The organism is Limnohabitans sp., from assembly GCF_031539105.1.
Classification (GTDB): domain Bacteria; phylum Pseudomonadota; class Gammaproteobacteria; order Burkholderiales; family Burkholderiaceae_C; genus Limnohabitans.
In genome coordinates this window covers 1-55,911 of record NZ_JAVKLM010000041.1, presented here as the reverse complement: position 1 = coordinate 55,911, position 55,911 = coordinate 1, and the positions used below count along the sequence as shown (strand labels likewise).

Sequence of the window (55,911 nt, the reverse complement as noted above, 5' to 3'; positions counted from 1 at the left end):
AACAACTATCCGTCTTACGAGAGCTCACGCCACTTTGAAGTCGCCAAGTACTACAACAAGACCGAGCACTCCATGGCCCCAGAAATCTTGCTCTTCTCTAAGAAGATTTGGGACACGCTGTCTGCTGACGAGCAAAAGCAAATTCGTGCAGCCGCGAAAGAATCCGTGACCTACATGCGCAAGCTGTGGGATGAGCGCGAAACCAAATCTCTCGCCATCGTGAAAGCTGGCGGTGCAGAAATTATTGAAGTCGACAAAGCCGCCTTCCAAGCTGCGATGAAGCCTGTGTATGACAAGTTCTTGAAGGATCCAAAACTTCAAGACATGGTCAAACGCATCAACGCTGTCAAGTAAGCCATGTACACACGCTTTTGTGCCGCCCTCGCGCGGCTTTGTTTGAAGGTCGGCGTTGGCGGTCTCATGCTGCTGATTGCCGCCGTGCTCTATCAAGTCATTGGCCGCTACGTGTTGAATGACACACCCACGTGGGCAGAAAGTGGCGCGGTCTTGCTAGTTCTTTACGTGACCATGCTGGGCATGGCCGTTGGCGTGCGCGATGCGGGGCACATTGGCTTGGAATCTTTGTTGGTGCTTGTGCCTGAAGGGATACGCCTCAAGATGGAGCTGCTGATCCACACCCTCGTCTTGGGGTTTGGCTTGGTAATGGCCTACAACTGCGCCGTACTGGCACAAAGCGTGTGGGATTACAAAATCCCCACCCTCGGCTTGTCCGAGGCTTTTAAATACGCACCGCCAGCTTTTGCTGGTTTCTTAATTGCTTTATTTTCTTTAGAACACATCATCGCCTTGGTGCGCGGTGAAGAGGTGGAGCCATCATGGCATTGACCATTCTTTGCGTGAGCTTCACGCTGCTGTTGTTGCTAGGCGTGCCCGTGGCTTTTTCCATTGGCTTGTCTTCATTGGCGACCTTGTTGTTTGAGGGCATGCCCCTGGCGGTTGGCTTTCAGCAAATGATTTCGGGCATGAACCCGTTCTCCTTCCTCGCGATTCCCTTTTTCATCTTCGCGGGTGAAATCATGATGTACGGCGGCATCGCCGACAAGATTGTGGATTTCGCCAAATCTCTTGCAGGCCATCTGCGTGGCGGCTTAGGGATGAGCAACGTGCTGGCTTGTACGTTGTTTGGTGGCGTGTCTGGATCCCCCGTGGCCGACGTGTCAGCCATGGGCGCAGTGTTGATTCCACAAATGAAAAAAGAAGGCTATGACGCCGACTATGCGGTCAACGTCACCACCCATGCCTCTTTGGTTGGGGCTTTGATGCCGACCAGCCATAACCTCATCATCTTCGCGCTGGCAGCCAGTGGCAAGGTAAGCATTGCGGCTTTGATCTTGGCAGGCATCGTGCCAGCCATTGTGTTGACTATTTGTAATTTGGTCGCGGCCTATACCGTGGCTGTCAAGCGTGGCTACCCCGCTGGCACTTTCCCGGGTTGGTCAGTGGTGGGTTACTCCTTCGCGCAATCTTTGCCAGGCCTGTTTGTTGTCGTCATCATCATCGCGGGCATTTTGTCCGGCGCATTCACAGCCACCGAGTCAGCGTCTGTTGCGGTGCTTTGGGCGCTGTTCTTGGCCACCTTCGTGTACAAAAAACTCACACGCGAGCAGCTTTTCAAAGCTGCGGCCAAAGCAGTCAAAAGCACGGGCTCAGTCTTGCTGCTGATTGGTATCAGTTCTATGTTTGGCTATCTGATTGGCCTATACGGTGTGGCTGAGCTGACAGGTCAAATGTTGACAAGTCTGAGCTCCACACCATGGGTGATTTTCTTGTGCGTCAACATCATCTTGTTTGTGCTGGGCACTTTCCTAGACATGGCTGCCACGATTTTGATTTGCACGCCAATCTTCTTACCCATCTGCCAACAAATGGGCATGAGCACTGAGCAGTTTGGCATCGTCATGCTCATCAACTGTGCGTTGGGCTTGAATACCCCGCCCGTTGGCACGACGCAATTTATAGGTTGCACGATTGGTGAGGTCTCTGTCGGAACCGTCATGAAAACCATTTGGCCTTTCTACGGCGGTTTGATTGCTGCCTTGATGATGGTTACTTACGTACCGGCCTTCTCGATGTGGCTGCCCAACTTAATTTTGAAATAACACCATGACCACCGGACCTGCGATTGCTTTTGAAACTAACGCCCGCTACCCCGACCCTCGCGTCGAGGTCTTGGATGAACGATTTTTAAAGCTGCGCTTGTTCAGTGCCAGCGTGGAACAGTTAGCCACAGGCATGCGCTGGGCTGAAGGGCCCGTGTGGTTTGGTGATGGTCGCTATTTGCTGGTCTCAGACATCCCCAACAACCGCATCTTGCGATGGGACGATGCATCGGGCCACGTGAGTGAGTTTCGCAAGCCATCGCACAACGCCAATGGCTTAGTCCGCGATGCACAGGGTCGACTGCTTGTCTGCGAACACCAGACACGGCGCATCACGCGCACTGAGTACTCGGGTGAGGTCACAGTGTTGGCCGACCGCTTTGATGGCAAAGCCCTGAATTCACCCAACGACATCGTCTGCCAACGCAATGGTGCTGTGTGGTTCACCGATCCACCGTTCGGTATTTCAGGTGATTGGGAGGGCGACGCTGCAGCAGCCGAGTTGCCCCATGCGCTTTACCGCATCAACCCCAGCGACGGTCAATTGCAACAAGTCTTAACCGATGTGCAAGGCCCCAATGGTTTGGCCTTTTCGCCAGACGAGTCAGTGTTATATCTGGTTGAAAGCCGTGCACAACCCCACCGTAAAGTGTGGGCGTATGACGTGAACGCACAAGGTGGCTTGTCCAACAAACGTCTGGCAATTGATGCACAAGGACCAGGTGCACTCGATGGCATCACTGTGGATATCAGTGGCAACATTTGGTGCGGCTGGGGAAGCGACGGCTCGGCACATGCCAAGCCCGAAGAACTTGATGGCGTCCGCGTGTTCACACCCGACGGTACAGCCATAGGCCATATCCATTTGCCTGAGCGCTGCGCCAACTTATGCTTTGGCGGCGCTAAACACAACCGACTTTTCATGGCTAGCAGCCATTCGCTGTATGCCATTTACACCAACACACGCGGTGCGATCTAAGTATCAACGTCAGACACCAACACAAGAGAACAACCATGAAAAAACGTCATCTGCTCTTAGCCATCGTGACTAGCCTTTGCAGCATGGGCGCTGCGCATGCGTGGCCAGACAAACCTGTCACCTTGGTGGTGCCCTTCCCACCCGGTGGCGCCACCGATTTGATTGCCCGCACCTTGGCTCCCAAGTTGCAAGAAAAACTTGGCGGCAGCTTTATCACTGACAACAAGGCCGGTGCAACTGGCACGATTGGCGCAGGCTTTGTGGCGCGTGCTCCTGCCGATGGCCACACCTTGTTGGTGTCATCGCTCGGGCCTTACGTCATTGCGCCGCATTTGCTGGCCAAAGTGCCTTATGACGCACTGAAGGACTTCGACTACATCAGCATTGCCGTGCAAGCGCCCAATGTCTTGGTTGTGCCCGCAGGCTCAGCACACAAATCCATGGCCGATGTGATCGCCTTCCAAAAAGCCAACCCCAACAAGATGACCTTTGCATCTTCGGGCAATGGCAGCAGCGACCACCTGACTGCTGAGTTGTTCTGGTTACAAACCGGCACCACCGGCATCCATGTGCCTTATAAAGGCGGTGGCCCAGTGATGACAGATTTGCTTGGGGCGCAAGTGGATTCGTCGTTCATGAACATCAACACCGCCATGCCGCAAATCTTGGCTGGCAAGCTGCGCGCCCTGTCAATCACAAGTGCCAAGCGCTCGCCCTTGTTACCCACTGTGCCATCACTCGAAGAGTTGGGCATCAAAGAATCGAATGTGTATTCATGGCAAGCGATTGCAGCCCCCAAAGGTCTGCCGGCTGATATCAAAGCCAAGCTGCATGCAGCCATCGTGGCAGGCTTGAATGACCCACAAGTCAAAACCAAATTGCTCGATTTAGGTTTTGAAATTGTGGCCAACACGCCCGAGCAATTCACCACTTTCCAAGCTGCTGAATTTGCACGCTGGAAAAAGCTGATTGAAACCCGCAATATCAAAGCCGACTAAGTTGGCCATCCAAGACCTCATGCCTCATACCACCCCCGTCATCACACAGTTGCGCGTCATTCCCGTTGCGGGGCATGACAGCATGTTGATGAATCTCTCTGGCGCACACGGTGCCTTCTTCACGCGCAACTTGCTCATCCTCACCGACAACGCAGGCCGCACCGGTATAGGCGAGGTACCTGGGGGTGAAAAAATTCGAGCCACTCTGGAAGACGCCACAGAGTTGGTGGTTGGCCAAAGCATTGGCAATGTGCAAGCGGTGTTGAACACCATACAAAAAAAATTTGCAGACCGTGACACCGGGGGTCGCGGCTTGCAGACCTTCGATTTGCGTACCACCATCCATGCCGTGACTGCTGTTGAATCTGCTTTGCTCGATTTACTCGGTCAGCATTTGAACGTACCAGTGGCTGCGCTCTTGGGCGAAGGGCAACAGCGCAACTCGGTTGAAATGTTGGGCTATTTGTTTTTCATTGGCGACCGTACCCAAACCGACCTGCCCTATCGCACCGAACACGACGCAGACAACGCATGGTTCCGCCTGCGCAACGAAAAAGCGATGACACCCGAGTCGGTGGTGCGCTTGGCCGAAGCGGCACGTGAAAAATATGGCTTCAACGATTTCAAACTCAAAGGCGGTGTGCTTGCGGGTGAGGCAGAGATTGAAGCGGTGACAGCCCTGCACAACCGCTTCCCAGAAGCCCGCGTGACCTTAGACCCCAATGGCGGCTGGCTGCTCAAAGACGCTGTGCGTTTGATGCGTGACATGCGCGGCGTGGTGGCTTATGCCGAAGACCCCTGCGGTGCGGAAGACGGTTTCAGCGGTCGCGAAGTGATGGCCGAATTCCGTCGCGAAACCGGCTTGCCGACCGCCACCAACATGGTGGCCACCGACTGGCGACAAATGGTGCATTCGCTTTCGCTGCAAAGCGTGGACATCCCCTTGGCAGACCCCCACTTTTGGACCATGGCCGGCTCGGTGCGTGTAGCGCAAACCTGTCGTGATTGGGGCCTGACATGGGGCTCGCACTCCAACAATCACTTTGATGTGTCGCTGGCCATGTTCACGCATGTCGCAGCCGCTGCACCAGGCAAGGTCACGGCCATCGACACCCACTGGATTTGGCAAGACGGCCAAGGTCTCACCCAAGAGCCTTTGCAAATCGTCAATGGCCATGTGGAAGTGCCCAAGAAGCCAGGCCTGGGCGTGGCGCTGAACATGGTGGAAGTCGAGAAAGCACATCAACTTTATTTGCAACACGGCTTGGGCGCACGCGATGACGCCGTGGCCATGCAATACCTCATTCCCGGCTGGAAGTTTGACCACAAACGTCCCTGCATGGTTCGTTAAACATTTTCAAATTAAGCCCACACCATGCGCCCCAACAAACTTCGCGAAATTTGGCAAGCAGGCGGAGCCGTCGTCAACGGCTGGCTGGCCATTCCCAATAGTTTTTCCGCTGAAACTATGGCCCATCAAGGTTGGGATTCGCTCACCATCGATTTGCAACACGGCGTGGTCGACTACCAAGCCATGGTCACCATGCTGCAAGCCATCTCCACCACCGACACTGTCCCTGTGGTGCGCGTGCCTTGGCTAGAGCCCGGTATATTGATGAAGACCTTGGACGCGGGCGCTTACGGCGTGATTTGCCCCATGGTCAACACCAAAGAAGACGCTCAAAAACTGGTGGCCTACACCCACTACGCTCCCCAAGGCACACGCAGCTTTGGCCCCGTGCGCGCTCTGCTCTACGGCGGTGCTGACTACCCCAAGCATGCCAACAACACCATCGTCACCTTCGCCATGATTGAAACTGCAGCAGCTTTAGACAACTTGGATGACATCCTGAGTGTCGAAGGTTTGGATGCGATTTACATCGGCCCCTCCGACCTCTCCTTGGCCTTAGGCTGCAACCCCACCTTTGATGACCTCGATCCCAAAGCAGCCGAAGCGGTGGACCATATCTTGGCACGCGCCAAAGCACATGGTGTCGTCGCTGGCATTCACAACGGCACGCCAGAGTCTGCCCTCAAACGCATCGCCAAAGGTTTTCAATTCGTCACCGTCAGCTCAGATGCACGTTTGATGGCGGCAGGTGCGCAACAAGTTATTTCAAAAATGCGCACCTCAAAGACGACAACATCGTCTGGCACCTACTAATTTCACAAAGGAATTTTTCATGAAAATCGGTTTCATTGGCTTAGGCATCATGGGTTCACCCATGGCTCAACACTTGTTGGCAGCCAAGCACGAGATGTTCGTTCGCACACGTAGCAAAGTGCCTGCGGAATTGGCCAATGCCCATGTGTGCGCCACCAATGCCGATGTGGCTCGCGCCGCAGACATCATCTTTTTGATGTTGCCCGACACGCCCGATGTGGATACCGTGCTCTTTGGTAAAGACGGCGTGGCCGAAGGTTTAAGCCAAGGCAAGATCGTGGTCGACATGAGCTCCATCTCGCCCATGGACACCAAAACCTTCGCACAAAAAATCAACACACTGGGCTGCGAATATTTAGACGCACCCGTGTCCGGCGGTGAAGTCGGCGCCAAAGCAGCCAACCTCACCATCATGGTGGGCGGCTCAGAAGACACCTTCAACACCGTCAAGCCTTTGCTGGAATTGATGGGCAAAAACATCACGCTCGTGGGTGGCAATGGCGATGGTCAAACCACGAAGGTGGCCAATCAAATCATCGTCGCTCTGAATATTGCGGCCGTTGGCGAAGCTTTGCTGTTTGCTAGCAAAGCCGGTGCCGACCCAGCCAAAGTACGCGCAGCACTCATGGGTGGTTTTGCCTCTAGCCGTATTTTGGAAGTGCATGGCGAACGCATGATCAAGCGTGCGTTTGATCCCGGCTTTCGCATTGCCTTGCACCAAAAGGATTTGGCTTTGGCACTCAATGGGGCCAAAGCCATTGGCGTGTCGCTGCCACAAACTGCATCGGCTGCGCAACTCATGCAAACGTGTGCGTCGAACGGTTGGGGCCAGCTAGACCACTCAGCCTTGGTGAAGTCGCTGGAGTTGATGGCACACCATGAAGTGGCGACGAAGTAAACCGTGCTTCACACAAAAACAAACTACTAATTCAATCTTCAATCTTCCAAGTCGGCAGCCGCCACTCAAACTGCAATGCAGCCAAGCGCAACAGTGTGACCGTGAGTGCGCCAATCGTCACCACCGAATTGGGGTCAAAACCCAAGTAGTGCAACACCACTACCACCCAGCCGCCAGCAAACGCACAAACGGCGTAGGGGTGGTGGTCGTGGAAAGCGGTGGGGATTTCGTTGCACACGATGTCACGCAATACGCCGCCAAAGGTGGCTGTGATGACGCCCATGAGCACCGAAATCAGAGCAGGCATGTCCAACCCTAGTGCAATTTGGGTACCACTGGCGGCGAACAGCCCCAGACCCAAGGCATCTGGCCATTGCATGGATTTTTCAGTAGGTTTGAAATGCTTGGCGCGCATCAACAGCATGGCGGCCAAACATAGGACCAACACCGACCACAAATACCAAGACTGTTCAATCCAAAACAAGGGGCGACGGTCTAGCAGCACGTCGCGCAGGGTTCCGCCACCGAATGCGGCCACACTGGCCACGGCGCACACGCCCACAGCATCGAGTTTTTTACGGGCGGCTTCCATCACGCCAGACAAGGCGAAGGCCACCGTGCCTGCTACTTCAATACTCGTCTGCACCCCTGAGAGGGTTTGCGTCGTCAAGACGTCCATCGCCCAAGCCTTTGTTAATTTGTCAACCGCGTAAGTGTCGCACCTTCAATGTGATGCCTCACCATGCGCCCAGTGGACCCAATTGGCTCACAAAAAGGTGACACGTAACTTGCTGCGAAAATACCGGAATGACATACAGCGTGAAAGAAATGTTTTACACCTTGCAAGGTGAAGGCGCCAATGCAGGGCAACCCGCCGTGTTCTGCCGTTTTGCCGGCTGCAACCTGTGGAGCGGCAGGGAGGAAGACCGCAGCTCGGCCATTTGCCAGTTCTGCGACACCGACTTTGTGGGCACCGATGGCACACATGGCGGCAAGTTCGACAGCGCCCAAGCCTTGGCTTCGGCCATTGCCAGCTTTTGGCCCGCCAGCGACACCCAGCACCGCTTTGTGGTGTTGACGGGTGGCGAACCCCTGCTGCAAGTAGACGAGGCCTTGGTCGAAGCCTTGCACGCCCGTCACTTCTCCATTGCGGTAGAAACCAACGGCACGGTGCTGCCGCCCAAAGGCATTGACTGGCTGTGCATGAGCCCCAAGGCTGGCAGCCAACGCCTGGTAGAGACTGGCCAAGAACTCAAACTGGTATTTCCCCAAATGGGTGCAGAGCCCGCGTTGTATGAGTCTTTGAATTTTGAAAATTTTTACTTGCAGCCGATGGATGGGCCCGACGCAGCGGCCAATACCGCTGCAGCCGTGGCCTATTGCCAAGCGAACCCACGCTGGCGTTTGAGCGTGCAAACCCATAAGTTGATTGGTATCCGATGACCTACGAACTCAGCCAGCGTTTCTACTTTGAAGCCGCCCACACGCTTCGTCGAAAAATTGACGCAGAAGGCAGTTTGCGCATCCACGGCCACACATATCACGCCGAAGTGACCATTGCCGGCAAGCCTGACCCCGAGTCCGGCATGATGATGGACCTCGCGTTTCTGCGCCAAGAGGTCGAAAAAGTACGCGAGAAACTGGATCACCACTTCCTCGACGAAGTGGCAGGCCTCGGCCCCGCCACGCTAGAAAATCTGTGCGCCTTCATCTACAACGACCTCAAGGGCGCGTTGCCCAACATACACCGCATCAAGATTGAGCGCCCTGCCAGCGGCGACACCTGCTGCTTGCTGCCCAACGAGGTTTGAAGATGTCTATCCAAGCGGTGGTGTTCGATGCCTACGGCACGCTGTTCGATGTGTATTCCATCGGCGCGTTGGCGGAACAGCTGTATCCAGGCCAAGGTGCAGCCATCTCTGTGCTATGGCGTGACAAGCAAATTGACTACACGCGGCTCATCACCATGTCTGACCCGCACCGTGCGGAAGGCAGCCGCTACTACCAATCGTTTTGGGACATCACGCGCAGCGCGTTGCTCTACACGCTAGAGCGTTTCAAACTTGACGCCAAGCCCGAACATGTTGATGCCCTGATGGGCCAATACGCCAAGCTCACGCCTTTCACAGAGAACTTGACCGTTTTGCAAAGCTTGAAAGAACGTGGCTTCACCACCGCCATTCTGTCCAACGGCAGCCCTGAGATGCTCAGCACGGCGGTGTCGAGTGCAGGCATGACAGATTTGATTGACCATGTCATCTCCGTCGACCCAATTCGCCTCTTCAAAACTTCACCTGAAGCGTATGGCTTGGTGCAACACACCATTCCCGCCGAGAAGCAAGACATTTTGTTTGTGTCCAGCAATGCCTGGGACGCGTTAGGGGCTACCTGGTTTGGCTTCACGACCCTGTGGGTGAACCGACAGCATTTACCCTTCGAAGCAATTGGCCCACAACCCAGCTACACAGGCAACGACCTCACACGCGTGTTGGACGTGTTCAACCACTGATGGAAACCCTGCGCATCGACAAGTGGCTATGGGCCGCTCGCTTTTACAAAACACGCAGCCTCGCGTGTGATGAGGTGACCAAGCACCGCGTGCAAATCAATGGCCAAGACGTCAAACCTGCGCGCGAAGTGAAAGTGGGCGACACCCTCACCGTGCGACAAGGCAACATCACAAAGACCGTTGAAGTCAAAGGCATCAGCGCAGCACGCGGCCCCGCACCGGTGGCGCAGCTGTTGTACGAAGAAACGTCCGAGAGCATCGCTTTGCGCGCGAAGTTAGCCGAACAAAACCGCATGGCAGCAGAGCCTGCACACAGCATTGAGCACGGCCGCCCCACCAAGCGTGACCGCCGCCAAATTGAACATGCATGGGACGCGCGCTGGAGCGCGAGTGCCGACAACTAAACACCCAATACAAAACTCAAAGGAACACACACATGGGCGCTCAATGGAAAGCCAAAGGCAAAGACTTAGCCGCCAACGCCAAAGGCCGCGTTTTTAGCAAACTCGCCAAAGACATCATGGTCGCTGCGCGCAACGGTGCAGACCCTGCAGCCAACGCACGCCTGCGCATGGTGATGGAACAAGCCCGCAAGGTGTCCATGCCCAAAGACACGCTGGACCGCGCCATCAAAAAAGGTGCAGGGCTGACGGGTGAATCGGTGCAGTTTGAACGCGTGATTTACGAAGGCTACGCACCACACCAAGTGGCAGTGATGGTCGAGTGCTTGACCGACAACGTCAACCGCACGGCACCCGAAATGCGCGTGTTGTTTCGCAAAGGCCAGCTCGGCACCTCGGGCTCGGTGTCGTGGGACTTTGACCACATTGGTTTGATTGAAGCCGAACCCACCGCCCCCGATGCAGATGCCGAAATGGCTGCCATCGAAGCGGGTGCGCAAGACTTGGAAGCCGGTGACGAAGGCACAACGGTCTTCATCACCGAGCCAACAGACCTGGACTTGGTGAGCCGCGCCCTGCCCGCACACGGCTTTAATGTGTTGTCGGCCAAGCTCGGCTACAAGCCGAAAAATCCTGTGGACCCAGCGAACCTGAGCGCCGAAGCTTTGGAAGAAGTCGAAGCCTTCCTCTCAGCGATTGACAACAACGACGATGTGCAAAACGTCTATGTGGGGCTGGTGAGTTAACTTCTTTCATGACCGCTTCCACACCAAAATCCCAAAGTGCCGATGGCATTTTGGGCATTGACTTTGGCACCTCCAACTCCGCCATCGCATGGGCTTCGCCTCAAGGCACAGCCCAACTTATTCCACTAGAAGGCGATGCATTGGCCATGCCCACTGCCGTGTTTTACAACGGCGAAGAAGGCAGCACCCACTTTGGCCGCGAGGCCGTCACGCATTACCTAGAAGGCACCGAGGGCCGCTTGATGCGCTCGCTCAAAAGCTTGCTGGGCAGCCCACTGCTGAATGAAACCACGCTGATCAACAACCAGCTCGTGAATTTTGAAGACATCATCACCACCTACTTGGCCGCCTTACGCGAACGTGCGACGCGCCACTTGGGTACAGCGCCCACGCGCGTGGTGATGGGCCGCCCCGTGCACTTTGTAGACGACGATGCAACGCGGGACGCGCAAGCTGAAGCCTCGCTGCGTCGCGCAGCTGAAGCAGTGGGTTTCAATGAAATTGCTTTTCAACTCGAACCCATTGCCGCTGCGCTAGATTACGAGCAACGCCTCACGCGTGAAACTACCGTTCTGGTGGCCGACATTGGCGGTGGCACCTCTGACTTCACTGTGGTGCGCTTAGGCCCCGAACGCATGCACAAACACAACCGCGCTGATGATGTGCTGGCCACTACCGGCGTGCACATTGGCGGCACCGACTTTGATCAAAAGCTCAGTCTCGGTTTACTGATGCCACTGCTAGGTTATGGCCACATGGGCCCTCAAAACCGAGAAGTGCCAAACCGCGTGTTCTTTGATTTGTCGACATGGCACTTGATCAACTGGCAATACCAGCCCAAGGCGATGGCGCAAGCCAAAGCACTGCAAGTGAATTACACCGATGTGCGCTTGCACGACCGCTTGATGCGCGTGCTCAACGAGCGCTACGGCCATCACATGGCACATGATGTGGAGCAAGCCAAAATCCGTTGCTCGCAAACAGACAACAACGCAGCCATGGACTTGTCGTATGTCGAAGCGGGTTTAGTTGCCTCGCTCGACGCTGCCGACCTACGTACCCACTTGGCACAGCTATTGGCCAACGCGGTGGACTGCGCGCGCGAATGCGTGCAGCGCGCAGGACTGACAAACGGCAGACCTGATGCCATTTACCTGACTGGCGGCTCATCGGCACTTCGCACGTTCCAAGAGGCACTGCAAAATGAGTTTGCAGGCGTACCTTTGGTCGAGGGCGACTTGTTTGGTGGTGTGGCTTCAGGCTTGGTTTACAGCCGGCACTGAAACCCAATGAAAAAACAAAAGACCGCCAGATATTTCTATCTAGCGGCCTTTGTCGTTTCAAATGGTGGTGGGTGGTTGACTAACTAATGACCAGCTATTTCGACCACTTAGTAATTAAAAGTAAATAAGCGGTAATGCGCGGTAAGAACTTAAATGCGAAATTTGCACCAATATTGTGCGCTTGAAAGTTCTGGATTTGAACCCTCGTCCACAACTTAATCATGGAACACGTTGGGAATTATTTCGCTAATTTCGCAAACCAATTTCAAGCGCAAGTCCTTGTCATAAAACTAATTTCGCTGATTTTGCTAATTTCGCGCACCAGACCTGCTTCGCGCCTTTGTTCAAGCCCAGATCGAGTTCCCCTATTTCGTGCAACATTGAATTTGAACCAGCGTCGATATTCTTCACCAACCAGTGACATACGACTTCTAGACCCTCCTGCGACGCGAAACTCACTGAGACAGCAAGTTGATATAGGCCGAGTAGCTGAAACTCCGGTTCTTTTTATTCCCCGTTGTCTCACCAATGAGTGCCAACTCTTCCAGAGTTTTGACCGCCGCATTGGCAGTTGGAAATGTTGTGTCCAAAGCCTTGCGAACCCTCTCAACCGTAAATCTTGGCATCATCGGCAACAACTCAAATAGCCTATACGCTGCCGCATTGACTTTGGGCGACTCAAGCAACTTGCGCCGGTCAGCGGCTACTAAGGTGGCAATCTGAACAATGCTTTTCTCCGCATCGGTTGCAGCAACGCACACGCCTTCAAGGAAAAACGTAATCCACGACTCCCAGTCACCGTCCTTCCGAACACCGGACAGCAGTCGGTAGTACTCCACCTGATGCTGTTTTAAGTAGCCACTCACGTACATCAGCGGTTCAGGCAATACGCCCATGTCCTCGAACAACGCAGAAATCAACAGCCGCCCAATACGTCCGTTTCCATCCAGAAATGGGTGAATCGTTTCGAACTGTGCGTGCACCAATGCAATCACGACCAATGCAGGCAATGTCCCCTCTTTGCCCTGCAGGGCAGATCCGCCGACCGAGTAGTCATGAATAAATTTTTCCAAGTCACTTAGTAACCCTGGAACTTTATCTGCAGGAGGTGGCACAAAAACAGCGTTGCCGGGACGTGTCCCACCAATCCAATTTTGTGAGTGTCGTAGGTCCCCTGGCTGCTTGCCAGTCCCACGAACACCATTCAGCAAGAGTTTGTGGGCCTCGCACATCAACCGAACACTGATTGGCAGTCCCTTGGGATTCCTCAAATTCTCACGTACCAGTTTGTAGGCTGCGATGTAGTTCGTCACCTCCTCAACGTCATCGGTGTTGCTGACATCAAGTCCCGCTTCCTCATCAAACAAATCCGTGATGGTCGCCTGAGTGCCCTCAATCTGAGAGGTCAGAAGTGCCTCTTTGCGTATGGCGCTGTAAAGCAGCCAATCCACAGATGGCACAAGTCCGGACACCGCAGACAGACGAGCCAGCGCCATCTCTGCTTTTCGGTTGAGCTCTTCATAGCTCTGAGGATCAATGCTCGGTTTTTCCGGAGGTAGCAAAAACGGGACAAACGCGTTCACCTCCTCCCCAAGGGTGGTGGATTTTTCGTAAGTACCTGCCGCACGGATCATATTTAATGAATTTTTAATTTGATTTTTCATTTTAAAGGATTCTTTAATTTAAATGCAAGCCATTAAAGAACCCATTAATCTTCCAATGCAAACAGCCCGCACGCTTCAAATTTGAGAGGCATCAGATTCGGTCATAGACAAGCGCTCAATCGTCGGAAGTTCCCATACAGATTTTGTATGGAGAAATCTGATGGTCACCAAAATCTGCGCCTGCTGTGGCGAACCTTTTGTCGCACGCCCCCAAGTGCCCAACCAAGCCTTTTGCACCAACCCAGCTTGTCAACGTGAGCGGCGACAGCAATGGCAACGCAAAAAACTACTGGACGATCCCTTTTACCGAGAAAACCAACAGGATGCACAACGGGCTTGGCGCACTCGTAATCCTGACTATTCGCGTCATTACCGTGCAGTCAATCCTGAGTACACGCAAAAAAACCGAGAGCAACAACGATCTAGATCGCAAGAAGGTCAGGCATTGGAAAAGCAAACGTCTGATGTGTCAACAACGCCGAACGAAATACCACCTGGCATCTATCGAATCAGACATATTCAAGCAGATGCGAATTGCAAAACAGACGTGTGGATTGTGGAGATAAGACCTGTCAAATGCGATTGCTTTTGCAAAATAGACGCTTGCAAAGATAGGACTTGATAGCCATTTCGGACTAGCAGCATTACCGTTGCGTCCCACTGAGCTTTCGGCACCATGCATGGCAATCGCTTCAGTTGCAAATGGGACTGGTCACCACCAGCACCCTATTTACAGCTGAAGTGAAAACGCAGGTCCGTGAGAAACAATTAAAAAATATTGAGCGATCGGGTCTTATGCAAGCAGACGAGTCCACCAATGAGGTACTGGACCAACCATCCATTACTCGAGCCGCCGAATACGTTCGGATGTCGACAGAACATCAGCAGTACTCGACAGAAAACCAATCCGACAAGATACGGGAGTACGCTACATATCGTGGCATCGAAATCGTTCGCACCTATACTGATTCAGGCAAGAGTGGCTTAAATATTGGTGGTCGCCTGTCTTTGCAGCAGTTGATTAAAGACGTTGAGTCAGGGGATGCTGATTTCAATTTAGTCTTGGTCTATGACGTCAGTCGTTGGGGCAGATTTCAAGACGCTGACGAAGCCGCCTATTACGAGTACATCCTCAAACGCAAAGGCATTCACGTTCAATACGTAGCAGAGCAGTTTGAGAACGATGGTTCTCCTGTCTCCACCATCGTAAAGGGCGTGAAACGGGCCATGGCAGGCGAATACAGCCGAGAACTGTCAGCTAAGGTATTTGCGGGCCAATGCCGACTGATTGAGCTTGGGTTTCGCCAAGGTGGCCCGGCTGGATTTGGGCTACGCCGAGTATTGATCGATCAGTCTGGCTCAGTCAAAGGTGAACTGTCACGGGGTGAGCACAAGAGCTTGCAAACAGATCGGGTGATTTTGATGCCAGGACCTGATCCAGAAGTGCATGTGGTGAACCAGATTTATCGTTGGTTCACAGATGAAGGCGTGTCCGAATCTGAGATCTCAAAGCGACTCAATGATGATGGCATCCGAACCGATTTGGATCGCTACTGGACGCGTGCAACGGTGCGTGAAGTACTGACCAACGAAAAATATATCGGCAACAACGTCTACAACCGAATTTCGTTCAAGCTCAAAAAACACCGCATCACAAACCAAGCTGACATGTGGATCAAGAAGGAAGGCGCGTTCGAAGCGATTGTTCCACCAGAGATGTTCTACATGGCGCAAGGAATCGTTCGCGCGAGAGCCCACCGCTTCAGCAGTGAGGAGCTGATTGAGAAACTGCGCAACCTGTATCAACACCGAGGCTTTTTATCGGGCCTGATCATTGATGAAGCTGAAGGCATGCCATCGGCAGCTGCTTACATTCATCGTTTTGGTAGCCTGATTCGAGCCTATGAGGCCGTTGGATTTACACCCGACCGTGATTACCGATTCCTTGAGGTCAATAAGTTTTTGCGCAAACTGCACCCTGAAATCATTACTCAGACTGAGCGAGCTATTGCAGATCTCGGAGGCTCGGTCATACGGGATCCAGCAACTGACCTCCTGAACCTCAATCGCGAATTCAGTGTTTCTATCGTATTGGCACGTTGCCAGACTACGGACAGCGGACGCCATCGATGGAAAGTACGTTTTGACACAAGCCTCTGCCCCGACATCACGGTCGCCTTACGGTTAGATCAAACCAATCAAACCCCACTGGATTACTACCTGCTACCGCGATTGGACTTTGGATCGCCGCGCATCAATCTGGCTGAGCACAACGGCATTGAATTTGAAAGTTATCGTTTTGACAGCCTGGACTATCTCCATGGAATGGCAGAGCGTACACGCGTCAGGAGAGCGGCATGAGCAAAGAACACCCAGCCAGTGAATTGCAGATGATTCCGATCGACAAGATCGAAGTTCTAAATCCACGCGAACGTAACGGAAAAGTTTTTGACGAGATCGTAGGCAACATCAAAAACATTGGCCTCAAAAAGCCAATAACGGTGACACCTCGCACCGATCCGCAAGGCAATGAAAAGTTTATGCTTATCTGCGGCGAGGGGCGCCTCAAAGCATTCCGATCATTAGGTGAAAGCACCATCCCTGCGATGGTTGTTCATGTCAGCGATGAAGATGCATTCATCATGAGCTTGGCAGAGAACATCGCTCGCCGTCAAGGCCGCACGTTAGAGCTATTAGCTGGCATTGAAAAACTACGCGACCAAGGCTATGACAAAAAAACCATTGGTGAAAAAACAGGACTGAGCAAAGACTACGTTCACGGCATTTTGCAATTGCTCGATAACGGTGAGGAGCGATTGCTCATCGCCGTGGAAAGCGGGCGGATTCCTCTGAATGCAGCCTTGGCTATCGCTGGTGCAGGAAGCAGTGACAAGGATATTCAAACGGCGCTACAAGAAGCTTATGAAAGTGGTGAGTTGCGTGGCAACCACCTGATCAATGCCAGAAAAGTCATTGAAAAACGTAGGTCACTTGGTCGCAGCATCGCCAAAGGGGCCCCTCGAAAAGCACCCGATGTGACATCGTCAAGTCTGATCCGTACTTACCAAAAGGAAGTTGAGCGACAAAAACTAATGGTCAAAAAAGCTGAATTTGCTCAACAACGATTGCTGTTCGTCGCCGAAGGGATGCGCCAACTCATGGCAGATGAAAACTTCACCAATCTGCTGCGAGCCGAGGGTCTAGACACCTTACCGAAATACATTGCAGAGCGTGTTTGGAACGGAGGAAATGCAGCATGACACAGATGTCTCTGGGCTTTATACCAACACCCATGACCATTCCGTTTGAAAAGTTGTTGCCATCGCGCAAGGCACCTGATGGGCTGATGAGCTCACGAAAATTCAAACAAATTATTTCTTCAATCGACTCCATTGGATTGATCGAACCACTGACCGTGACTAAAGTCGATAAATCCAGCGGCATGCATTTGCTATTGGATGGTCATATTCGAATGTTTGCGCTCCAGGAGTTAGGTTTCAAAGACGCGCCATGCCTAGTTGCCACGGACGATGAAAGCTACACGTATAACAACCGAATTAACCGGTTATCGACTATTCAAGAGCACTTCATGATTCGCCGTGCAGTCGATCGTGGAGTAACACCTGCAAGGCTGGCAAAGTCATTAGAGTTGGATATTGAGCTCATTACCAAAAAGATCAACCTGCTCGACGGCATCTGCGCTGAAGCAGTTCGGCTACTAAGAGACAAGCACTTCTCTGCCAACATCAGTCCCGTTCTGCGCAAGTTAAAGCCAACCCGTCAAGTTGAGTGCGTTGAACTTATGGTGGCGACCAACAACATCACCGTGCCATATGCCCAGGCCTTGCTGGCAGCAACACACAGCAGTTTGCTGGTCAATGAAGGGGCTCAGAAAAAGATCAAGGGTGTCACCCCTGAACAGATGCTGAAGATGGAGCGTGAAATGGCCAATCTTGAGGGGCAGTTCAAGTTGATCGAGCAGTCCTATGGCCAAGATGTCCTTAACCTTGTATTGGCAAAAGGCTACTTGGCCAAGCTGCTGGGCAATGAAGCCGTGATCAGGTTTTTGTCTCAAAACACGCCTGACATTTTGCGCGAGTTTTCCAGCATCGTGCAAACGACATCTCTGGACAATCAGTAAAGTATCAGAGTTTCGGATGAGTCATGCAATTGAAGAGTTGATATCGACTCAGCACAATAAAACAGGTAATCATCGCAATGCTCCTACTCCCAACCCGGACTGTTTGTACGGGTTAGTTGGGGAAGTTGCTCTCGCTGGCAGCGATGGAACAGAAACGAATCCATATGCCATTGCAGCCAATTTCATGGTCTACCTTTCATGCGCCCTTGGTCGAAGGGTTTACTTGCCGGTAGGTAATACATGGCACCACGCCAGACTGTTTTGCCTTCATATCGGACGCTCTGGACGAGGCCGTAAAGGTGATGCTGTGCAGTTGGTCATGCGCATTGATCAAGCACTCCGTGAACTAGATGACAGTTTTGCACCGCAGATTCACCGTGGCGGCCTTTCTACACGCGAAGGACTCGTTGCCCTCATGCATGATGAGTATCGGCAAGGCAAACAGGAATTACCTGCCATCGAGGACAAGCGACTATGGGTTGTTGAGTCAGAGTTTGCAAATGTATTGCACCAAGGACGTCGCGAAGGCAACACCCTATCAGCAGCACTTAGAGATTGCTGGGATGGCGTGAGTCTTAAACCAGCGACCAAATCAAACCGCATGTTCGCCAGCCACCCTCATGTCTGTCTCAGCGGAGCGATTTCACCCGGAGAGCTAACTGGGCTGATGTCCACACGTGAATTGACCAACGGCTTTGCCAATCGGTTTTTGATGATCTGGGCCGAGCGGTCCCAAATCCTACCTTTTCCAAAAGCGACCCCGCAAGTCAGTGTGGATTTGATGGCTCGCAAGGTATTAGAAATGCTTGAATTCGTCGGATCGAATAAACATAATCAACGTGACTGCCTTCAAATGGAGCTTTCACCTCAAGCCCAGAGGCGATATGCACAACTCTACCAATCCGAACTGAACGAGGACCTTGGTAGCGAACTAATCAGCTCCATGCTAGAGATACGTGCGCCAATGCTGTTGCGCTTGGCAATGCTGTTTGCATTGACTGATCTTCAAACTAAGATTAATGCTCAACACATTGAGGCCGCAATGGCATGGACGCAATACGCCACGGCTTCAGTGAGGTACGTTTTTGTGAGTGCCAGTGAAGAGATCAAACTGGCGCAGACCATTGAACTCGCAAACCGTGTGTTGAATTTCTTGCAAGAACGCGGCACAGCCACACGCAGTGAAATCACTGTTACATGTTTTCAGCGGAGAGTTTCCAAAGCAAAGATTGATGCATGCTTAGAAAATTTATTGTCAGCAACCCCGCCTAAAATTTTTGTAAATACAGTCCCTCGCCCAGTGGGTGCCCCCGGCACACCTACCACCACTTATTCGCGAGCATAACTATTCATAAAACTATGCACACTTCGCTCAGTTTTCGATCACGCTCGTATCGGCAAGTGCTTGTAGTAAAATACAGTTCGCTGAATTCGCACAGTTTCGTATCGATCAAGTGCCGAGCCTCTGTTCATGGATTTTGAAAAGCTCGAACACTACATAAGTTCTGGAGAAATCCAAGTTCTATTGAAACAAGCGTGAGTTTTAATCTGTTCAGACGGTTCATCTCACATGAAGTTCGCACTGCAGCGGGTGCTGTCAGCCGTTGCTGCGAGATCAACTGATGCTGACCGCCACAAAGCGGCCGTTACAGGCTGGCTTGAGCAGAATGCCTTGCGCGCCTCTTTATGATTACCACCGCAACATCAAACTAAGGCTTACGCCAATACGGGAGAAGACATGAAGGTTGTCCGGCTGACCATCTCGAACTTTCGCGGCATCAAGTCGGCGGAGCTCCTGTTTGACGGGCACACCCTGATGGTGGGTTCCAACAATGTCGGCAAGAGCACTCTCTGCGAAGCCCTCGACCTGGTCTTGGGCCCCGACCGGCTCAACCGCTTCCCTCCGGTCGATGAGTTCGACTTCTACAACGCTGAATACCTGGCCCCTGCTGCAGAAGAAGGCGCGGAGCGGCTGCCGACTCCGCTTCGGATCGAGGCGGTCCTCATTGAACCCGGCGCCGAGATCGAAGCCAAGTGCGGCGGAAACATCGAGTTTTGGCATGTAGCCGAGCAAAGACTGCTCGGGCCGGGAGAGGCTGACGCCGCCAATTTGCCCCATGCCGTCCCCTGCCTTCGGATCGAGACCATCGGCCAATACAACCCCGAGGAAGACGAGTTCGAGGCACGCACCTACTTCTCCCATAGTCCCGACGCTCCCCCCGGGGAGCTGACCAAGCTTCCCAAGCCGATCAAGCGACTGTTTGGTTTCCTCTACCTGCGGGCGCTTCGGACCGGCTCGCGGGCGCTGAGCTTGGAGCGTGGGTCGCTTCTCGACATCATCCTGCGGACCAAGGGCGTGCGCACCAGCCTGTGGGAGAAGACCATCGAGCGCCTGCGCGGCCTCGACATCGAAGCCGACGCGGCCGAGATCGCGCCGGTTCTGCGATCCGTGGAGAGGCGGCTGGCCCGCTACATCGCTTTGGAGTCGCCCGGCAATGCAACCAAGCTGCATGTCTCGGAGCTCACGCGCGAGCATCTGCGCAAGACGATGACGTTCTTCTTGGCGCTGTCGGCGGACCAAGGACACGTCCCATTCCCCCACGCCGGCACGGGCACCATCAACACGCTGGTGCTCTCGCTGCTCTCCTTCATCGCCGACCTCAAGCCCGACACGGTCATCTTCGCCATGGAGGAGCCCGAGATCGCGGTGCCGCCGCACACCCAGCGACGCATCGCCCAATACCTGCTGACCAAGACGACGCAGGCCTTCGTGACCTCCCACTCGCCATTCGTGATCGAGAAGTTCGAACCATCCAAGACACTGCTGCTGGCTCGCAATGCCGGCGTGGTCACGGCGCGAAAAGTCTCCGACGCCACCGGCCTCAAAGACAACGACTACAAGCGTTTCTCTCGCTCCGGCCTGTCTGAATGCATGCTGGGACGAGCAGCTATCGTCGTCGAAGGCGTTACCGAGTTGCATGCGATGCCCGTCGTCGCACGGCGCATGGAAGAATGCGATCCGAACTTGCAGCCGCTGGACATCGCGGGTGTGGCCTTCTTCGACGCTGATGGCGAGTCGAACATGCCCAAATTCGGAAAGTTCTTCAAGACGCTGGGGCTACGCACCTTCGCCTTCTACGACCTTGACTACAAAAAGAAGCGCAAGGCCGAGCAGGCGCAGGCTCTGGCGGACAACTTCGAAATCAATGTCGAGCACGCCTACAAGGGCTTCGAAGACCTCGTCATTGCGGAGGTGCCCGTGGATCGGCTTTGGTCCTTCCTGTCGGGTCTAAAAGCCAATGATGAAAACGGCAACGTCGCCATCCCCGATGCGCGCCCGAACGACGACGCGGTCAAGGCCATCGCCAAAGAAGCCCTTGGCGGCAACAAGGGCGCCGGCTGGTCGGCGCGCCTGTTTGAAGAGTGCGAACTCCACGAGCTGCCGGCCACGGTGACGAATTTTCTAGAGTCAGTGTTCGCACTGTTCCCACCTCCACCCACGATCGACGACGGCGACGGAGCACCACCCGAACCGGCCGCAGCTGCTGCCGCACCATGAACGAGCCTTGCAAGCTGCGCGAAAGCGTCATGGCTTGCGAGGGCCATGCCTTGGTCATCGGCGGCCCCGGCAGCGGCAAGACGACGCTCGCGCTGCGCAAAGCGGTCACCCGGATTCGCGAGGGCATGCTTCCGGGGCAGTCGGCCTTGTTCCTGAGCTTCTCGCGGGCGGCAGTGGCGCGCATCTTGGATGCTGCCAAGCTCGAGTCCACTAAAGCCGAACAGGACCAGCTCTCCATCCAGACGTTCCATTCGTTCTTCTGGGACATCCTCAAAGCCCACGCCTACCTGCTTGGGGCACCGCATAGGCTTTCGATCTTGCTGCCACACGACGAGAAGGCCCTGTCTGGTGGCCTCGGCGACGAAGATGACGGCTGGGACGAGTGGCTCGTCGAGCGTGAGCGGCTGTTTCGCGAAGAAGGGCGGATCGCGTTCGATCTGTTCGCGCCCAATGCGACAGCTCTGTTGGCTAGCTGCTCACATCTTTTGGCGTCGATCGCCCATCGGCATCCCATCATCATCGTGGACGAGGCCCAGGACACCGGCCAATACGCGTGGCAGTGCATCCAGATGCTCGCGCCAAACACACAGGTGCTGTGCCTGGCAGACCTCGAGCAGCAAATCTTCGACTACCTGCCAGGCGTCGGCCCGGAGCGCGTGATCGCCATCCGGGAGGCGTTGAAGCCGCACGAGATCGACCTTGGGACGCAGAACCACCGCAGCCCGGACTCCGAGATCTTGGCGTTCGGCAATGACATCCTAACGACCAAGCCACGCGGCACGCCCTACAAGGGCGTATCCGCCCTTGCCTACCGCCCCGAGAAGCCACCGCCGAACTGGAATCATCTGCTGCGCCGAGCCCTCGGGGAGCTCTTGAAATCAATTCGGGCTCAGAGCGACAAGAAGGTGGAGACGATCGCAATACTGGTCACCAACAACCGCAGTGCGTTGAAGATGTCCAACGCCCTCAACGCGTTGGGGGCCAATGTCGGGAAGCCGGTTCGGCACAAGCTGCTGTTCGACGAGGCCGAAGCGCTTCTGTCAGCTCGTTTCGCGGCCTTTTTGCTGGAGCCCAAGGACCTCGCCCAACTGGAGGCCGATGTCGCCATCAGCATGGAAATGATCGCCGCAGCGAGGCGCGCGACGGGACAGGGCCGGAAGGAAGTCGCCAAACTCTTGGAGCAGGCCAACAAAATCAAGGGAGGCAAGGCCCTGAACATCAATATCGCCAACGCGCTGCGCGGCCTGATTTCAGGCTTGGCAGCCAACGATTTCAGCGGCGATCCTGCCGAGGACTGGCTTACGGTCAAACATGAGCTGCGGTCGACCAATCAAGACGAACTCACTCGGGTTGCTGCGCAGTTGGACTTCTTAGTGGCGTTCCGTCGGGGACATCGCATCTCGGCTGCCCTCTCTGATGAATGGCTTCGCGATGGCGCCTACACCAATGCCCGGACCGCCCTCGACTTGGCTCTTGCACAGGAGCAAATCCTCGACGGCGTGGAGCCGCCGATGGGCTTGCAAGTCATGAATTTCCACAAGGCCAAGGGTAAACAGTTCGACGGAGTCATCCTCGTCCGCGAAGCTCGTCGGACCGGCCCCGCCGTCGAATCATCTTTCGTTTGGCGAGGCGACGCTGCCCCGTATCCCAAAAGCCGACGTGTGCTTCGAGTCGGCATCACGCGAGCAAAAATCCACACGCTCATTCTCGATCCGCTTTGGCCACAATGCCCCCTGCTCAAGGGGCACAAGCTCTAAGGAAAACTCCACGTCAGTCGGACTGACGCGTGGCGTTATGACATAGGACTATTGGTTACGGAGTTTTGCACGAAGACCAAGGTCATTCTCTCTTGAGCTGACCGGACAGGCTACAGATTCCGACTGAGAGTTGTCGGCGGAGAGGGGAATCGCTTCGCACGAGAAAAGTCAATGACCGGTTTCGGCAGCCGCTGACATTCGCTTTAGAACGGCGAACGACCGTACCCAGCCTGCAGCTGTCGTCGATGTGATGCAGGTTAGAACTGTTACGCAAGTGCTCCAAAGTGATCGCATGCTTGTTGCGCATGGACTGCAAGTGATCAGTCATCACGTTGGCCACGGTCTCGGTGTCTGTCTCAGAGCCAAAAGCGCGAAGACCTTGAATCTCCTCGGGCAACACCACATCGTCGTGTGGGATGTGAGGAATCATGAACGAGCGCAACTTGCGGCGGCTGCGCTGGCCCACGGTGCCAGGGGCACCCACAGGCAATGTGGGCAAGAGGTTCAACACGCCATCACGCTCTTCAATGGCAATCTGGCGAAAACGCACAGGCTTGGCAGGCATGAGGTTGATCTGTTCAATCTTGCCAAACTGGTTAGGCAAGATGTTGATCGCGGCGGTCAATGCGGTCATCGAGAACGCGGGGGACTGGAAAGGATTATTCATTGCTTAGGCTCCTTGACGAACGAGAATGCCGACGGCTTCGAGCTGCGCTGTGGCAGTCGCTTTTTCTTCGGCGGTGATGGCTGCGGGCCACATGAGTGCGTGGTGCGCGACGATGGACTGACGCGTCACAGCGATGCCGCTGGATTTGTCACCCGCTGTGGCATCTACGGACTGCAACAAAACTGCTGTGGCGATTTGGGTGCCATCGGTGGCTGCGGGATCAAGTGCTTTGACCTTGCCGTTGGCATCCACACGGCCAAGGACCGTACCGATGCGCAAGTTCTGGCCTGCAGCGACTGTGACTTGGTCGCGGGAATAGAGGGACTCTTCCTCATACTTGAGCAAATCGCCCAAGGTCAACTCATTGACGAGAACTGACATTTAAAACTCCTAGTTGGATTTGTAAGAAGGACGATTGGCGGCGAGCTTTTGAGCGCGCTGTTGTGCCGCAAGCACCACAGGACTCACTTCTGGCTTGGCCGTAGCTTGGGTACCGGCTTGCGGCATGATGTGTGAGCGAATCTCAGGACTCGCATCAGCTTTGGCAGCCAGCAATTCATTTCGCACTTGCTCCACACTCAAACCGCGCTCGAGTGCAGAAAGCGTCATGTCTGATTTGCCAGCCAGCAAACACATCTCAGCTACAGCCAGCACGTTGGCACTTGCTTTACGGATGTCATGGCTTGCTGCAGCCGAAGCAGTCGCGGCTTCAGGCTGCGCCACTTCAACGACTTCGCCAGTTGGCGTTTCGGCGCCAGCTGGCAGTTCCGACTCTTGTTCTGGCGTTTGAAGATTCGAATCCTCAGGAACCACAACGGTGGAAGTGACAGGGGCAGCTTCTGTCGAAGCGGTGGTTGCAGGCGGGCCGGATGGCTGCGTCGATGTTTGCGACATCAATTTCTCCTTAGAAAGAACTGGATCGGGTTGTGAGACTTCCATCTCGCGCCCCGATCCAAACGATCGCGCGATGGCAGATTTGCGTTGTTGAACTTCCATAGCCAGCGCGCGCATGGCGTCGTCTGCCGTGCCAATGGCATCTGCAAACCCAGCCTCAATGGCGTCACCCGCGTAAAAAAGTCCTGCCTGTGTGTCTCGTACGGTTTGCACATCCAACCCTCGGTTGGTGGCCACCGTTGTGACAAACATTTCGTAGAGCCGATCCACCTCTGTTTGAAGTGCGGTCGATGCTTCGTTGGAGAGCGGTAGATGTGGTGACAAGTCGTTTTTGCGGTCGCCTGCATAAATGGCCGTGTATCGATAACCATCGAGCGCATCGCGTTGGGTCTGATCCACGTGAAGTGCAATCACACCAATCGATCCAACTCCACCAGTGCGCGTCAGATAGATGCGCTCGGCACTACAGGCAATCGCATACGCAGCAGAAAACGCATCGTCGTTGGCCACTGCCCAGATGGGCTTGGTGCTTCGTGCACTCACGATCTCGTCTGCAAGATCAAAAGCCCCACCCGCTTCTCCACCGGGGGAGTCGATATCAAGCAACACAGCATCCACGCTTACGTCATTGATGGCTGCTTGAATTTGTGCGCTGATGGAGGCGTAGCTGGTCAAACCTGACGCAGCGTCCATGGCACCCGTGCGTCGCACCAACGTCCCAAGGATGCTGATGACTGCGATGTTGGGGGTTTGTAGATCTGAGCGCATCACGCGCTCAGGTGGAGTGATTTGCGCCAGCTGGTGCGCTGAGGTTTCTGGAACGACCATGCCCATACGTGGCCCCACCACCGAGAGGATGACCTCAAGCTTGCGGGGATGAATGAGCAAAGGCGTGCCAAAAACCCGCGAAGCCAGATACGGCATCGTCGGAAGATTTGTCATAGGACCTCTGAGTTAGGAGATAAAACCGTGTCTAGGTTTATTGGTCCACCAGCGGCGGGTCTGCCACGTCCGGTGGGTGTGAGGGAGCCGCTTGGTTTGTGGCTCCATTGCGTGCGACTAAGCGCGGGTCGGTGTCGAGCACGAGACCTAACGAATCGGCGCGCGCGTTGTCTGCTGCGATCTCCCGATCGATGGACTCCGCGTCGTAGCCGTAGGATGAAATAGCTTCTGAGCGACTCATCAAGCCAGAGCGAATAGCCAATTGCATGGCCTTGAACTCTTTCTCGGGATCTACCCATTGCCAACCCTGAGGGATCCACTTGGCTGCTTGGTACTCCCGCGCTTTGGTGCGGTAGTTCGGCAAATCAAGCTTGCCCTCGAGCACCGCTTGTTGCATCCACGCGCGCCAGATCGGACGGCACAACTGATGCACGATCACGCCATGCTGCAAGGTTTCACACCGTCGTCGAAACTCCAACAATCCTGCCCGGATGCGTGCGGGAAACTCCACGCCATCCAAGTCTGCAAAACTGCGAATTTGACGTGCTTGCGCAGACTCTGGCGAGTTGTCATCCGGGTGGATGTTGCGTGAACTGTTGAGCACCGCCTTGATAAAGCTGCGCCCCATTTGCCCCCAAGTCGGCCCCTTGTTGGAGTGCAAGCCCACATTGCTCCAGATCTTGCGTTTTGCGTATTGGCCGTGCAGAACGACAAATTCACAAGACAGGAAAACAGCTCCTGTTTCATGTGAAGCAGTTGCATAGCCTGCCGTCCATCCGCGATCGGGTTCGTCATAGCCACCAGGTTTGATGGTCATACGCACCACGGCTTGGGTTCCCTTAGGAATCAGGTCAAAGCCACTTTGTTGGGCTTCGGCGTCGTTGAAGTCGTTCCAGCTGCTGATAGCGTTTGAGGCGTGTTGTTCTTGGTACATGTGTAAATCCAATGAATGTGTGAATGAGGGGTTGATTCAAAAAAGAGCCCAGAGGGGATGTACGCCCGGTTCGGGCTGGTGTTGTAGACCGCATATTTACTCCTTTGATTCAGTAGAGGGACAACGGCTCTATTTCAGGAAATCAATGGAGAACTGATAAGGAACTGATTGGTGAACTTGTGCGATATCTCTAGTTCACCGTTCTTTTGGAGCACCGCTTAAGCCCCCTGCTTATCAAATAGGCTTGTGAAAATAGCGCTAAATTCGCCAAGCCTTGCCATGTCTAGGGTTTGAGGTCAGTGCGGCGGACTCCCTCACCCCAAATTGCTAGGTTTTTGCGTCATATTGCAGACTTGCCGTAAAGAATGTATCATTCGGTCATTGATCTGTATTTGAGTGATTTAATTCAAATAAATCAATCACTTACGATGATTATTAATCAATGGTTAATGAGCCATAAATGTTGCCATGAACATCACCGATCGCATCAGACGCTCCATTCGGAGTCGTGCCGACCTAGTGTTTCGGCCCACTGACTTCCTGCCATTTGGCAGCGAAGCATCGGTAAAGCGCGCCCTAAGGGAACTCACAGACATTGGCGTGGTGGTACGGCTTGGTGTGGGCATCTATGCCAAGGCAAAACCCAGCGTGATCTCCGGCAAACCAATCCCAATTCAGCCACTCGAAGTGCTTGGCCCACAAGCTTTAGCCAAACTTGGTGTTCGTCTTAAAGAATCGTTCCAAACTGCTGAGTACAACTCTGGTCGAAGCACTCAGATACCCACTGGTATCGTTGTAAACATTGGCAAACAACGAATCAGTCGAAAAATTGGTTTCAATGGAAAGTTCTTAAAGTATGAGCACGCATGAGAACACTATCAGCTGAGCGACTAGAACTCATCGACGCTTTGGTTGCTGAGGCTGACATTGGCGGGATTACCGCAGCCCTGCTTGAAAAAGACGAACATTTGACAGCCGCATTGCAGGCAATTTTTGCCCTTAAGTTCGAACATGCGTCGTTAGTATTTTGTGGCGGTACAAGTCTGTCAAAAGCACATGGACTCATTGAGCGCATGTCAGAAGATGCTGATATCAAAATTGTGCTGTCGCACGACACTGCAAATTGGTCACAGAATCAATTAAGACGCTACCTTGGTGATGAAGTTCGAGGACAAGTAATCAAGACACTTGAACACATCGGATTTATTGAAGACAAAGAGTTCCAACGATCACTAAACAACAATCGATATAACCATAGCCAATGGACCTACCAGCGCGCATACGATGGCGTCGCTGCCCTACGGCCAAACCTGCAGCTGGAATTGATAGCTCGAGCTCCTACTTTGCCGACAGAGATCGCATCGCTTGGAACTTTGACCGACAAACTCGCAGCGCGTAGGGGGATGGTGTTTCCAGTACCTGTTGTCTCGGTTGCAGAAACTTTGGCAGAAAAGGTTTTATCTTTTTTGAGACGATTCGCTCAGCATCGAGCAGGGAGGATGCAACGGCATTGGGATACGGCACTTGTACGGCATATCTACGATGTGCATTGCATCATCTCGAAAAAACCTGAAGTTTTAGACGATTCCATTGCAGCGTTTGTTACTCTTACTGCTGGTGATGTGGACGAGTTTGGGTACCAAGATGCTGAATTTGCGGCTGACCCGAAGACTATTCTCACTACGGCATTGCATCAAGTAGGAAGTGACACGCAATCACATCATGAATATCACGGAGTGCTATTGCCATTGGTTTATGGCGAAGGAAAGTTCACATTCGAGGAGTCTTGGTCCAGCTTTGAGGAAATAACCAATCGATTGGTCCATGAACTTTAAGCCAATCGTTGTGACCATCGACAGCTATCGACCCACTGCTGTCTTTGGGTCATCCGTAATGCTGTCATTCGATCAGGTCTTCGTCCCAAATCCCTCGAAGACACCACACCATCAAAGGCCATCTGCAAAGGAAATTTTTGAGATGTATTTCTGTTTTCAATCCTTACGGAAAGCCTTGTGACAAGCATTGCAGGCATCCCGCATTTGCCCCAATGCGGCTTTAAACCGCTTGAGATCACCAGATTCAGCAGCAGCGGTTACACCCGCAGACTTGACTTGCAATTCATTGGCATACCGCTTGAACTTATCCTCTTCAAACCAGATGTCATCCTTGGCTCTCGTGTCACCACGTTCGCTGCCTTCGACAAATCCTTCCCAGGGTAACTTGCTCAGCAACTCCACCGTTCGGGAATCTTGGGTCATTTGCTTTGCATCAAATGGTCGATGACCGTCCACGGTCTGCACCATCCGATTGACATAGGTTGCCATCAAGGTGAACGCTGCTTTGCGATGCTTGATTGCTTGCTCGATCTTGCGGTCTTGAGCGTGAGCGAAGCTGCACTGGAGTAACAAGCCCAGAGAGAGGGGTAACAGGCTAAATACGACTTTCATCAATGGCTCACCAGAGGGTAGATAACCAATCCGATCAGTGCTGCGCCAATGACCAGTAGTGGCTCAGGAATCTTCTTGAACTTCCACAGCAGCGCCGTGGCACCCACAGCCAGCAATGCAGTGGGGATGTCGCTGATGGAGCGCTGCGCAATCACCACAACCGAGCCTGCAATGGCCCCAATGGCAGCAGCTGTGATGCCATCCACAAATGCAATCACCGAAGGATTCTTTCCCCATTTCTTAAAGTGGGGTGCGGCCACGATGGTGATCAGGTAGCAAGGCAGGAAGGTAGCCACGGCAGCCATGGTGGCACCAGGCAAGCCAGCAATTAGATAGCCGATGAACGCTGTCGTGATAACCACAGGCCCCGGCGTGATCATGGCCACGGCCACGGCATCAACGAACTGACGGTCGGTAAGCCAATGGTGCTCCGTCACGGTGCCCGAGTAGAGGAACGGCACAATTGCGAGACCAGAACCAAAGACAAATGCCCCGGCTTTGGCAAAGAACAGTCCAATCTGGGTCAGCAATGCAGGATCAAGGACAACCGGAGCCAGTTGAGCAGCATCGACTGGAGGCACCAAACCCAGTCCCATGGCCTTATTTCCAAAGCTGGGCTTGCATCGGATCACCCAGACCAAAAGTCCTGCTGCGATGAACAGCCAGGCAATCTCGGACTGCGTGATGATGGTGACGGCGGCTAGCACACCAAAGATGGACCATAGCAGTTTGTCCTTGCCGATGCTCTTGGTTGATAGCTTGTGTGCGCCGATGGCCATGATGCCAAGCACCGCAGCGCCCACGCCATAGAACACCGCTTGCATCCAAGGCAATCCTCCATAGGACACATAGGCCATGCCTAGAGCCACCACCATGACAAACGACGGCAGCACAAAGGCCAAGCCCGCCACCGTCGCTCCCAAGATGCGGTGATGCACATAGCCTAGGTAAATGGCTAGTTGCGCTGCGAGTGGCCCTGGTGCAATTTGAGCCAGGGCCAGTCCTTCCTTGTAGTCGGCTTCGGAAATCCAGCTACGCTCCTCCACCAGGTCGCGGTGCATGAATCCCACCAGCGCCACAGGGCCACCAAAGCCGAGGGTGCCCAGTCGCAGGAAATACAGCGTTAGTTGCCAGAGGGAATAGGTGTTCAGGGTCTTGATTTCAGTCATGGCTTGTCTCACTTGTCAGTTGGCTTCTGGAATGTGGTCAGCAGCCCATCAAAAATGGCGCTGGCCAGAGCGAGCAATTGATCGTCGTCGGTGATCGTGCTGCTTAGGCCTTCCAGCGCGGCCTCCACACCCACAGCCTCGGGTGGCTGCACGCCACCCACATCTAGGTAATGCACCAACAGGCCCAAACGCTGCAAGGCCGGGTTGATCAATCCAAAGCTGGCCAGCACGACTTCAAAAGTCACTTTGGTCCCGACATGAGAAAAACTGGCCCCGTCGAAATCAAATCCCAAGGCCTCTTTGGGGCAATCCTTGGGGCTTTTGAGCCAGAGGATGCGAGCCTGAGGATCAATGAAGCGGCGGATCAACCAAGCCGTGGCTAACCTGTCCACCCAAGGCTTAGCACGCGTAGCCCATGTTCTGCCTTGGTAGTCGGTAATGCTGAGAGCTAAGAGAGCGCCACTGGCGGCACGAGGCTCATCTGGCGACACCAGACGTGCGCAATCCACTTCCAACTCAACCAGTGCAGATTCGGCTTGAGCGCGCTCTTGACCGGGGAAGAAGTCGATCTGGCTGAGCTGATCAAATGTCTTGCGCAGCTTTCGGGCTTGCTTGAGAACGTCTTGCACCGAGACGGGCGTCAGATCGCTTGCGGCTTTGGCCAAGTCAAGCAAAAGGATCGAGTACTCTTCCGACCGATTGAACAGGCTTTTGAAATTAGCTCCAGAAGGTTCGATGGTGTCCAGCACTATGGCTGTGCCACCTCCCGCCAACACATCCTGAGCGATGCCATCCAGGAGCGTCCGATTGCCAAACAAATCGGGCAGCAAATAGACGCCATCGCGAAGCACCGTGGCACCGGATGACTTGAGGGCCCGCCAGGCACGCTGACGCAGAGTGGCGTTTTCTGTGGGCAGGCTGGTGATGAAGCAGAGCCAATTCATGATGTAGATTATTCTACATGTTGAATCAATCTCTACACTCATCTATTCAGCCATCTGCTGGCAAGGGTTATCCAGTTGCCGGGCCGACCTTACATGTCAGCTCTGGAGGCCATTCAGGCTGCGAACTACTGCCATCAGGCATGGCCCCGGCTGACCGTTAGTGGCCGGTTGCAGTCTATCGGCACAGTCACTTGGCTACCGCAATCGCTGCATACCAGCCACTGACCTATATTGAACGAATGCTCGCAACGAATGGAACGCTACAGGTCTTTTTTTCTGGTTGAATGGTTGCGAAGAATATTCAGATCTGTCTAACATTATTGAAACTCGCTCAAAGAATACAACCCCATTCGACGATTTCGAACAACAAGTGTTTCGTAGGCATGCATGGGACCTTCATACGTTGGATCACCTCTGTTAGCCGCCTTGATCTTAAACACATCGATGAGCTTGTCGCTAGCCAAGTGCGCCTTGTTCATGATCGTCTCTGCAGACTGAGGCTGTCCTCGGTACCGCCAGAGGACTTCAAAAATTGCTGCCTGCGCTGCCGTCAACCGAATGGGATCATTTGACCAATCCGGAATATGGACCCACTCAAAGGTTTCAGAAAATGGTCCGTGCACTGCGACGGATCGAGGCTCAACCGATGCCTCAATCACACCCCCCTCCTCGCCTACAAATCGAAGTCCATTGCCATGAATAGCAAAGCAATCTTCAAGATGCCACCAAGTCGCCGTGCCTAAAAGCGGATCCAATGAAGTTCGACTTAATGGCCTTGGCGTGATCACCCAACTGTCAAGGCGAGGCGTTTTTCCGTGAAACAGATTCAAGGCGTTTGCAACGACAAGCTCAATACGTTCCGCCAAGATCACAGCTCGCTTCTTGTACAACCCGATTTGCCACACGCCCTCATAAAGCTTCTGAATTGCGACGTGTGCGGCAATGTTTAAAGCTGCGCGTAGTTTTCTAATCATCCAGTCGATGTCTAGCGACCAGTTTCTTTGCTCTGATAAATCTACTTTGTAGGGACCGCAGTCAGGGCACTGGACATGCATCTCACCATCACATCGAAAGACGGGTCCACGATGCAATCCACAAAATGAACAACTGGCATAGCGCGAATCCAGCGGACCAGGCACGATCGCTTTGAGTTCAATCAGCAACTTCAACCCAGAGACCTGACCTTTAGGAATCGATCGTTCATACGAATATCCCCCACGAGTCATGAGCAACCCAGCCAAGATCAGTGCTTTCTTGTTAGTAGGCATGACCACTCCCCTCACTCAAAAAGGCTCATAGGACGAGCATTGCTCGCTGCATTACTGAGTTGGTATTCCAGCGCATCCTTGGGCTCAAGGATCTCAAGATGAACTAAATAGCCTTCGAGTTGGGCGCGCAACTTCTCATCGAACTTGTGCAGGTTCAAACGCCCTTTGCTTGTCACTTCAACACTCACCAGTGGACTTCTGGATTTACCCTGTGCAGGCGCCATGTAAAGATTCAGCGTTGCGGCATGAATTTCCCATCCACGGCTCAAAGGATTTTCATTCTGAAAGTACTCACCGATCAAATCAGTCACGCATTGCCGATCCGTTGAGCCACTTGCTGTGCACTCGACTTTTAGGCGCTCACACGGGCTTAGCAAGTGCAAGCTCTTGACCTGAAGACCTACAAAGCCATCATCAAACGCCTGTGGAATTTGCAACCCCAATCTGAGCTTGGACAGATCAAGCACAGGGCGCTGTATGCGTTGCGCTTCCGCACGAACGCCCAACATATGGGTGGCGAAAGCCTCACACAACATCGCGTGGTATTTGGCTCCACCTCTGATGATTGTTCTAGCAACACCTGTAATCTGCGAGTACTCCAACACCATGTGAATATTGGGACTGCCAACACGACGCTGCAACTGTGAGCCTTCAAACTCGAGACGAGCTGTTGCAAGGTCCTTAGCGTGAATCGTGATGAGTTGCGTACCCTTAGCACGATCTAACACGTTGACGACACATACTTCACCACACCCTAGCTCACGCTGGTAAAAAACTTTGATGGCATCGCAAAAGCTCGCGATGGAACGCTCGTCGCGATTCACTTCACGACGCAGCCCTAGGTCATGCTGCTGAGCTTGCTGACTGTGCTGATCCAAATACTCAATCTCAGCAGCAGCCTCAAACAATGCTGGGTGGTTGACATAGAGCCAGAAGGACCGATGTAAGTCGTTCATGCAACCGATAAGCCCAACAAGCTCATTAGGCTTGTCATTGGTTACTTGAAACATGGCCTGCTTGCCCAAGGGATGAGCGAGTGTTGAACTTGCATGTAGGCCAGCGATGATGCGGTCACGCTTGATCGTGTTTTGGTAACTCTGGATGAGCTTTACCAGCGTACGTGAGGTGCAGGTGTTGTCTTGCCATGTCCATCCCTGGGGCAAGGGAAGTTCATGACGAACCATAAATGTTTTGAGCGTCTCGTCGACGGGCAGGCACAGCAAGATGTCTGCGTAAGACTGTGGCTTACTCACGTTGTCTCCTTTTTGTTTTTATTCCTGGAAATTGACCTTTACTGACCCCCACAAAAAGCTTGTCAATTTAGATCAAAATTTGCGCTTTGCTGTATAAATATACAGTATTTGATGAATCTGTCAAAACCATCTTCGCAAGCCGCGAAATTACGCCAAATTCAGACTGAAATCTCCTATTTACCGGCGTTTCAAGCCCCAATGTCGCCAACATTCCCGCCATCTGGAGTTACACGTTAAAGGTGTCAGACCTACGATTTCAGGCCAGTTTTAATAGAACCAACCTAGCCATGAAATCAACACAAATTCCTCCTTCTGTCATCGCATTTCGCCCCCGTTCAAACGGTCATGCTGAAAAGTGCAAATACATGACTCTTAATCAAATTTCAGAGCTCATGGCACATGCAGCGGTAATGACCAAGAACGATTTGAGCGAAGCCTCAAAGAGTCAGATTTATGCCACTGACAGAGACGAGTTTCTGGACTTCAATGCCCACCAGAGCGTCAATACGAACCCCTCAACAAACAAAGGAGTTCGTTCATGAAATCAGAAGATCGACAACAAAGATCTATGGAAAAAATAAACACCATCGGAAGTGAAATTACTGCCCTCAGTTTTCTAAAAATGCCCGATCTTTGGCGCCTGTGGGATCAGCATTTCAAAGAGCGTCCCACGCACCCAAACCGCAGACATCTTGAGTCCCGCCTTGCCTACCGCCTGCAAGAGCTAGCTTTTGGGGGGCTCAAGCCTGCCACGCGAGACCTGTTAGCAAATTTTGGTGAACGCCTGTCTTCAATCAAGACCAGTACACGCCCCATCACGGCGCTGCTGCCTGGCACGATATTGATTCGTGAATATGGTGGCCAAGATCACCGCGTCACTGTCACGATTGACGGAAGATTTGAGTATGGTGATTACAAATACCCGTCCCTCTCATCAGTTGCTCGGCAAATCACAGGAACGCAGTGGTCAGGTCCTGCCTTCTTTGGTTTAACTCAAGGAGGTAAGCAATGAGTGAGATCAAACGTAAAAGATGCGCGGTTTACTGCCGAGTCTCCTCGGATGAGCGTCTTGACCAATCCTTCAATTCAATTGATGCACAGCGAGAGGCTGGCATGTCGTTTGTTGAGAGTCAAAAGGATGAGGGCTGGGAGCTCGCACCTGATTTCTATGAAGACCCGGGCTTTTCTGGCGGCAACATGGAACGCCCCGGATTGAAAAGGCTGCTCAAAGACATCCAAGCCGGAAAGATTGACATCGTCGTGGTGTACAAAATCGACCGTCTCTCGCGCTCGCTTGCTGACTTTTCCAAGATGGTCGAAGTGTTTGACCATTACAACGTCAGCTTTAGTTCAGTCACTCAACAAATTAACTCAGCGACCTCAATGGGACGCTTGATGCTCAATGTCCTACTGTCATTTGCACAGTTTGAGCGAGAGGTCTCGGGCGAACGAATTCGCGACAAGATTGCGGCGTCTAAGCGCAAAGGTATGTGGATGGGAGGTCCTGTACCACTGGGCTACATTGTTAAAGACCGCTTGCTCATAATCGAACCGCAGGAAGGCGAATTGGTTCAACGAATCTTCGAGCAGTTTATTGACAACAAGTCGACGACACAAATCGTTAAAGATTTGAACCAACAAGGGATTCAGACAAAGAAGCAGAAGTCATTCTGTAAGCAAGGCATCTACAAGATTCTCCACAACCGTGCATACATCGGTGAAATCACACATAAAGGCGAGAGCTTCCCCGCTCAGCACGAAAGATTGATTAGCCAAAACCTCTGGGATGAAGCGCATGCAATCCTAGCCAGCGACAAGCGTTTGCGTAACCGCAAGACATGGGAACGAAAGGATAAGCATGACTTCTTGTTACGCAACATCGCATATACGGAAGATGGCGACTTGCTCATACCTACGGCTACAAAAAAGCCCAACGGCAAGGTTTATCGGTACTACGTCATCAACAAGAAGTTGCACATGGGGGCAGAAACAAGCCAATCATGGAACTTCAATGCAGACCAACTGGAGACAGGTGTGATGGAGAAGTTGCTGGAATATCTACGCAGTGACCATATGGTGGACAAGTATTGGGAGCAGATCCAAAAGATCAACCCAGGCATTGATGAACCACAAGCAGTCATGTTGCTCTTTCGAAGAACGGCAGAGCTGTGGAACCAATTTTTCCCAGTCATGAAAATCGCAATTATTCAGAGCTTGGTTAAGCGGGTAACCGTCAGGCACAACGGCGCAGAAGTTCTGATGCGCTATGAAGCCTTAGGTGATTTTGTAAAAGCCATCACCTCAAAGGACTCGAGGCTGCACATCGAAGTGTTGGAGGTAGCGTGAACGTCGAACAGAAAGATGCGCCTAAAACCTCGGCTAAAGCAGCAGAGGTACTTCCCTTTAACCCGATTCTTTTTAAACAACGCGGAAGAAGAAAAACGATCATTTCTCCAAATGCAGAATCAGTTGAGACGCATTTAATAAAGCCGGGGACTAATAGCGTGTTGATCAATGCGATTGCAAAGGCTTTTTATTGGGCCCACCTTATCAACAATGGCGTAGTCAAAAGTGGTTCAGAAATTGCCAAAAAAGAAGGTGTCGAAGTTAGCTCAGTAAACGAGCTAATTCGATTAACGTTGCTGGATCCATCAATCGTTGAGAGCATTCTTACGGGCACTCAACCAGCAGCTTTAAACATTCAATGGTTCACTAGACATCCCCTACCCATCGACTGGAGTAATCAACGCGCATTAATAAGCGGTGTAACTTAGGGGGTAAATCACGGCGTACCAAGCTTGCCCTCGGTCACTAGCAGCTTCTATGGCTAAAACGAGACACCTAGGAATTACCTCGATTCGCTGTATTACATCAGACACACGGAACGGAGTCCCAATCAGTGGTGTAACTCGGCGACTTGCGCTCCTGCCTCATCTGCCAAGATTGGTAGGCGCCTTGGGTGGAGACTTTGACCGTGCCACGTCCAAACCGCTTGTTTAGGCCATCCAGCGCATCCATCAAGCGCGTGTCAGTCGCTTGGCTAGGCTCTAACCAATCCGCTTGGTACTGTCCCACTGGCGCAATCTCACCCAGCGTGATCCCCGCTTTTTTGTACTCATAGCCAGGTTTAAACAAACGCCCCACTAGGTAATCGGCCCAACGGTTGACCACCAAGCTGTCGTTGGTCGGTTGCGGCAACGGCAAGGTGAAGGATGGGTTGTATTGAGGCAAGTCGCTTCTGAAACGGTTGGTGTGCAAGAACACTTGAATCAAAGAAGCATGGGAGCCTTGTGCGCGCAGCTTCGTGCAAGCGTTGGCGACGAAAGTGCTCATGGCGTCTTTGAGCACCTCCACCTCTCGGACCATTTGGCCAAACGATCGACTGCTGACGATTTGTTTTTTGTTAGGCACCATTTCTTGCAAATCAATACAGACCGTGCCTTGGAGCTCGCGTTGCACTTTCTCAATCACCACACCGAACTCAGCTCTCAAGGTCGTTGTGTGTGCTGCGCGTAGATCTTGAACCGTCTGGATGCCATGCTCCGCCAGCCGCGCAGACAGTCTGCGGCCTACGCCCCAGACCTCGCCCACTTCGATTTGGCTAAGTAACTTGTCTTGTTGCGCGTCGGTTAAGTCGTTGTAGTTGAAGACGCCCTTGGATCTGGGATGCTTCTTGGCAATATGGTTGGCGAGCTTCGCCAATGTTTTGGTAGGTCCAATGCCCACACACACAGGAATGTCCGTCCACGCCATCACGCGCTCGCGCATTTGATAGCTGACCTCTTTCAATTGAGGCGTGCCTGTGAGGTCCACAAAGCACTCATCAATCGAGTACACCTCGCTCCTGGGTGAGTAAGTGCTGAGGATAGACATCACCCTGTTTGACAGGTCGGCGTACAAGGCATAGTTGGAACTCAGGGCAAGGATGCCGTGCTCTTCTGCCAGTGCTTTGCACTCAAACCACGGCTGCGCCATCTTGATGCCCAAGGCTTTCGCTTCGTTTGAGCGCGACACCACGCAACCGTCGTTGTTGGACAGCACGACCAAGGGCACGTTTTTCAGATCAGGCCGGAACACGCGTTCGCAACTGACATAAAAATTGTTGCAGTCCACCAATGCAAGCTGCTGCTTCATGGGTCGACCGTTTCAACCTTCACCGTTTTCAGCATGATGGGTTTGACCAAAATCTTGTAGCTGTCTAGGTCGAAGTTATTTTGTTTGAATGCGTTGAGCTTGCTGGTTGTGCCTACCTTGGAGCACTGTGTGCCCAAGTAGCACCAGTTGTTGACTCGGTGTCGTTGCACCCATCCGTCGGATTCTTCGATCACATCAATGGGGCCGCTGAAAGGCCAGACCTCTACCTGTGAATCTACCAACGCAGACAAGAGACGCTGGTCATGGGTATGCCGATCTTCCTTGCCCACGCACGCACCAAGGCAGGTTTTAATCTGTAACCCAAAGCAGCCGCGTGCCGAAGTTTTCTCCAACCCCAGAACAGACATGCACAGTCTGTGCTGCTGAGACAGCTCTTTGAGCATGGCCTTAGCGGCATGGTCGGATGAGAACAGGCCATACAGCCCTGCTGTCTCGCCGAGGTTGACAGATTTGCTGTCCACGACTTCTGGCAAGTTACCTTTATCCGTTGAGGTCAGGCGAATTGAGCACAGCGTTCTGACCCTGCGCAGCCGTTGGTTGAACAGCGGGCTTTGTTCTTTGATCATGCGTGACTCCAGCAACAGCGCACCAATCTCACCCGCTGTCTCAACGAAGTCAATGCGTCGTGTCTGCGCAATCATGCTGGCTTCGTCAGGTGCTCGGAGATGACTCATCACCCGGCTGCGAATGTCGACGCTCTTGCCAATGTACAGAGGCAACGTCCCTTCCCCTTTGAAGATGTAGACACCTGGCGTACGTGGCAATGCAGCCAGACTGGCTGGATCAATCTTGTGCTCGGTCACGCTTGGATGTGTCATCGATCAACACAGCTTGTGAATATTGTTGGTCACCACACCCCAGACCACAAAGTCATCCTCTTCCTTGATGAGGCGAGGTGGATAGATGGGGTTCTCCGCCATCAACTTGACCACGCCGCCACGGCGGTAAAGCCGCTTGACCGTGAACTCGTTATTCAACTGGGCAACTACGATGTTGTTGTGCTTAGGGTCCATGCTACGGTCTACCAGAAGCGCATCACCCTCATAGATACCTGCACCCGTCATGCTGTCGCCCTTGACGCGAAACACATAGGTTGCGGCTTTGTTGCGAATCAAGTGCTTGTTTAGGTCAATCTGCTCTTCCGCGTAATCAGCTGCTGGCGAGGGAAATCCTGCATGCACAGCCCAGTTACATACGTTGAGCATGAGACGCTTGTAAAACAGCTTGGCAGGCTTGTCGTTTAAATATTTAGATGCTTTCATAAATATATAATACTGGATATACGTACAGCATTGCAAGAGCGCGCAGAACTTAACTTATGACAAAAATTGCACCTACAGCTGGCACCAACGGCAAAAGACATGCCATATGCCCATCAAGCGTGGTTTGAAACTTCGAAGGCCCTACTAAGACGCAACATCAACACTTTAGAGTGCATTTTTTTAATCCAGGTACCACGATCAAAACCGTTGATAGAACGAGCAAATTCGAAAAAGCCGATGCTGCACGGCAGTGGATAAATATTGACGATCCAGAACTTTTGGAGATCTAGCGGTGAAGAACAAAGAGAACACATCACCCGTACTAGCGTTTGTAGACATCGAGACAACTGGTTCTCACTTCGAGCGCGATCGCATCACCGAAATCGGCATCAAAACTCTGACTCCCACTGATGTGATCGAATGGGAAAGCCTGATCAATCCTGAAACTTTTATTCCACTAAATATCCAAAGGCTGACAGGGATTTCACCAGACATGGTGGCCGACCAGCCCACGTTTGAAGAGCTTTCGCTGCAACTCAAGGAAGAGCTGGAAGGCAAAATTTTTGTCGCCCACAACGCGAGGTTTGACTACGGCTTTATCAAAGCGTCGTTCAAACGACTGGGCATGGATTTCAGGCCTAAGGTGCTGTGCACGGTAAAGCTGTCGCGCCTGTTATTTCCCGGACAGCCTAGGCACAACTTAGACACACTCATTGCAACCCACGGACTAGAGGTCAGTGCCAGACACAGGGCCATGGGCGACGCTGATTTACTCTTGCAGTTTTGGCGTGTGTGCGAACAGGCAGTTGGCAAAGCGCGGCTACTAGAAGCCGTCCACCAGTTGACTGCAAGTGTCAGCCTACCGCCCAACATCAACCAATCTGTGATCGACAGCATTCCCGACACGCCGGGTTGCTATATGTTCTATGGCGAACACAACGCGCCGCTCTACATTGGCAAAAGCATTGCCATGCGCACCCGCGTGATGAGCCACTTTCAAAGTGCCCTCACCGTTCGCAAAGAAATGAAGTTGTCGCTGCAGGTGTTTCACATTGACTGGATCCAGACCAGTGGCGAGCTGACCGCGCTGATTCTTGAATCAAGGCTCATCAAAGAGCGCATGCCAAGCATGAACATCAAGCTGCGCAAATCAAAAGATTTGTGCGCATGGCAATTGGTCACTGACAGCGCAGGCGTTCAAAAGCCAACGCTGGTGACGCACGCGCAGTTGCAACCCGGCCTGCAAGACAATTTGTATGGACTTTTTTACAGCAAAAAAGAAGCCCATAGTTACTTGGCCGCGGTCGCCAAAAAATACCAGCTGTGCGAAGCCCTGCTGGGCCTGGAAAAAGCAGTGGAAGGAAAGCCTTGCTTTGGCTACCAAGTCAAACAATGCCAAGGGGCTTGCATTGGCAAAGTGTCTTTGGATATGCACCATTTGAAATTGCAAACCGCACTCAACCTTTACAAAGTTCAGGTGTGGCCTTTCGAGGGCGCCATAGCCATCAAGGACGGCGACAGCATGGTGGTAATTGACAAGTGGTGCTACCTTGGCATTGCAAACGATCATGATGAGCTCTACAGCTTGGCTGAATCTGGTCAGGCAGAGTTTGATCTAGACATCTACAAGATCGTCAAAAAAGCGATAACTGGATCTCATAAGCAACATGTCATCCAGCTCAGAAAGATGTTTGAGACGACGACATGACTGAAAAAATTTCTCTGTTCCCACTTTCCCACGGGCTATTTCCAGATGGCATGCTGTCGCTGCAAATTTTCGAAGTTCGTTACCTTGATTTGATCAAGCGCTGCTATCAACAACAAATCCCATTTGGTGTGGTTTGGTTAAAAAAAGGCAGCGAGATACAGGTGCCAGGCGAGATACCTCTGCTACACATGCATGGATGTACCGCACACATCCGAAACTTTGAACAAGTACAAGCCAACTTATTTCGTGTGATTTGCCAAGGTGGGATTCGTTTTGAGTTGCGCAACACATACCCCGGCCCTTTGAGTGTCTGGCAAGGTGAAATTGTCTATTTGCCCAACGATGAAGAGATTGAACTACCGCCCTACTTGCAACACCATGCTGACAGGCTCGGTAAAGTAATAGCAAGTGCCCAGCAGCAAGGGCAAAGTCACAGACTTCCCATCTTCAAACCCTACCAGCTTGATCAGTGTGGATGGGTTGCAAACCGATATGCAGAAGCAATGGACATCAGCACCGAAGAGAAGCTTGAACTGCTTTGCGAGCTTGATCCATTGAAGAGAATGCAAAAGATAGATGCTCTGATCGAATAAGAATAATACCCCTGCACAGTAGGCAGTTGCTTTGCTGTTTTCAGCAATTAAAGATGTGACTAGCGACAATTAAACCGAAACAATGGCAATCCATCCAAGTCTTTTCAAATCATTACAGAAGCAAAAAATGTTGGACTCTGCACTCAAAATTTCTGCCTTGCTAACAACAGCTTTCCTGTTCGGTGGCATGTTGCTGTTTGCTGGCAGCTTTGCCGCTTTTTTATTTAAAGTTATGCCCGTTGAAGACGCACGGGTAATCATCAGAAAAGCTTTTCCTTTTTTCTATCTATATGTCATTGCGACATCTGCAACGGCTGCCCTACTTACAGCCCAACAGGACTCAATTAGCTCAGCAGTTTTAGGGATGATTGCCCTGACCACAATTCCAACTAGGCAAGTCCTCATGCCCGCAATCAACAAATCAACTGATACGGATGACTGGGTACGATTTATGGTCTTGCATGGTTTATCCGTCGTTATCACCCTAGCCCATATCGTTGCGTCTGCAGTAGTGCTTGTCCGCTTATCAAGCTAAGCAAGACGACTCATTAATTTTTAGAATTTTGCCTGGACGCATCAAGAAGAAATTGTTGAAAGCTCAACTGAGCCTGCTTGATTCCAACACTAACGGCAGCAAAGAATTAGTCTGCCCACTTTGCAATCGCAAGATTCCCCCCTCTCAAAGGGATGCACACCATCTCACTCCAAAGTCACGCGGTGGAAGGGAAACAGTAGTCCTCCATCGCATATGTCATCGTCAAATACACGCGCTATTCACAGAGACAGAACTTGCTCGGCAGTTAAACACCGTAGATTTGCTGCAGACACATGAGCAAATGAGTTCATTTATTAAATGGATCAGCACAAAGCCAAATGATTTTTTTGAGAAAACACGGAAAAGTCAAAGGCTTAGAACCAAGTCATAGTGTGCTTTACGCTCAAGACCTCAAAGGTTAAGTTATGGCACCAGCCATTCCCAAACATCGTCCTTCACTCTGGCTCGTCGATGTCCTAGACTTGATAGCTCTAACCAATCAAGATCCAAAACATGAGCGCTCAAAAGAGCGAAATGATTTGCGCTCTTTGCCCTACCAACGTCAGACTGATCGTATTGAGTAATGAGTGCACCGGGCGGTACAGGACTGAGGTAATCCGACGCTGAAGACGTATTTTTTACTTGCGACCACAAACGCTCAACTTGCGGACCGCTTGTATGCAAAGTCACGCTGACTCGAGCTCTGAGCTGCCATCTAAGACGCGCACTCCAAAAAACAAAGACCGCATTCGGTTGCGATGAAAGCTCCTCCGCCTTACAACTGCGGGCATCGGTGTAGATTTGAAATAGTTTTGCGTCAGCATCAACTGCTCTGAGAACGACTGTTCGAGCGTTGACACCGCCTTCCAAGCTCGAAGTAGCAAACACCGGCGTTCGCCAAGCATGGTGTCTGTCTTGCGTCGCACGACCGAGCTCTTTCCAAATTTGATGACGAATTTCATTGGGTGTTTCTAATCTATTTTTCATACTGAACTTCAGTCTGCGCTTATAAAATCAGTTCTTTCACAGTTCAAAGACTTGCACGCCAGAGACAACAATTGCTTGTTAGGTCGATGAAGCACGAATCGTAATCTGAGCGTTATCTAGGATCTTGAATGTCAAAGCCAGTTCGCTCCCGCGTAAAAACTTGTGAACATTGCAGAACAGTGAGCACTGTGCTCTATCGAGTTATGCACGATCAAACTGGCACTTGGGCATTGATTTGCGATGGATGCAGGATCAAAGTTGAAGGACGTGCAAACTATCGATATGGCGGCACGTGGAAATCTGACAAAAGGCACTGATCAGGCTGACTATACAAGTGTCTTGTGTAGTGTTTCTGTTGAGCGCTTGAAACTGGATAACAAAACCATTTTTCGGGCTGCAGGTCAAACGCGGCGGGCTAGAATTACAGCTGCTTCTGATCCGAAACCCACCAGCCAACACCAAGCTCTAAGGATCAAGCCAGGAGGATCCAGAAGGAGTCCTGCAGCCTCATCACGATGATGCTGTTCATCTGCTTGACATTGCGTCAACAAAGGCAAGAGATTATCTGGACCACCAAATTTTTTGAGGTGATCGATTTGTTGTTGGTAGTGTGAGTCAACAAAAGTTTCAACTGAAGCGATCGTTGCATAGACTGCACCTCGCCCGAAAAGTGCAGGCAGGGCACCAGTTAGCCACCCAGCCAGTCGCCAAGGGCCTAAGAGTGCACTCAGCTCTGCTTTGGGAAGTAAGGACTCAATGAGAGCCAAATGCTCGGCTTCAGTCTTTCCATGATCAGATGCAAAGGCCAACAACTCATCGTCTCGCCGAAGTTTAGCTACTGCCGAGATTCCCTTGTAGATACTTACAGCGCCTGTTTCACCTGCGTGATCGGAGCGCAGTTCACGCACTAAAAAAGGGGATAGTGAGTTCATGGCCGAACACGAAAGACATTAATTGATTGAAGGCCCCATCTTGGCTACCACCACTTTGTAGGCGGTGAACATAGAGCCAATCGCTGTAGAGATGATGCCCAAGCTCATCAGGCCTTCAAACGTTCCAAAAACTTGATAAAACATACGATTACTTATGCACTCACGTGCTGATTAAATTTGTCTAGTAAAGCATGCTCTGGAGAATTCCAGACATTGCGGGCTTGCCATTCTTTGACTTTGACCAACTTTTCGTGATCGGTAAGTTCGTAGCAACGTGGGTTGCGATCAGGCTGACGCAGCGCTTCTACGCCTCTTGTAAACATTGCAAACATAAGGAGACTTTCAAAAATCTTTCCGGTAACAGCAACAAGTCGAAACGACTCATTTGATAAAAGACTGATCGGCGGTTGTGTTGAGCTAGCTATTCTTTAGACATACAAAACAAACTTATTGGGAGAGTCAATTAGTTCACTGGAATGTTTAGCTTTTCTTCAATGCATGAAATATAACACAATGAGTAGGTATTTCAATATTTATCTACGCAAAACCTTAACAATGAACGCTTTTGACTTTTCACGTCTTTTTAACGTTCAAAAAGGCTGCCAGCTCGAATACAGAGTTAGGCGCATTCGGAATAATGCTTGGCTCGGGACTCATAAGCCTAAACGGATTTGACGAAGAGTAAAAGGCCGCGTCAGGCAGTTCTGGTTCCTCTGGGTAGGAGAAATCAGCCAAACTAAACGAGCGCAAAGTTTGAGCTACAACCTCTTGCAAAGCGAGCTCGTAGCTAGCGAGTTGTGTTCGTTTGACAGATCTGATTTCTGCATCATCACCGCCATCTGCCACTGAAAATGCAGCAACAATGTCCCAAATTGAGATTGTTGTGGGATGGCGGCAGATTTTGAAACCACCTCCAGGACCTTTTGACGAGTCAATTAAGCGGCTTGCCTTCAAAGTCTTCAGGATGTTTTCTAGAGTTGAAGTAGAAATCCCCAGCTTCGGCGATAGCTCGAGACTCGTGATGTGACAAGAACGGCCACGGGATGCTATGAAAATGCACACATCAACTGCGAGGCGTATTTTTTTGGAAATAATGAGGCTCAAATCCATATTTCTGATTTTCACAGCAAGCCGCGTCTTTTCTAGTTTTCGAGCCCAGCTTCCCAAATTATCAACTGAAGACCTCAACAACACCTACTCAAAAGTAAGAGGAAGCTATTGAAATGAAAAATAACGTAGCGTTAGCACTTTTAGTCCTGCTTGCGCCTGTGGTCGTGTTGACGCACGTGAGTTGGTCCCAAAAAGACAACGGATTGATGTTCAACGTTGATGGGAGAGATGTTGATTTCGTTGGCGTCATTAAAGACAAATGGCGTATAGCAACCAACTCGTGCAAAACGGTTGCAGAGCTTGACAGCGAAGATCCGAAGCTCAGGATGGTCAAAGCAGCCATTCAATCTTTCAGCCCACCAGATTCAATCCCAATCAAAGCTATTCACGTATGGACTTCTGGGACTTGGGGCGTGGCGGAAGTCGAGTTTGAAAATCTCCTGCCTGCAGTAGTAACAGTTAAAAACCTAGATAAGGACCCAACACTAGTGGATGACGCGATCTGGAGTGGCATCACAGCACCTTGGAAATCAGGTCCTTTCATCAGAACATACTTGGGCCAAAAATCTTACGGCACGCCTGAAGAACTACTGAACTGCTTTGAATTGCAAACTGTTTCTTTCAAATAAACAAATATATGTCAGTGCTGAAAATGTCAAAGTATCAACGCATTAGCTAGGTCAAATGGCGTCATCAAATCAAGAGACTCAGGTTGCGAGATTAGGGAAAAAAGCCGCCTAAGCGGTGCTTAAACTTACAAGATGTTGATCCAGCCTCATCTGAGGAGATGCACTCAGCTCCAAAGAGTGCGGTAAGCGCCGTCAGCGTCGTAGTCGTTGGCTTGCTTGTCTGGATTGAAGCGCCTGGACCCTCTGGGGTCGGTGCCGCGACCGCTCAGGTATAGCCAGTTGCCTTGGTTGTTGTAGACGTCAAAATCAATCAGTTGCGATTCAAACCAAGCGGCACCGGCACGCCAGTCGCAGCGCAAATCGTGGATCAAAAAGCTCGCCAAATTTTGTCGCATGCGGTTGGACGAATAGCCCGTGGCGTTGAGTTCGCGCATGCCCGCGTCAATGAAGGGGTGGCCGGTGCGGCCCCTGCGCCAGTGCTCAAAGCCGCGTGCGTTGTGGGGGCGTGTGGGCAGTGGCGCGTCGGACAGGCCGCGTTGCCAATACAGGCGCTCACCGTATTTGAGGTGTAGCCAACGAAAGTGATCGCGCCACAGCAATTCGAAGCCAATCCAATACGTGCTGTCGGTGGCCCCGTGTTGCGCTTCAAAGTTGCGAACTGCTGCCCACGCCTGACGTGCAGACAATGCGCCGGTGGCCAACCAAGGCGACCACTTGGTGGAGTAATCGGCACCCACCAGTCCGTTGCGTGTTGCCTTGTAGGTGTGTGGCAAATCACGGCTGCAGTACTGTGCCAGGTGCGCGACGGCAGCACGTTCACCCCCATGAAACTCAGGCTGTGACCAAGGAAACGCCGAACGTGGATCATTCAAAATCGCGCGGGGGTCTGTGGTGTGTTCAGTGACATGTTGCATCTCGCGCACTGAATCCAAGGCGGATTGATCCGGCAGCGCAGGCATTGTTGTCACCGTGGCCACCGGTTGTGCGGGCGCAAACGTTTGGCGCTCGACCGCACGTCGGAAACTAGAAAACTCGTCGGGCACGTCGTGCGGCTCAAACGGCAGTTGGTCGGGGGCCATGAGGGTCGACTGCCACACGGTTTGCACGTCGACTCCACGTTGCTGCAGGGCTTGGATGTGGGCCTCTTCATAGGGGGCCGCAATGTCTTCGCACACCAAGGTGCTTGCGCCTATGCGCGTCATCAGCTCGGTCAACACCTCGCTTGGCTCGCCCGTGAGCTGCAGCAGTTGGCTTCCCAATGCCAGCAGCTGTTTTGACACATCCTGCACGGCCATCGCAGTCCAGGCCAAGCGGTGCTCACTTGTACGAACAAAGCCCCAAGGGCTGGTCAGATGCAACGCGGTGTCGTGCACATATACCGGCAGTAGCCATGTGCTGAGTTGCTTGGCCAATGCCACGGCTTGTTGCAAGCCAGGGTTGTCGTGCAGGCGAAGGTCAGTTCTAAACCAGTAAACAATGCCGGAAGGGACCAAGGATGATGTCATGTTTTGTGTAGGTAAATCGGAACATAAGGTGCGTAGATCTTCCCTCAAATCAATGCCCTCATGAATAGCATCTGATATCGGAGCCTACAAATGGTCAGACCGGCTCCTTGATGGTTTTATAAGCCATCAATCTATTGGGTTAGAGTCCTTCATATGATTAAAACAAGAGCAGCTAAATTCCTCAACATTTGACTAACCAAGACCTGATCTCCAACACAGCATGGACTGTTCAAAATGAGTTACGCCATGTGCGTGCACTCATGCAACTGGAGCAAAAGGAAGATCAAGCGCAGTTCAAACTCAAAAACGCCAGTGCCAGCATCAAAGAGCGCCGTCGGCGCGGCCTGACTTGGTACCCCGTCACCATCACTCAAGAAGACATTGGTTTTGGTGGCAAGGTGGTGCTGGAGCTAGAGCGCCCTGCGCATCGGCAAGATTTGCATTTGTTTCAGGTGGGCAAGAACGCTTCGCTGTTCAGCAATGCAGCTGGCCACAAGGACTCTGACAGGCTCACACTCAGCGGCATTGTCACCAGCGTGCGGCGCAACAAGCTTGTGCTGACCACCACCAAAGAAGAGCTGCCCGATTGGGTGATGAACGGCAGCACCTTAAACGGAAGCACCCCAACCGGAAGCACGTTAGGCATTGACCTGACCTTTGACGAGGTGAGCTACCGCGAGATGCACCAGGCCCTGAACGACGTCATTGGCGCACACGGCAACCGCTTGGCCGAACTGCGCGACGTGCTGCTGGGCGTCAGGCAAGCCAGCTATCGCGAGCACCAAGCCGACGACTTGTTTTACCCCAGTGCGCTCAACGACTCGCAGCTGGTGGCGGTGCGCCATGTGATCTCGGCGCAAGACGTGGCCATCATCCACGGCCCGCCCGGCACGGGCAAAACCACCACGCTGGTGCAAGCCATTTTGGAAACCATCCGGCGTGAGCGGCGCGTGCTGGTGTGCGCCCCCTCCAACACCGCCGTGGACCTGCTGACCGAAAAGTTGGCCGAGCGCGGTGTGAATGTGATCCGCATGGGTAACCCCAGCCGCGTGTCGGACTTGCTGCTCAAGCACACGCTAGATGCCGGTGTGATGGCCCACCCCAGCTACGCCAAGATGCACGCCATGCGCCAAACCGCTGAGCAGCACCGCGATACGGCCAGCGAGCATGTGCGCCACTTTGGCTTTGAGGAGCGACAGCACCGCCAATGGCTGCGTGAAGAAGCGCGCACGCTGCGCCAAGCCGCCGACGACTTAGAGCGCTTCATGACCGAGGACGTGCTCGAATCGGTGCAGGTCATCACCTGCACGCTGGTGGGCGCAAGCCACCGCCACATGCGCCACCTGAGCTTTGAGACCGTCTTCATTGACGAAGCCGCACAGGCCTTGGAGCCGGGTTGCTGGATACCCATTGCCAAGGGCCAGCGCATTGTGTTGGCGGGTGACCACCACCAACTGCCGCCCACGGTGAAAAGCGAACAAGCCGCCCGCGAAGGCCTGCGCGAAACCCTGTTTGAAAAGTGCATCCAGCGCCAACCCAACACGGCCCGCATGCTGACCACGCAATACCGCATGCACGAGCACATCATGGGCTTCAGCTCCGAGAAGTTTTACGGCGGCCAACTGGTGCCGCACGCCAGCGTGCGCCACGCGGGCCTGGAGGCTTATGACCTGCGTTTTGCACCCGACTTGCCAGTGGAATTCATCGACACGGCGGGCTGTGGTTATCAAGAAGTCGCCATTCCCGAAAGCCGTTCAACCGCCAACCCCGATGAAGCCCACTTGCTGCTGGAGCGCCTGGCGCAGCTGCTGGCGCCCTACGACGCAGCCGAACACGACGAACACCAACACACCGCGCTGAGCATCGGCGTCATTGCACCGTACCGCGCCCAAATCAACTATTTGAAAGACGCGATCGAAGACAGCGAAGTGCTGAACGGCTTGCTGCTGCAACGCAGGCTCAGCGTGGGCACCGTCGATTCGTTTCAGGGCCAAGAACGCGACATCATTGCCATCACCTTGACGCGCAGCAACCCCCAAGGCGAAATCGGCTTCCTGTCTGACATCCGCCGCATGAACGTGGGCATGACCCGTGCACGGCGCAAGTTGCTGCTGGTGGGCGATTCGTCAACGCTTTGCAGCCATCCGTTTTTTGCTGAGTTAATAGCTTATGTAAAGCGAAAAGGCAGCTACCGGCTTAATTAGTGTTACGGCGTGGATTATTTCGATTTTCTATGGCGAGCCACACCCAGTGGCACTCTGAGCATAGAAAGACTAAAGACCTTGCAGCATGGTCTAAAGCTATGAATTTCAAACAGACAAACTGTTTCATCGCTATAGTTCTTTACAGATCTGCACTTTTAACAGGAGTTGAATATGACGTTTTCTAAACTTAGATTGGTTTTTGGTCTCACTATGGCCATGACGTCAGCAGTTGTATCTGCTCAGACTGTCAAGTTTGCGTTAACAGGAATGCAAGAGGTGCCAGCCGTCACAACCGCAGCATCGGGCTCTGGAACTATCATGATCGCGCCAGACATGTCAGTGAGCGGCAGCGTAACGACAATGGGTGTGGAAGGAACGATGGCCCACATTCATATGGCAGCCGCAGGTCAAAATGGCCCTGTCATTGTTCCCATGATGAAAACGGGTGACAACGTTTGGTCAATTGCGGCTGGTGCAAAACTAACTGAGGCTCAGTACCAAGCATTCAAAGATGGTAATTTGTATGTCAACGTACACAGCGCAAGCAACAAGGGCGGCGAAATCAGAGCTCAACTGAAACCATGAATGTACAAACATGAATAAATTACTTTTCGCCTTCTTTTTGTGTCTTCTATCCGCCTGTGCCACACAAAACACTGGCCCATCGGCTAGTGCGCGACTTTCTCCAACAAAAGGGAACGCTGCAAACGGGTCTGTAACTTTTACGCAATCTGGCGGCAAGGTTTTAGTTGTCGCAGAAATTCGTGAACTTAAGCCAAATGCCGAGCATGGATTTCATATTCATGAAAAAGGGGATTGTTCGAGCGGTGATGGCATGAGCACTGGGGGACACTTCAACCCAACAACACAATCTCACGGCGCACATGGTTCAGCAAGTCATCACGTAGGCGATCTGCCCTCGCTGGTTGCTGATGCAAATGGTGTTGCGAAATTAAACTTCGAAACTTCCGGTATCAGCATTGAGGGAGGATCTGCAAGTATTGTGGGTCGAGGACTAATTGTTCACAGAGATCCTGACGACTACAAGACACAACCGACAGGCAACTCCGGCCCCAGAATTGCATGCGCTGTCATTGGTAAGAACTAGATCAAATGTAGTTATGAGTTAGCGCATAGAAGCTCATTCGAATGTCAGGGTTACGGTAAAACGTAACCCTTTTTTAGTGCGCTGTTTCAAGAAAATTTAATCTAAAAAATTCAAAGTGCGAATAATCTCACAGTCGATTTCACGGTTTCACTTCGTATGCCACTCTTCGCAATCGGCTTAACTCCTAAATCTGATACCGAGCTTATTGCACTACCAAAAGTCATCTACCTGTGAGTGAGACAAACTCAGATCCATCATCGCTCGATTTCTGAGTAAGAGCGTTACGAATGAATTGCTTTTCATAGTGCCGATTGCGACGATTTTTCTTGGCCATAGATCTCTGACCCAGTCGCTTATCAACAACGATGCTGCTGAGCGAGCTCAAGTCGTCCAGTCCTTTGATGGAATTAGGTGAATTTCTGCGTCCCATATGAGTGTCTCTTCACCAACTAATTTGTTCACCTGTGTTGTCAACGTAATGAGCTCCGCTCTTGGCCTGCAATGACTGAAGTGCTGACCACATACCCGCTACTGATTCAGCTGGTTCAAGTAAATGCGGAACAGAACTAGAAAACACCTTAGACAGTTCAGAACGCACAGTTCCTGGCTGAAGAGCAACCACGCGTAATTCGGGATTTTTTCGTTGTAATTCAATTGCAGCCGTTTGCAAGAGCATGTTGAGGGCCGCTTTAGCTGCACGATATCCGTACCAACCGCCTTTTGTATTTTCAGAAATACTTCCTACGCGTGCTGACAACTTCGCGTAAATCGAGCGTCCAGATGCAAGCAAAGGTGCAAAGTGACGTATGGCCAATATCGGGCCGATAGCGTTAACTTGAAAATTTCTTAACAAGGCATCTTCACGCAAACTTGCCAGGGACTTTTCGGGTCCAACACCCTCAATAGTCAATGCACCTGTTGCATCAATGATGACTTCAAAGGGGCCAGCAGCCTGACAAATTGCAGCCTGTTGTCGAATTGATTCAGCGTCGAGCAAATCAAAACCATTCACAGATCTGGAAATTACCTCGACATGGATGCAATTAGCGTCGGCCTGAAAAGCCTCAACAAAAGCATGACCAATTGCACCTCTTGCACCTAGGACGAGTGCCTTGTAAGGCCTGCCAAATAATGGGCTTGGCGTAGCAGGATGGGTCATATAAAAGCTCCGTAAGTAAGTTCAAAAATTAGAGACGACGAGAAACCAGAATTCACACGACACGCAGATAACGTATCAATAGCAAGATTGAAAATCCAATTGACTAAATACGTCAACAGGCGGGTCACACCTTCGTAAAAAGTAGCCACATCGCTTTATATTTCTTATCGGAAGGTACTCACTATTGATTTTTTTACGCAGCCGATGAACGTAGACTTCGACAGCACTCTCATTAAGTTCGGTGCAATCTGGATCCATTTGATCAACGAAATCTTTCTTGGCGATGATTTTCCCAACACGCTTGAGTAAGATTTCCAAAACCTGGCCTTCACGTTTGGTAAGTTCTACCTCGTTACCAAGGACCCAAGTCCGCTTCGTTTCGTGGTTAAAACTCAAGACACCGTATTGGCTGACCGAAGTAACGAGTCCATTGCTGCGCCTTATCAAAGCTCTAGCAACCGCACTAAAGTAACTCTGGTCAAATGACGCCGGTAAACATCTGTCAACACCAGCGTTTAACAACTGCACAGCACAATCAAGGTGGTCTTCGGAGATGATGACAATGGCAGGTGTATTTGGGGGTAAGTACCGTTCAAAACTGTTGCGCGTACCTTCATCTAAATCACCATAAGGATGATGAACGACGACTAGATCAAACTTGACACTGGTCGAAGACAATTGATACAAGTTTTCAAAACTTCTCATACAGGAAGCCAAGTTAGGCAAAGCACGAGAGATTTTTCGAGTCAAGGCGATTGAGCAACTTACAAGTGCTAACTCAAGCATAGGTGGCTCCTTTGTTGACTCTTTCGATTGCTACTGCGCAAACACCACGCTGATCAAGCATCCATTGAAGAGGCTCAGACCCAAGGTTGAGTGCTAGCTTGGTGGCCTGCGCTTCGAATACACAAGAGGTTTTCTTTTCAATAAGTTGAAGAATCCAAGAAGGCATGACATCAAAAGCGGCTTTCAATGTGAGATGCATGAAAGGCTTATCGAATAAGTCAGCTGGATAGCTCTCAACTATTCGGAGAATTTCCTTTGCTCGGTCGTCAAATTTCAGCTCACTGATATAGCCAGCTAATTCGTCTTTTGTTGATTGCCAAGTCAATGGCAAGTCAATTGCTCCTAACAAATGTCCAATTTGAGCCATTTCACGAATGTATTGATCGCACTCAAGCTCAGATAGTGGCGCCTTTGATAGGTGTTGATAAGCGCTTAGGAATGAACTCGCTTCTGCCAGATGAACCCAACGAATCAGGTCAGGTTCGTTTGCAACATAAGGCTGTCCAAGAAGATCAACGCCGCAAATGTTGGCGTGAATCGCATTGACACGCCGAATCGCATCCATTGCCATAGCCTCACTACCGTAGGTGGTTGCAGCAACAAAGAAAGCAGTTCGCCCCAGACGCTCTTTAAGTTTATTTCTGAAATCTGAGTGATCCCAGACTGCTGACAAAGCCCTTGAATGCAGCGACTGAACTATCAAAGAGGAAAGTCCACCGACCATCATGGCGGTGAAGTTTGCATGCACCCTCCAAATGATTGACTCGGGTCCAAATAATCCCCTGTCCCCTTTCGGCGTCATGAAGTCGTCTAAATTTGATTTAGAGCCAGTCATCGCACGAACACGATCACCTATTGCATTCAATGCGAAGTTGGCGATGGATTCAGGCAAATACATAGCTTATGAATTTTTTTGACTAACCGCTGAATTTGACTTCTCAGACACTTGAACATCAAAATACAAAATCTCATCTGTTTTAGGAAAACACATCTTTTCTCCATCCCATAGCTGGCCGCACCAGCACAAACCATCTTCATTGATGATGCAGGTCCCTGTGCCACAGCATCTTGGGTCTTCATTCATAGAAATCTCCAAAGCCAATTAAATTTACAAGTGAGTTTTGCAAGGCAGCAATAAATTTTGTTCACGTTTCACATGGGTAACTTTGTTCATCTCAATTACCCGATCAGGCTTGGTCACTTTGCTGTAGGTGATCTGATCTTTACAACCAAACAAAATCTCAGCGTTTTTGGGGGCTGTGATTTCAATGTGGTCTAGGTAGACATTCAACAAACAGAGTCGATCAACCGTCAAACGAACTTGGATCCAGTCAAGAATTGGTTCTAAGTGGTCTACGTCTTCCACGTCATGAATCCACTGCCAAGCTTGTCCGCGAGGTACTCGACGGCCACGACCGTCTCTGTTGTGAAGCATGTATGAAAACTTCATTGCACGTTTAAAAAGACATGGCAAGCTGAAAAACTGAGTTAGGCGCTTTTGGGATGAATGGCATAGGCATGGGTTTGAACTTGAACCTGCCGACAGCGTCAGCGTAAGACTTGGCCTCAGAAGCTGAGAAATCTGCGAAGTCTGAAAGCGTGAAACTCCTCAAGGTATTGATGGCTACCTGCTCAAGTTCCATCTCATAAAACTCATGTTGATTAGCCTCACTTGAACTCTTGGCATCAACCAAGGTTTTCTCGAAGACGCAGGCAACATCCCAGATGGAGATCAGCGAGACGTCGCCTTTGATCATGTATCCCCCACCGGGTCCCTTCATGGATAAGACGATACCGTTGTCTTTCAACGGCTTGAGAATGTTCTCTAAGTACGAGACCGACAAATCAAGACGCGGCGAGAGATCTGTGGTGGTCAGATAGCCCTCCCCCCTCTGGCCTGCCAAAAGCACGCACAGCTCAATGGCGTTGATAGTTTTCTTTGAAATCATGATTCATCTTTCTAATGAGTAGGATTTTGAGACTTTTACCTACGCAAAATTAATTATTTGTAGATTAAATCAAATTTTCGACATATTATCTACTCAACAACTACTCAATAGAACAGATCTGATGTCAACAACCTTCAACACAAGTGCGCTTTTTCGCATTGGTGCAGTTTCTAAAACAACAGGTGTACCCGTTTCCACCCTCAGGATCTGGGAGACGCGCTACGCAGCGTTTAGCCCAATCAAAACAGAAGGCAAGCAACGATTATTCGAAGAGCGCGACGTCTCAAGAGCTCTTTTGCTCAAGCATCTCTCAGGCGAAGGGCATTCAATTAGCGCGATAGCTCAACTAGATTTAGAACAATTGCGCCGAATGAGCAATCTGCATAACAGTGCTCACCGCAAAATTGCAAACGATGGAGAGCCGCTAACGCTTACGGTCGTTGGGCTGTCCATGGCAAATCGCATCGAGTCCAAAAACTTTGCTGCGGCGCTAAGGCAAAACAAAGTCAAAGTGACGGATGTAGTGGTGGACTTAGACACTGCAACCAAAGCAACACTATCTGCACAATCACAAGTCTTGTTGATCAAGGTAAATACTCTTCAAACGACGGTTCACGCTGCCATACAAGGGTTGATTCAAAAGCACAAGTTTGCACAGACCATCGTCATCTACAACTTTGCGCCTGAACCGGTGGTCCAGGCCATGAAATTTTCAGGGCTAATTGTCAGACGCGAGCCCATCTCAGACAGTGAATTAGCCGAACTGATTCAATCCGTATTGTTCGTAGATCAAGCGCGAGCGCAAGAGTTTGGTACCTCGGGCAACGTGATTTCAAGCCGCAAATACTCAGATGAAACGTTAACGCGTGTTGCTGGCATCTCTACTAATGTTCTGTGCGAATGCCCAAGACACGTTGCTGAACTGATCTCACAACTTGCCAGCTTTGAGGAATACAGCCAAGAGTGCTTGAATAAGAACGCTGATGATGCGCACCTACACGCCTACTTACGTTCCATCTCAGGTTCAGCAAGATCTCTGTTTGAAAACGCCTTAGAAAAGATTGCGCTCCACGAAGGCATTGAACTGCATGAAGGTAAGAAATGAGCAAAGCCGATCTCAAAATACTTTTTGTCTGTATGGGCAACATCTGCCGCAGTCCCACAGCTGAAGGTGTGTTCCGCAAAAAAATAACAGATGTAGGCCTTTTGAAAAAAGTTCAAATCGACTCAGCTGGAACCCACAACTACCACCCTAACTCACCGCCTGATGAACGCAGCCAAAAGCATGCGCTTCTCCGAGGCTATGACCTATCGAGCTTAAGAGCTAGATCAGTTCAGGAAAGTGATTTTGAAGAATTCGACATGCTCGTTACGATGGATTGGGATAACAGGGCATTACTTGAGGAGCGGTGCCCTTCCTGGGCACCAATATAAGTTAAATGAAAGCCACCTTCTCAGGTGGCTTTTGTTTTTTATGAATTTAAATCGGTAATGCGACAAGATCGTGACCGTCTGTCGCCACCACCTTGGCGCGGGTGAACTCACCCACCTT

Annotated in this window: 60 protein-coding genes and 2 pseudogenes (1 of these 62 only partly in view); 36 read left to right on the top strand and 26 right to left on the bottom strand. The window is 51.9% G+C overall.

Going from position 1 to position 55,911, the window contains the following annotated elements; translation table 11 throughout:
* The 8 genes in view from RMR24_RS11140 to RMR24_RS11105 are tightly spaced (at most 35 nt apart) and all read left to right on the top strand, a layout consistent with a single transcriptional unit that may run on beyond the window.
* On the top strand, positions 1–354 hold the final stretch of the coding sequence (locus tag RMR24_RS11140; protein ID WP_310615146.1) for a TRAP transporter substrate-binding protein. The gene continues 627 nt to the left of window position 1, outside the view; the window shows 354 of its 981 coding nt (coding positions 628–981); its start codon lies off the left edge, out of view; its stop codon occupies positions 352–354.
* 3 nt (positions 355–357) lie between these two features.
* The gene (locus tag RMR24_RS11135; protein ID WP_310615145.1) at positions 358–846 is read left to right on the top strand and encodes a TRAP transporter small permease; all 489 of its coding nucleotides are present in this window, start codon (positions 358–360) and stop codon (positions 844–846) included.
* Positions 837–2,120, top strand: a complete 1,284-nt coding sequence (locus RMR24_RS11130) for a TRAP transporter large permease (protein WP_310615144.1) — start codon at positions 837–839, stop codon at positions 2,118–2,120. The genes RMR24_RS11135 and RMR24_RS11130 overlap by 10 nt, the downstream gene beginning before the upstream one ends.
* Positions 2,121–2,124: 4 nt before the next feature.
* Positions 2,125–3,099, top strand: a complete 975-nt coding sequence (locus tag RMR24_RS11125; RefSeq protein WP_310615143.1) for an SMP-30/gluconolactonase/LRE family protein — start codon at positions 2,125–2,127, stop codon at positions 3,097–3,099.
* 35 nt (positions 3,100–3,134) lie between these two features.
* Positions 3,135–4,097 (top strand): tripartite tricarboxylate transporter substrate binding protein, encoded by a 963-nt coding sequence (locus RMR24_RS11120; RefSeq protein WP_310615142.1) that lies wholly within the window; start codon positions 3,135–3,137, stop codon positions 4,095–4,097.
* A gap of 19 nt (positions 4,098–4,116) precedes the next feature.
* On the top strand, positions 4,117–5,448 hold the full coding sequence (gene gudD, locus RMR24_RS11115; protein WP_310615141.1) for a glucarate dehydratase: 1,332 nt from the start codon (positions 4,117–4,119) through the stop codon (positions 5,446–5,448).
* Positions 5,449–5,472: 24 nt separating this feature from the next.
* Positions 5,473–6,261 (top strand): aldolase/citrate lyase family protein, encoded by a 789-nt coding sequence (locus RMR24_RS11110; RefSeq protein WP_310615140.1) that lies wholly within the window; start codon positions 5,473–5,475, stop codon positions 6,259–6,261.
* Positions 6,262–6,280: 19 nt separating this feature from the next.
* Positions 6,281–7,159: a 2-hydroxy-3-oxopropionate reductase gene (locus tag RMR24_RS11105; protein WP_310615139.1), complete on the top strand. Its 879-nt coding sequence runs from the start codon at positions 6,281–6,283 to the stop codon at positions 7,157–7,159.
* Between the two features lie 31 nt (positions 7,160–7,190).
* On the opposite strand, the gene RMR24_RS11100 is transcribed toward RMR24_RS11105, so the two are convergent.
* The gene (locus RMR24_RS11100; protein ID WP_310615138.1) at positions 7,191–7,838 is read right to left on the bottom strand and encodes a trimeric intracellular cation channel family protein; all 648 of its coding nucleotides are present in this window, start codon (positions 7,836–7,838) and stop codon (positions 7,191–7,193) included.
* A 128-nt stretch (positions 7,839–7,966) separates the two neighbouring features.
* Here RMR24_RS11100 and queE point away from each other — a divergent pair, with 128 nt between their 5' ends.
* Genes queE through RMR24_RS11070 form a run of 6 tightly spaced genes read left to right on the top strand, consistent with a single transcriptional unit; the run spans position 7,967 to position 12,098 of the window.
* Positions 7,967–8,602 carry a 7-carboxy-7-deazaguanine synthase gene (queE, locus tag RMR24_RS11095; protein WP_310615137.1) on the top strand — a complete coding sequence of 212 codons (636 nt, stop codon included), beginning with the start codon at positions 7,967–7,969 and terminating at the stop codon, positions 8,600–8,602.
* Complete coding sequence (locus RMR24_RS11090; protein ID WP_310615136.1) at positions 8,599–8,970, top strand: 6-carboxytetrahydropterin synthase; 372 nt, start codon at positions 8,599–8,601, stop codon at positions 8,968–8,970. The genes queE and RMR24_RS11090 overlap by 4 nt, the downstream gene beginning before the upstream one ends.
* A 2-nt stretch (positions 8,971–8,972) precedes the next feature.
* A complete protein-coding gene (locus RMR24_RS11085; protein WP_310615135.1) occupies positions 8,973–9,668 on the top strand; it encodes a haloacid dehalogenase type II in 696 nt (231 codons plus the stop codon).
* A complete protein-coding gene (locus RMR24_RS11080; protein WP_310615134.1) occupies positions 9,668–10,072 on the top strand; it encodes an RNA-binding S4 domain-containing protein in 405 nt (134 codons plus the stop codon). Before RMR24_RS11085 ends, RMR24_RS11080 begins: the two co-directional genes overlap by 1 nt.
* A gap of 32 nt (positions 10,073–10,104) precedes the next feature.
* On the top strand, positions 10,105–10,815 hold the full coding sequence (locus tag RMR24_RS11075; RefSeq protein WP_310615133.1) for a YebC/PmpR family DNA-binding transcriptional regulator: 711 nt from the start codon (positions 10,105–10,107) through the stop codon (positions 10,813–10,815).
* Positions 10,816–10,823: 8 nt separating this feature from the next.
* The gene (locus tag RMR24_RS11070) at positions 10,824–12,098 is read left to right on the top strand and encodes an Hsp70 family protein (protein WP_310615132.1); all 1,275 of its coding nucleotides are present in this window, start codon (positions 10,824–10,826) and stop codon (positions 12,096–12,098) included.
* Positions 12,099–12,553: 455 nt separating this feature from the next.
* Here the strand turns inward: RMR24_RS11070 and RMR24_RS11065 are convergent, their stop codons facing one another.
* Positions 12,554–13,762 (bottom strand): Fic family protein, encoded by a 1,209-nt coding sequence (locus RMR24_RS11065; protein WP_310615131.1) that lies wholly within the window; start codon positions 13,760–13,762, stop codon positions 12,554–12,556.
* A 160-nt stretch (positions 13,763–13,922) separates the two neighbouring features.
* Between RMR24_RS11065 and RMR24_RS11060 the strand changes: the two genes are divergently transcribed.
* From RMR24_RS11060 to RMR24_RS11030, 7 genes are all read left to right on the top strand, one after another.
* Positions 13,923–14,384: a hypothetical protein gene (locus RMR24_RS11060; RefSeq protein WP_310615130.1), complete on the top strand. Its 462-nt coding sequence runs from the start codon at positions 13,923–13,925 to the stop codon at positions 14,382–14,384.
* A 173-nt stretch (positions 14,385–14,557) separates the two neighbouring features.
* On the top strand, positions 14,558–16,123 hold the full coding sequence (locus RMR24_RS11055) for a recombinase family protein (protein ID WP_310615194.1): 1,566 nt from the start codon (positions 14,558–14,560) through the stop codon (positions 16,121–16,123).
* Complete coding sequence (locus tag RMR24_RS11050; RefSeq protein WP_310615129.1) at positions 16,120–17,022, top strand: plasmid partitioning protein RepB C-terminal domain-containing protein; 903 nt, start codon at positions 16,120–16,122, stop codon at positions 17,020–17,022. The genes RMR24_RS11055 and RMR24_RS11050 overlap by 4 nt, the downstream gene beginning before the upstream one ends.
* Positions 17,019–17,903, top strand: coding sequence for a plasmid partitioning protein RepB C-terminal domain-containing protein (locus RMR24_RS11045; protein WP_310615128.1), 885 nt, complete (start codon positions 17,019–17,021; stop codon positions 17,901–17,903). The genes RMR24_RS11050 and RMR24_RS11045 overlap by 4 nt, the downstream gene beginning before the upstream one ends.
* 16 nt (positions 17,904–17,919) lie before the next feature.
* Positions 17,920–19,248, top strand: coding sequence for a DUF3987 domain-containing protein (locus tag RMR24_RS11040; protein WP_310615127.1), 1,329 nt, complete (start codon positions 17,920–17,922; stop codon positions 19,246–19,248).
* 393 nt (positions 19,249–19,641) lie between these two features.
* Positions 19,642–21,462: an AAA family ATPase gene (locus RMR24_RS11035; RefSeq protein ID WP_310615126.1), complete on the top strand. Its 1,821-nt coding sequence runs from the start codon at positions 19,642–19,644 to the stop codon at positions 21,460–21,462.
* Positions 21,459–23,219 carry an ATP-dependent helicase gene (locus tag RMR24_RS11030; protein ID WP_310615125.1) on the top strand — a complete coding sequence of 587 codons (1,761 nt, stop codon included), beginning with the start codon at positions 21,459–21,461 and terminating at the stop codon, positions 23,217–23,219. The genes RMR24_RS11035 and RMR24_RS11030 overlap by 4 nt, the downstream gene beginning before the upstream one ends.
* Positions 23,220–23,487: 268 nt before the next feature.
* On the opposite strand, the pseudogene RMR24_RS11025 reads toward RMR24_RS11030, so the two are convergent.
* From RMR24_RS11025 to RMR24_RS11010, 4 genes and pseudogenes are all read right to left on the bottom strand, one after another.
* A pseudogene (locus RMR24_RS11025) lies at positions 23,488–23,886 on the bottom strand (major capsid protein); the annotation flags it as partial.
* Positions 23,887–23,889: 3 nt separating this feature from the next.
* On the bottom strand, positions 23,890–24,267 hold the full coding sequence (locus RMR24_RS11020; RefSeq protein WP_310615124.1) for a head decoration protein: 378 nt from the start codon (positions 24,265–24,267) through the stop codon (positions 23,890–23,892).
* A gap of 9 nt (positions 24,268–24,276) precedes the next feature.
* The gene (locus RMR24_RS11015; RefSeq protein WP_310615123.1) at positions 24,277–25,722 is read right to left on the bottom strand and encodes a S49 family peptidase; all 1,446 of its coding nucleotides are present in this window, start codon (positions 25,720–25,722) and stop codon (positions 24,277–24,279) included.
* Positions 25,723–25,759: 37 nt separating this feature from the next.
* A pseudogene (locus tag RMR24_RS11010) lies at positions 25,760–26,245 on the bottom strand (phage portal protein); the annotation flags it as partial.
* An 879-nt stretch (positions 26,246–27,124) separates the two neighbouring features.
* Between RMR24_RS11010 and RMR24_RS11005 the strand changes: the two are divergent.
* Positions 27,125–27,526: a DUF6088 family protein gene (locus RMR24_RS11005; protein WP_310615122.1), complete on the top strand. Its 402-nt coding sequence runs from the start codon at positions 27,125–27,127 to the stop codon at positions 27,524–27,526.
* Positions 27,523–28,491, top strand: coding sequence for a nucleotidyl transferase AbiEii/AbiGii toxin family protein (locus RMR24_RS11000; RefSeq protein WP_310615121.1), 969 nt, complete (start codon positions 27,523–27,525; stop codon positions 28,489–28,491). Before RMR24_RS11005 ends, RMR24_RS11000 begins: the two co-directional genes overlap by 4 nt.
* A 156-nt stretch (positions 28,492–28,647) precedes the next feature.
* Here the strand turns inward: RMR24_RS11000 and RMR24_RS10995 are convergent, their stop codons facing one another.
* From RMR24_RS10995 to RMR24_RS10975, 5 genes are all read right to left on the bottom strand, one after another.
* On the bottom strand, positions 28,648–29,103 hold the full coding sequence (locus RMR24_RS10995) for a cytochrome c (protein WP_310615120.1): 456 nt from the start codon (positions 29,101–29,103) through the stop codon (positions 28,648–28,650).
* The gene (locus RMR24_RS10990; RefSeq protein WP_310615119.1) at positions 29,103–30,272 is read right to left on the bottom strand and encodes a chromate transporter; all 1,170 of its coding nucleotides are present in this window, start codon (positions 30,270–30,272) and stop codon (positions 29,103–29,105) included. The genes RMR24_RS10995 and RMR24_RS10990 overlap by 1 nt, the downstream gene beginning before the upstream one ends.
* 8 nt (positions 30,273–30,280) lie before the next feature.
* Positions 30,281–31,216, bottom strand: a complete 936-nt coding sequence (locus tag RMR24_RS10985) for a chromate resistance protein ChrB domain-containing protein (protein ID WP_310615118.1) — start codon at positions 31,214–31,216, stop codon at positions 30,281–30,283.
* A gap of 317 nt (positions 31,217–31,533) precedes the next feature.
* Positions 31,534–32,484: a hypothetical protein gene (locus RMR24_RS10980; protein ID WP_310615117.1), complete on the bottom strand. Its 951-nt coding sequence runs from the start codon at positions 32,482–32,484 to the stop codon at positions 31,534–31,536.
* A gap of 11 nt (positions 32,485–32,495) precedes the next feature.
* Positions 32,496–33,737 carry a hypothetical protein gene (locus RMR24_RS10975; protein ID WP_310615116.1) on the bottom strand — a complete coding sequence of 414 codons (1,242 nt, stop codon included), beginning with the start codon at positions 33,735–33,737 and terminating at the stop codon, positions 32,496–32,498.
* A 287-nt stretch (positions 33,738–34,024) separates the two neighbouring features.
* On the opposite strand from RMR24_RS10975, the gene RMR24_RS10970 reads away from it, so the two are divergent.
* Genes RMR24_RS10970 through RMR24_RS10955 form a run of 4 tightly spaced genes read left to right on the top strand, consistent with a single transcriptional unit; the run spans position 34,025 to position 36,511 of the window.
* Positions 34,025–34,279 carry a hypothetical protein gene (locus tag RMR24_RS10970; RefSeq protein WP_310615115.1) on the top strand — a complete coding sequence of 85 codons (255 nt, stop codon included), beginning with the start codon at positions 34,025–34,027 and terminating at the stop codon, positions 34,277–34,279.
* Entirely contained in the window at positions 34,276–34,749 is a 474-nt protein-coding gene (locus tag RMR24_RS10965) for a DUF2924 domain-containing protein (protein ID WP_405023338.1), read from the top strand. Before RMR24_RS10970 ends, RMR24_RS10965 begins: the two co-directional genes overlap by 4 nt.
* Positions 34,746–36,083 carry a recombinase family protein gene (locus RMR24_RS10960; protein WP_310615114.1) on the top strand — a complete coding sequence of 446 codons (1,338 nt, stop codon included), beginning with the start codon at positions 34,746–34,748 and terminating at the stop codon, positions 36,081–36,083. Before RMR24_RS10965 ends, RMR24_RS10960 begins: the two co-directional genes overlap by 4 nt.
* Positions 36,080–36,511, top strand: coding sequence for a hypothetical protein (locus RMR24_RS10955; protein WP_310615113.1), 432 nt, complete (start codon positions 36,080–36,082; stop codon positions 36,509–36,511). Before RMR24_RS10960 ends, RMR24_RS10955 begins: the two co-directional genes overlap by 4 nt.
* Positions 36,512–36,608: 97 nt before the next feature.
* On the opposite strand, the gene RMR24_RS10950 is transcribed toward RMR24_RS10955, so the two are convergent.
* The 3 genes from RMR24_RS10950 to RMR24_RS10940 are packed head-to-tail and all read right to left on the bottom strand — an operon-like array spanning position 36,609 to position 39,154.
* Positions 36,609–37,871 (bottom strand): Y-family DNA polymerase, encoded by a 1,263-nt coding sequence (locus RMR24_RS10950; RefSeq protein ID WP_310615112.1) that lies wholly within the window; start codon positions 37,869–37,871, stop codon positions 36,609–36,611.
* A complete protein-coding gene (locus RMR24_RS10945) occupies positions 37,868–38,710 on the bottom strand; it encodes an endonuclease (RefSeq protein ID WP_310615111.1) in 843 nt (280 codons plus the stop codon). The genes RMR24_RS10950 and RMR24_RS10945 overlap by 4 nt, the downstream gene beginning before the upstream one ends.
* Before the next feature lie 3 nt (positions 38,711–38,713).
* Positions 38,714–39,154 carry a translesion error-prone DNA polymerase V autoproteolytic subunit gene (locus RMR24_RS10940; RefSeq protein WP_310615110.1) on the bottom strand — a complete coding sequence of 147 codons (441 nt, stop codon included), beginning with the start codon at positions 39,152–39,154 and terminating at the stop codon, positions 38,714–38,716.
* A 292-nt stretch (positions 39,155–39,446) separates the two neighbouring features.
* Here RMR24_RS10940 and RMR24_RS10935 point away from each other — a divergent pair, with 292 nt between their 5' ends.
* The 3 genes from RMR24_RS10935 to RMR24_RS10925 all read left to right on the top strand — a co-directional run bounded on the left by RMR24_RS10935 (position 39,447) and on the right by RMR24_RS10925 (position 41,990).
* A complete protein-coding gene (locus tag RMR24_RS10935) occupies positions 39,447–40,862 on the top strand; it encodes an exonuclease domain-containing protein (protein ID WP_310615109.1) in 1,416 nt (471 codons plus the stop codon).
* Complete coding sequence (locus RMR24_RS10930; RefSeq protein ID WP_310615108.1) at positions 40,859–41,455, top strand: LON peptidase substrate-binding domain-containing protein; 597 nt, start codon at positions 40,859–40,861, stop codon at positions 41,453–41,455. Before RMR24_RS10935 ends, RMR24_RS10930 begins: the two co-directional genes overlap by 4 nt.
* A gap of 127 nt (positions 41,456–41,582) precedes the next feature.
* A complete protein-coding gene (locus RMR24_RS10925; protein WP_310615107.1) occupies positions 41,583–41,990 on the top strand; it encodes a DUF4149 domain-containing protein in 408 nt (135 codons plus the stop codon).
* 423 nt (positions 41,991–42,413) lie between these two features.
* Here the strand turns inward: RMR24_RS10925 and RMR24_RS10920 are convergent, their stop codons facing one another.
* The 5 genes from RMR24_RS10920 to RMR24_RS10900 form a co-directional block, all read right to left on the bottom strand.
* Complete coding sequence (locus RMR24_RS10920) at positions 42,414–42,977, bottom strand: pyridoxamine 5'-phosphate oxidase family protein (RefSeq protein WP_310615106.1); 564 nt, start codon at positions 42,975–42,977, stop codon at positions 42,414–42,416.
* Between the two features lie 401 nt (positions 42,978–43,378).
* Positions 43,379–43,909: a demethoxyubiquinone hydroxylase family protein gene (locus RMR24_RS10915; RefSeq protein WP_310615105.1), complete on the bottom strand. Its 531-nt coding sequence runs from the start codon at positions 43,907–43,909 to the stop codon at positions 43,379–43,381.
* 18 nt (positions 43,910–43,927) lie between these two features.
* A complete protein-coding gene (locus RMR24_RS10910) occupies positions 43,928–44,053 on the bottom strand; it encodes a hypothetical protein (RefSeq protein WP_310615104.1) in 126 nt (41 codons plus the stop codon).
* A gap of 8 nt (positions 44,054–44,061) precedes the next feature.
* Entirely contained in the window at positions 44,062–44,241 is a 180-nt protein-coding gene (locus RMR24_RS10905) for a hypothetical protein (RefSeq protein ID WP_310615103.1), read from the bottom strand.
* 241 nt (positions 44,242–44,482) lie between these two features.
* Positions 44,483–45,019 carry an Rrf2 family transcriptional regulator gene (locus RMR24_RS10900; RefSeq protein ID WP_310615102.1) on the bottom strand — a complete coding sequence of 179 codons (537 nt, stop codon included), beginning with the start codon at positions 45,017–45,019 and terminating at the stop codon, positions 44,483–44,485.
* A 113-nt stretch (positions 45,020–45,132) separates the two neighbouring features.
* On the opposite strand from RMR24_RS10900, the gene RMR24_RS10895 reads away from it, so the two are divergent.
* A complete protein-coding gene (locus RMR24_RS10895) occupies positions 45,133–45,648 on the top strand; it encodes a hypothetical protein (protein ID WP_310615101.1) in 516 nt (171 codons plus the stop codon).
* Between the two features lie 164 nt (positions 45,649–45,812).
* Here RMR24_RS10895 and RMR24_RS10890 read toward each other — a convergent pair whose 3' ends face one another.
* Complete coding sequence (locus tag RMR24_RS10890) at positions 45,813–47,153, bottom strand: DASH family cryptochrome (RefSeq protein WP_310615100.1); 1,341 nt, start codon at positions 47,151–47,153, stop codon at positions 45,813–45,815.
* Between the two features lie 188 nt (positions 47,154–47,341).
* Here RMR24_RS10890 and RMR24_RS10885 point away from each other — a divergent pair, with 188 nt between their 5' ends.
* From RMR24_RS10885 to RMR24_RS10875, 3 genes are all read left to right on the top strand, one after another.
* Entirely contained in the window at positions 47,342–49,357 is a 2,016-nt protein-coding gene (locus RMR24_RS10885; protein ID WP_310615099.1) for an AAA domain-containing protein, read from the top strand.
* Positions 49,358–49,528: 171 nt separating this feature from the next.
* Entirely contained in the window at positions 49,529–49,942 is a 414-nt protein-coding gene (locus RMR24_RS10880; RefSeq protein WP_310615098.1) for a CHRD domain-containing protein, read from the top strand.
* Between the two features lie 10 nt (positions 49,943–49,952).
* Positions 49,953–50,465 (top strand): superoxide dismutase family protein, encoded by a 513-nt coding sequence (locus RMR24_RS10875; protein WP_310615097.1) that lies wholly within the window; start codon positions 49,953–49,955, stop codon positions 50,463–50,465.
* Between the two features lie 442 nt (positions 50,466–50,907).
* On the opposite strand, the gene RMR24_RS10870 is transcribed toward RMR24_RS10875, so the two are convergent.
* From RMR24_RS10870 to RMR24_RS10845, 6 genes are all read right to left on the bottom strand, one after another.
* Positions 50,908–51,624 (bottom strand): SDR family NAD(P)-dependent oxidoreductase, encoded by a 717-nt coding sequence (locus tag RMR24_RS10870; RefSeq protein ID WP_310615096.1) that lies wholly within the window; start codon positions 51,622–51,624, stop codon positions 50,908–50,910.
* A gap of 75 nt (positions 51,625–51,699) precedes the next feature.
* Entirely contained in the window at positions 51,700–52,410 is a 711-nt protein-coding gene (locus tag RMR24_RS10865) for a winged helix-turn-helix domain-containing protein (protein WP_310615095.1), read from the bottom strand.
* Positions 52,403–53,308, bottom strand: coding sequence for an oxygenase MpaB family protein (locus tag RMR24_RS10860; protein WP_310615094.1), 906 nt, complete (start codon positions 53,306–53,308; stop codon positions 52,403–52,405). The genes RMR24_RS10865 and RMR24_RS10860 overlap by 8 nt, the downstream gene beginning before the upstream one ends.
* A gap of 3 nt (positions 53,309–53,311) precedes the next feature.
* Complete coding sequence (locus RMR24_RS10855; protein ID WP_310615093.1) at positions 53,312–53,494, bottom strand: hypothetical protein; 183 nt, start codon at positions 53,492–53,494, stop codon at positions 53,312–53,314.
* A gap of 24 nt (positions 53,495–53,518) precedes the next feature.
* Complete coding sequence (locus RMR24_RS10850) at positions 53,519–53,845, bottom strand: hypothetical protein (RefSeq protein WP_310615092.1); 327 nt, start codon at positions 53,843–53,845, stop codon at positions 53,519–53,521.
* Positions 53,846–53,867: 22 nt separating this feature from the next.
* Positions 53,868–54,359: an Rrf2 family transcriptional regulator gene (locus tag RMR24_RS10845; RefSeq protein WP_310615091.1), complete on the bottom strand. Its 492-nt coding sequence runs from the start codon at positions 54,357–54,359 to the stop codon at positions 53,868–53,870.
* 121 nt (positions 54,360–54,480) lie between these two features.
* On the opposite strand from RMR24_RS10845, the gene RMR24_RS10840 reads away from it, so the two are divergent.
* Positions 54,481–55,464, top strand: a complete 984-nt coding sequence (locus tag RMR24_RS10840) for a MerR family transcriptional regulator (protein ID WP_310615090.1) — start codon at positions 54,481–54,483, stop codon at positions 55,462–55,464.
* Entirely contained in the window at positions 55,461–55,793 is a 333-nt protein-coding gene (locus RMR24_RS10835) for a low molecular weight protein-tyrosine-phosphatase (RefSeq protein WP_310615089.1), read from the top strand. The genes RMR24_RS10840 and RMR24_RS10835 overlap by 4 nt, the downstream gene beginning before the upstream one ends.
* Positions 55,794–55,911: the final 118 nt, after the last annotated feature.

Bases quoted from the DNA above. Each gene is read 5' to 3' on its own strand.
- RMR24_RS10920 (WP_310615106.1), bottom strand. From the start codon at position 42,977: ATGAAAAATAGATTAGAAACACCCAATGAAATTCGTCATCAAATTTGG.
- RMR24_RS11050 (WP_310615129.1), top strand. From the start codon at position 16,120: ATGAGCAAAGAACACCCAGCCAGTGAATTGCAGATGATTCCGATCGAC.
- RMR24_RS10965 (WP_405023338.1), top strand. From the start codon at position 34,276: ATGAAATCAGAAGATCGACAACAAAGATCTATGGAAAAAATAAACACC.
- RMR24_RS10905 (WP_310615103.1), bottom strand. From the start codon at position 44,241: ATGTTTGCAATGTTTACAAGAGGCGTAGAAGCGCTGCGTCAGCCTGAT.
- RMR24_RS10915 (WP_310615105.1), bottom strand. From the start codon at position 43,909: ATGAACTCACTATCCCCTTTTTTAGTGCGTGAACTGCGCTCCGATCAC.
- RMR24_RS11085 (WP_310615135.1), top strand. From the start codon at position 8,973: ATGTCTATCCAAGCGGTGGTGTTCGATGCCTACGGCACGCTGTTCGAT.
- RMR24_RS10850 (WP_310615092.1), bottom strand. From the start codon at position 53,845: ATGCTTCACAACAGAGACGGTCGTGGCCGTCGAGTACCTCGCGGACAA.
- RMR24_RS10910 (WP_310615104.1), bottom strand. From the start codon at position 44,053: ATGTTTTATCAAGTTTTTGGAACGTTTGAAGGCCTGATGAGCTTGGGC.
- RMR24_RS10880 (WP_310615098.1), top strand. From the start codon at position 49,529: ATGACGTTTTCTAAACTTAGATTGGTTTTTGGTCTCACTATGGCCATG.
- queE (WP_310615137.1), top strand. From the start codon at position 7,967: ATGACATACAGCGTGAAAGAAATGTTTTACACCTTGCAAGGTGAAGGC.
- RMR24_RS11105 (WP_310615139.1), top strand. From the start codon at position 6,281: ATGAAAATCGGTTTCATTGGCTTAGGCATCATGGGTTCACCCATGGCT.
- RMR24_RS11000 (WP_310615121.1), top strand. From the start codon at position 27,523: ATGAGAACACTATCAGCTGAGCGACTAGAACTCATCGACGCTTTGGTT.
- RMR24_RS11100 (WP_310615138.1), bottom strand. From the start codon at position 7,838: ATGGACGTCTTGACGACGCAAACCCTCTCAGGGGTGCAGACGAGTATT.
- RMR24_RS11125 (WP_310615143.1), top strand. From the start codon at position 2,125: ATGACCACCGGACCTGCGATTGCTTTTGAAACTAACGCCCGCTACCCC.
- RMR24_RS10875 (WP_310615097.1), top strand. From the start codon at position 49,953: ATGAATAAATTACTTTTCGCCTTCTTTTTGTGTCTTCTATCCGCCTGT.
- RMR24_RS10985 (WP_310615118.1), bottom strand. From the start codon at position 31,216: ATGAATTGGCTCTGCTTCATCACCAGCCTGCCCACAGAAAACGCCACT.
- RMR24_RS11040 (WP_310615127.1), top strand. From the start codon at position 17,920: ATGAGTCATGCAATTGAAGAGTTGATATCGACTCAGCACAATAAAACA.
- RMR24_RS10930 (WP_310615108.1), top strand. From the start codon at position 40,859: ATGACTGAAAAAATTTCTCTGTTCCCACTTTCCCACGGGCTATTTCCA.
- RMR24_RS10925 (WP_310615107.1), top strand. From the start codon at position 41,583: ATGTTGGACTCTGCACTCAAAATTTCTGCCTTGCTAACAACAGCTTTC.
- RMR24_RS11090 (WP_310615136.1), top strand. From the start codon at position 8,599: ATGACCTACGAACTCAGCCAGCGTTTCTACTTTGAAGCCGCCCACACG.
- RMR24_RS11060 (WP_310615130.1), top strand. From the start codon at position 13,923: ATGGTCACCAAAATCTGCGCCTGCTGTGGCGAACCTTTTGTCGCACGC.
- RMR24_RS10895 (WP_310615101.1), top strand. From the start codon at position 45,133: ATGAAAAATAACGTAGCGTTAGCACTTTTAGTCCTGCTTGCGCCTGTG.
- RMR24_RS10865 (WP_310615095.1), bottom strand. From the start codon at position 52,410: ATGCTTGAGTTAGCACTTGTAAGTTGCTCAATCGCCTTGACTCGAAAA.
- RMR24_RS11130 (WP_310615144.1), top strand. From the start codon at position 837: ATGGCATTGACCATTCTTTGCGTGAGCTTCACGCTGCTGTTGTTGCTA.
- RMR24_RS10940 (WP_310615110.1), bottom strand. From the start codon at position 39,154: ATGAAAGCATCTAAATATTTAAACGACAAGCCTGCCAAGCTGTTTTAC.
- RMR24_RS11070 (WP_310615132.1), top strand. From the start codon at position 10,824: ATGACCGCTTCCACACCAAAATCCCAAAGTGCCGATGGCATTTTGGGC.
- RMR24_RS10980 (WP_310615117.1), bottom strand. From the start codon at position 32,484: ATGCCTACTAACAAGAAAGCACTGATCTTGGCTGGGTTGCTCATGACT.
- RMR24_RS10855 (WP_310615093.1), bottom strand. From the start codon at position 53,494: ATGAATGAAGACCCAAGATGCTGTGGCACAGGGACCTGCATCATCAAT.
- RMR24_RS10900 (WP_310615102.1), bottom strand. From the start codon at position 45,019: ATGGATTTGAGCCTCATTATTTCCAAAAAAATACGCCTCGCAGTTGAT.
- RMR24_RS10990 (WP_310615119.1), bottom strand. From the start codon at position 30,272: ATGACTGAAATCAAGACCCTGAACACCTATTCCCTCTGGCAACTAACG.
- RMR24_RS11005 (WP_310615122.1), top strand. From the start codon at position 27,125: ATGAACATCACCGATCGCATCAGACGCTCCATTCGGAGTCGTGCCGAC.
- RMR24_RS11045 (WP_310615128.1), top strand. From the start codon at position 17,019: ATGACACAGATGTCTCTGGGCTTTATACCAACACCCATGACCATTCCG.
- RMR24_RS11075 (WP_310615133.1), top strand. From the start codon at position 10,105: ATGGGCGCTCAATGGAAAGCCAAAGGCAAAGACTTAGCCGCCAACGCC.
- RMR24_RS10960 (WP_310615114.1), top strand. From the start codon at position 34,746: ATGAGTGAGATCAAACGTAAAAGATGCGCGGTTTACTGCCGAGTCTCC.
- RMR24_RS11080 (WP_310615134.1), top strand. From the start codon at position 9,668: ATGGAAACCCTGCGCATCGACAAGTGGCTATGGGCCGCTCGCTTTTAC.
- gudD (WP_310615141.1), top strand. From the start codon at position 4,117: ATGCCTCATACCACCCCCGTCATCACACAGTTGCGCGTCATTCCCGTT.
- RMR24_RS10840 (WP_310615090.1), top strand. From the start codon at position 54,481: ATGTCAACAACCTTCAACACAAGTGCGCTTTTTCGCATTGGTGCAGTT.
- RMR24_RS11035 (WP_310615126.1), top strand. From the start codon at position 19,642: ATGAAGGTTGTCCGGCTGACCATCTCGAACTTTCGCGGCATCAAGTCG.
- RMR24_RS11030 (WP_310615125.1), top strand. From the start codon at position 21,459: ATGAACGAGCCTTGCAAGCTGCGCGAAAGCGTCATGGCTTGCGAGGGC.
- RMR24_RS11110 (WP_310615140.1), top strand. From the start codon at position 5,473: ATGCGCCCCAACAAACTTCGCGAAATTTGGCAAGCAGGCGGAGCCGTC.
- RMR24_RS10870 (WP_310615096.1), bottom strand. From the start codon at position 51,624: ATGACCCATCCTGCTACGCCAAGCCCATTATTTGGCAGGCCTTACAAG.
- RMR24_RS11020 (WP_310615124.1), bottom strand. From the start codon at position 24,267: ATGTCAGTTCTCGTCAATGAGTTGACCTTGGGCGATTTGCTCAAGTAT.
- RMR24_RS11015 (WP_310615123.1), bottom strand. From the start codon at position 25,722: ATGACAAATCTTCCGACGATGCCGTATCTGGCTTCGCGGGTTTTTGGC.
- RMR24_RS10950 (WP_310615112.1), bottom strand. From the start codon at position 37,871: ATGAAGCAGCAGCTTGCATTGGTGGACTGCAACAATTTTTATGTCAGT.
- RMR24_RS10995 (WP_310615120.1), bottom strand. From the start codon at position 29,103: ATGAAAGTCGTATTTAGCCTGTTACCCCTCTCTCTGGGCTTGTTACTC.
- RMR24_RS10970 (WP_310615115.1), top strand. From the start codon at position 34,025: ATGAAATCAACACAAATTCCTCCTTCTGTCATCGCATTTCGCCCCCGT.
- RMR24_RS10845 (WP_310615091.1), bottom strand. From the start codon at position 54,359: ATGATTTCAAAGAAAACTATCAACGCCATTGAGCTGTGCGTGCTTTTG.
- RMR24_RS11055 (WP_310615194.1), top strand. From the start codon at position 14,558: ATGCAAGCAGACGAGTCCACCAATGAGGTACTGGACCAACCATCCATT.
- RMR24_RS10945 (WP_310615111.1), bottom strand. From the start codon at position 38,710: ATGACACATCCAAGCGTGACCGAGCACAAGATTGATCCAGCCAGTCTG.
- RMR24_RS11065 (WP_310615131.1), bottom strand. From the start codon at position 13,762: ATGAAAAATCAAATTAAAAATTCATTAAATATGATCCGTGCGGCAGGT.
- RMR24_RS10860 (WP_310615094.1), bottom strand. From the start codon at position 53,308: ATGTATTTGCCTGAATCCATCGCCAACTTCGCATTGAATGCAATAGGT.
- RMR24_RS11135 (WP_310615145.1), top strand. From the start codon at position 358: ATGTACACACGCTTTTGTGCCGCCCTCGCGCGGCTTTGTTTGAAGGTC.
- RMR24_RS10890 (WP_310615100.1), bottom strand. From the start codon at position 47,153: ATGACATCATCCTTGGTCCCTTCCGGCATTGTTTACTGGTTTAGAACT.
- RMR24_RS11120 (WP_310615142.1), top strand. From the start codon at position 3,135: ATGAAAAAACGTCATCTGCTCTTAGCCATCGTGACTAGCCTTTGCAGC.
- RMR24_RS10835 (WP_310615089.1), top strand. From the start codon at position 55,461: ATGAGCAAAGCCGATCTCAAAATACTTTTTGTCTGTATGGGCAACATC.